At 68.4% G+C, this 57,671-nt stretch carries 51 protein-coding genes, 1 tRNA gene and 1 pseudogene (1 of these 53 running past the window's edge); 26 read left to right on the plus strand and 27 right to left on the minus strand.

Going from position 1 to position 57,671, the window contains the following annotated elements; all coding sequences use genetic code 11:
- The 9 genes from JAO81_RS21340 to JAO81_RS21380 all read right to left on the minus strand — a co-directional run.
- Positions 1-592: alcohol dehydrogenase catalytic domain-containing protein (locus tag JAO81_RS21340; protein WP_199549507.1), on the minus strand; the 592-nt coding region annotated here is incomplete at its 3' end.
- On the minus strand, positions 589-1,407 hold the full coding sequence (phnE, locus tag JAO81_RS21345; RefSeq protein WP_199549508.1) for a phosphonate ABC transporter, permease protein PhnE: 819 nt from the start codon (positions 1,405-1,407) through the stop codon (positions 589-591). The genes JAO81_RS21340 and phnE, both read right to left, overlap by 4 nt.
- The gene (locus tag JAO81_RS21350; protein WP_199549509.1) at positions 1,407-2,162 is read right to left on the minus strand and encodes a phosphonate ABC transporter ATP-binding protein; all 756 of its coding nucleotides are present in this window, start codon (positions 2,160-2,162) and stop codon (positions 1,407-1,409) included. The genes phnE and JAO81_RS21350 overlap by 1 nt, the downstream gene beginning before the upstream one ends.
- Positions 2,162-3,076, minus strand: a complete 915-nt coding sequence (locus tag JAO81_RS21355; RefSeq protein ID WP_199549510.1) for a phosphate/phosphite/phosphonate ABC transporter substrate-binding protein — start codon at positions 3,074-3,076, stop codon at positions 2,162-2,164. Before JAO81_RS21355 ends, JAO81_RS21350 begins: the two co-directional genes overlap by 1 nt.
- Before the next feature lie 92 nt (positions 3,077-3,168).
- Positions 3,169-3,834 carry an HAD family hydrolase gene (locus JAO81_RS21360; RefSeq protein WP_199549511.1) on the minus strand — a complete coding sequence of 222 codons (666 nt, stop codon included), beginning with the start codon at positions 3,832-3,834 and terminating at the stop codon, positions 3,169-3,171.
- A gap of 45 nt (positions 3,835-3,879) precedes the next feature.
- Positions 3,880-5,001 carry a TIGR03364 family FAD-dependent oxidoreductase gene (locus JAO81_RS21365; RefSeq protein WP_199549512.1) on the minus strand — a complete coding sequence of 374 codons (1,122 nt, stop codon included), beginning with the start codon at positions 4,999-5,001 and terminating at the stop codon, positions 3,880-3,882.
- A 126-nt stretch (positions 5,002-5,127) separates the two neighbouring features.
- A complete protein-coding gene (locus tag JAO81_RS21370; RefSeq protein ID WP_199549513.1) occupies positions 5,128-5,892 on the minus strand; it encodes a GntR family transcriptional regulator in 765 nt (254 codons plus the stop codon).
- A 95-nt stretch (positions 5,893-5,987) separates the two neighbouring features.
- Positions 5,988-7,340: a hypothetical protein gene (locus JAO81_RS21375; protein ID WP_199549514.1), complete on the minus strand. Its 1,353-nt coding sequence runs from the start codon at positions 7,338-7,340 to the stop codon at positions 5,988-5,990.
- Positions 7,341-7,559: 219 nt separating this feature from the next.
- Positions 7,560-8,687: an ROK family transcriptional regulator gene (locus JAO81_RS21380; protein ID WP_199549515.1), complete on the minus strand. Its 1,128-nt coding sequence runs from the start codon at positions 8,685-8,687 to the stop codon at positions 7,560-7,562.
- 47 nt (positions 8,688-8,734) lie between these two features.
- Here JAO81_RS21380 and JAO81_RS21385 point away from each other — a divergent pair, with 47 nt between their 5' ends.
- Both JAO81_RS21385 and JAO81_RS21390 read left to right on the plus strand, forming a co-directional pair.
- Positions 8,735-9,808, plus strand: a complete 1,074-nt coding sequence (locus JAO81_RS21385) for a Gfo/Idh/MocA family oxidoreductase (RefSeq protein WP_199549516.1) — start codon at positions 8,735-8,737, stop codon at positions 9,806-9,808.
- Positions 9,805-10,266 (plus strand): heme-degrading domain-containing protein, encoded by a 462-nt coding sequence (locus JAO81_RS21390; protein ID WP_199549517.1) that lies wholly within the window; start codon positions 9,805-9,807, stop codon positions 10,264-10,266. The genes JAO81_RS21385 and JAO81_RS21390 overlap by 4 nt, the downstream gene beginning before the upstream one ends.
- Positions 10,267-10,333: 67 nt before the next feature.
- Here the strand turns inward: JAO81_RS21390 and JAO81_RS21395 are convergent, their stop codons facing one another.
- The 5 genes from JAO81_RS21395 to JAO81_RS21415 form a co-directional block, all read right to left on the minus strand.
- The gene (locus JAO81_RS21395) at positions 10,334-11,185 is read right to left on the minus strand and encodes a fumarylacetoacetate hydrolase family protein (protein ID WP_199549518.1); all 852 of its coding nucleotides are present in this window, start codon (positions 11,183-11,185) and stop codon (positions 10,334-10,336) included.
- A 158-nt stretch (positions 11,186-11,343) separates the two neighbouring features.
- Positions 11,344-12,090: a YidC/Oxa1 family membrane protein insertase gene (locus JAO81_RS21400; protein WP_199549519.1), complete on the minus strand. Its 747-nt coding sequence runs from the start codon at positions 12,088-12,090 to the stop codon at positions 11,344-11,346.
- 120 nt (positions 12,091-12,210) lie between these two features.
- Positions 12,211-12,519: a DUF6412 domain-containing protein gene (locus JAO81_RS21405; RefSeq protein WP_199549520.1), complete on the minus strand. Its 309-nt coding sequence runs from the start codon at positions 12,517-12,519 to the stop codon at positions 12,211-12,213.
- Positions 12,520-12,627: 108 nt separating this feature from the next.
- Complete coding sequence (locus tag JAO81_RS21410) at positions 12,628-14,124, minus strand: sodium:solute symporter (RefSeq protein WP_199549521.1); 1,497 nt, start codon at positions 14,122-14,124, stop codon at positions 12,628-12,630.
- A complete protein-coding gene (locus JAO81_RS21415; protein WP_307813543.1) occupies positions 14,121-14,294 on the minus strand; it encodes a DUF3311 domain-containing protein in 174 nt (57 codons plus the stop codon). Before JAO81_RS21415 ends, JAO81_RS21410 begins: the two co-directional genes overlap by 4 nt.
- A gap of 97 nt (positions 14,295-14,391) precedes the next feature.
- Between JAO81_RS21415 and JAO81_RS21420 the strand changes: the two genes are divergently transcribed.
- Positions 14,392-14,964 carry a SigE family RNA polymerase sigma factor gene (locus tag JAO81_RS21420; protein ID WP_199549523.1) on the plus strand — a complete coding sequence of 191 codons (573 nt, stop codon included), beginning with the start codon at positions 14,392-14,394 and terminating at the stop codon, positions 14,962-14,964.
- Positions 14,961-15,917, plus strand: a complete 957-nt coding sequence (locus JAO81_RS21425) for a hypothetical protein (protein WP_199549524.1) — start codon at positions 14,961-14,963, stop codon at positions 15,915-15,917. Before JAO81_RS21420 ends, JAO81_RS21425 begins: the two co-directional genes overlap by 4 nt.
- A gap of 33 nt (positions 15,918-15,950) precedes the next feature.
- On the opposite strand, the gene JAO81_RS21430 is transcribed toward JAO81_RS21425, so the two are convergent.
- Positions 15,951-16,721, minus strand: a complete 771-nt coding sequence (locus JAO81_RS21430) for a class E sortase (protein WP_199549566.1) — start codon at positions 16,719-16,721, stop codon at positions 15,951-15,953.
- A 265-nt stretch (positions 16,722-16,986) separates the two neighbouring features.
- Here JAO81_RS21430 and JAO81_RS21435 point away from each other — a divergent pair, with 265 nt between their 5' ends.
- The 10 genes from JAO81_RS21435 (at position 16,987) to JAO81_RS21480 (ending at position 33,291) form a co-directional block, all read left to right on the plus strand.
- Entirely contained in the window at positions 16,987-17,994 is a 1,008-nt protein-coding gene (locus tag JAO81_RS21435; protein ID WP_199549525.1) for a hypothetical protein, read from the plus strand.
- Positions 17,995-18,180: 186 nt separating this feature from the next.
- Complete coding sequence (locus tag JAO81_RS21440) at positions 18,181-18,519, plus strand: CU044_2847 family protein (protein ID WP_307813537.1); 339 nt, start codon at positions 18,181-18,183, stop codon at positions 18,517-18,519.
- The gene (locus JAO81_RS21445) at positions 18,512-22,597 is read left to right on the plus strand and encodes a trypsin-like peptidase domain-containing protein (protein WP_199549526.1); all 4,086 of its coding nucleotides are present in this window, start codon (positions 18,512-18,514) and stop codon (positions 22,595-22,597) included. The genes JAO81_RS21440 and JAO81_RS21445 overlap by 8 nt, the downstream gene beginning before the upstream one ends.
- A 321-nt stretch (positions 22,598-22,918) precedes the next feature.
- On the plus strand, positions 22,919-25,495 hold the full coding sequence (locus JAO81_RS21450) for a Z1 domain-containing protein (RefSeq protein WP_199549527.1): 2,577 nt from the start codon (positions 22,919-22,921) through the stop codon (positions 25,493-25,495).
- Between the two features lie 110 nt (positions 25,496-25,605).
- Entirely contained in the window at positions 25,606-25,998 is a 393-nt protein-coding gene (locus JAO81_RS21455; protein ID WP_199549568.1) for a very short patch repair endonuclease, read from the plus strand.
- A gap of 234 nt (positions 25,999-26,232) precedes the next feature.
- The gene (locus JAO81_RS21460; RefSeq protein WP_199549528.1) at positions 26,233-27,258 is read left to right on the plus strand and encodes a PD-(D/E)XK motif protein; all 1,026 of its coding nucleotides are present in this window, start codon (positions 26,233-26,235) and stop codon (positions 27,256-27,258) included.
- Entirely contained in the window at positions 27,255-29,210 is a 1,956-nt protein-coding gene (locus JAO81_RS21465) for a hypothetical protein (protein ID WP_199549529.1), read from the plus strand. The genes JAO81_RS21460 and JAO81_RS21465 overlap by 4 nt, the downstream gene beginning before the upstream one ends.
- Positions 29,207-30,103: a hypothetical protein gene (locus JAO81_RS21470; RefSeq protein WP_199549530.1), complete on the plus strand. Its 897-nt coding sequence runs from the start codon at positions 29,207-29,209 to the stop codon at positions 30,101-30,103. Before JAO81_RS21465 ends, JAO81_RS21470 begins: the two co-directional genes overlap by 4 nt.
- Entirely contained in the window at positions 30,103-31,926 is a 1,824-nt protein-coding gene (locus JAO81_RS43710) for a DUF6339 family protein (RefSeq protein WP_307813538.1), read from the plus strand. The genes JAO81_RS21470 and JAO81_RS43710 overlap by 1 nt, the downstream gene beginning before the upstream one ends.
- 9 nt (positions 31,927-31,935) lie before the next feature.
- A complete protein-coding gene (locus tag JAO81_RS21480) occupies positions 31,936-33,291 on the plus strand; it encodes a DNA cytosine methyltransferase (RefSeq protein ID WP_199549531.1) in 1,356 nt (451 codons plus the stop codon).
- A gap of 277 nt (positions 33,292-33,568) precedes the next feature.
- On the opposite strand, the gene JAO81_RS21485 is transcribed toward JAO81_RS21480, so the two are convergent.
- A complete protein-coding gene (locus JAO81_RS21485; protein ID WP_199549532.1) occupies positions 33,569-34,117 on the minus strand; it encodes an N-acetyltransferase in 549 nt (182 codons plus the stop codon).
- A gap of 623 nt (positions 34,118-34,740) precedes the next feature.
- Here JAO81_RS21485 and JAO81_RS21490 point away from each other — a divergent pair.
- The gene (locus tag JAO81_RS21490; RefSeq protein ID WP_199549533.1) at positions 34,741-35,592 is read left to right on the plus strand and encodes an SDR family oxidoreductase; all 852 of its coding nucleotides are present in this window, start codon (positions 34,741-34,743) and stop codon (positions 35,590-35,592) included.
- A gap of 101 nt (positions 35,593-35,693) precedes the next feature.
- On the opposite strand, the gene JAO81_RS21495 is transcribed toward JAO81_RS21490, so the two are convergent.
- Both JAO81_RS21495 and JAO81_RS21500 read right to left on the minus strand, forming a co-directional pair.
- Positions 35,694-37,169, minus strand: a complete 1,476-nt coding sequence (locus JAO81_RS21495) for an MFS transporter (protein WP_199549534.1) — start codon at positions 37,167-37,169, stop codon at positions 35,694-35,696.
- 114 nt (positions 37,170-37,283) lie between these two features.
- Positions 37,284-38,495, minus strand: coding sequence for a DUF445 domain-containing protein (locus JAO81_RS21500; RefSeq protein WP_233415704.1), 1,212 nt, complete (start codon positions 38,493-38,495; stop codon positions 37,284-37,286).
- Positions 38,496-38,961: 466 nt separating this feature from the next.
- On the opposite strand from JAO81_RS21500, the gene JAO81_RS21505 reads away from it, so the two are divergent.
- Both JAO81_RS21505 and JAO81_RS21510 read left to right on the plus strand, forming a co-directional pair.
- Positions 38,962-40,272 carry an SGNH/GDSL hydrolase family protein gene (locus JAO81_RS21505; protein WP_199549536.1) on the plus strand — a complete coding sequence of 437 codons (1,311 nt, stop codon included), beginning with the start codon at positions 38,962-38,964 and terminating at the stop codon, positions 40,270-40,272.
- A 43-nt stretch (positions 40,273-40,315) separates the two neighbouring features.
- Positions 40,316-41,404, plus strand: coding sequence for a hypothetical protein (locus tag JAO81_RS21510; RefSeq protein WP_199549537.1), 1,089 nt, complete (start codon positions 40,316-40,318; stop codon positions 41,402-41,404).
- A gap of 3 nt (positions 41,405-41,407) precedes the next feature.
- On the opposite strand, the gene JAO81_RS21515 is transcribed toward JAO81_RS21510, so the two are convergent.
- From JAO81_RS21515 to JAO81_RS21535, 5 genes are all read right to left on the minus strand, one after another.
- Complete coding sequence (locus JAO81_RS21515) at positions 41,408-42,439, minus strand: hypothetical protein (protein ID WP_199549538.1); 1,032 nt, start codon at positions 42,437-42,439, stop codon at positions 41,408-41,410.
- A gap of 81 nt (positions 42,440-42,520) precedes the next feature.
- The gene (locus JAO81_RS21520; protein ID WP_199549539.1) at positions 42,521-43,213 is read right to left on the minus strand and encodes a DUF1707 domain-containing protein; all 693 of its coding nucleotides are present in this window, start codon (positions 43,211-43,213) and stop codon (positions 42,521-42,523) included.
- A 102-nt stretch (positions 43,214-43,315) separates the two neighbouring features.
- On the minus strand, positions 43,316-44,293 hold the full coding sequence (locus JAO81_RS21525; RefSeq protein ID WP_199549540.1) for an ATP-binding cassette domain-containing protein: 978 nt from the start codon (positions 44,291-44,293) through the stop codon (positions 43,316-43,318).
- Positions 44,294-44,300: 7 nt separating this feature from the next.
- Positions 44,301-45,155: an ABC transporter permease gene (locus JAO81_RS21530; RefSeq protein WP_307813540.1), complete on the minus strand. Its 855-nt coding sequence runs from the start codon at positions 45,153-45,155 to the stop codon at positions 44,301-44,303.
- Positions 45,148-45,951: an ABC-2 family transporter protein gene (locus JAO81_RS21535; protein ID WP_199549541.1), complete on the minus strand. Its 804-nt coding sequence runs from the start codon at positions 45,949-45,951 to the stop codon at positions 45,148-45,150. The genes JAO81_RS21530 and JAO81_RS21535 overlap by 8 nt, the downstream gene beginning before the upstream one ends.
- 185 nt (positions 45,952-46,136) lie before the next feature.
- Here JAO81_RS21535 and JAO81_RS21540 point away from each other — a divergent pair, with 185 nt between their 5' ends.
- Positions 46,137-48,533, plus strand: a complete 2,397-nt coding sequence (locus JAO81_RS21540) for a transglycosylase domain-containing protein (protein WP_199549542.1) — start codon at positions 46,137-46,139, stop codon at positions 48,531-48,533.
- A 119-nt stretch (positions 48,534-48,652) separates the two neighbouring features.
- Here the strand turns inward: JAO81_RS21540 and JAO81_RS21545 are convergent, their stop codons facing one another.
- Together JAO81_RS21545 and JAO81_RS21550 are read right to left on the minus strand one after the other, a co-directional pair.
- Positions 48,653-48,994 (minus strand): co-chaperone GroES, encoded by a 342-nt coding sequence (locus JAO81_RS21545; RefSeq protein ID WP_199549543.1) that lies wholly within the window; start codon positions 48,992-48,994, stop codon positions 48,653-48,655.
- 53 nt (positions 48,995-49,047) lie between these two features.
- Positions 49,048-49,368: a DUF3618 domain-containing protein gene (locus tag JAO81_RS21550; protein WP_307813542.1), complete on the minus strand. Its 321-nt coding sequence runs from the start codon at positions 49,366-49,368 to the stop codon at positions 49,048-49,050.
- Between the two features lie 129 nt (positions 49,369-49,497).
- On the opposite strand from JAO81_RS21550, the gene bcp reads away from it, so the two are divergent.
- A complete protein-coding gene (gene bcp, locus JAO81_RS21555; RefSeq protein WP_199549545.1) occupies positions 49,498-49,965 on the plus strand; it encodes a thioredoxin-dependent thiol peroxidase in 468 nt (155 codons plus the stop codon).
- Positions 49,966-50,046: 81 nt separating this feature from the next.
- A tRNA-Leu gene (locus tag JAO81_RS21560) sits at positions 50,047-50,130 on the plus strand.
- Positions 50,131-50,196: 66 nt separating this feature from the next.
- On the opposite strand, the gene JAO81_RS21565 is transcribed toward JAO81_RS21560, so the two are convergent.
- On the minus strand, positions 50,197-51,498 hold the full coding sequence (locus JAO81_RS21565; protein ID WP_199549546.1) for a PTS transporter subunit EIIC: 1,302 nt from the start codon (positions 51,496-51,498) through the stop codon (positions 50,197-50,199).
- Between the two features lie 147 nt (positions 51,499-51,645).
- Between JAO81_RS21565 and JAO81_RS21570 the strand changes: the two genes are divergently transcribed.
- From JAO81_RS21570 to JAO81_RS21590, 5 genes are all read left to right on the plus strand, one after another.
- A complete protein-coding gene (locus JAO81_RS21570) occupies positions 51,646-51,969 on the plus strand; it encodes a PTS glucose/sucrose transporter subunit IIB (RefSeq protein WP_267913050.1) in 324 nt (107 codons plus the stop codon).
- Between the two features lie 140 nt (positions 51,970-52,109).
- Complete coding sequence (gene rph, locus JAO81_RS21575) at positions 52,110-52,844, plus strand: ribonuclease PH (RefSeq protein WP_199549547.1); 735 nt, start codon at positions 52,110-52,112, stop codon at positions 52,842-52,844.
- A 102-nt stretch (positions 52,845-52,946) separates the two neighbouring features.
- The gene (locus JAO81_RS21580) at positions 52,947-53,333 is read left to right on the plus strand and encodes a hypothetical protein (RefSeq protein ID WP_199549548.1); all 387 of its coding nucleotides are present in this window, start codon (positions 52,947-52,949) and stop codon (positions 53,331-53,333) included.
- Between the two features lie 149 nt (positions 53,334-53,482).
- Positions 53,483-54,085, plus strand: coding sequence for an RdgB/HAM1 family non-canonical purine NTP pyrophosphatase (rdgB, locus tag JAO81_RS21585; protein WP_199549549.1), 603 nt, complete (start codon positions 53,483-53,485; stop codon positions 54,083-54,085).
- Positions 54,086-54,414: 329 nt separating this feature from the next.
- A complete protein-coding gene (locus tag JAO81_RS21590) occupies positions 54,415-55,632 on the plus strand; it encodes a PTS transporter subunit EIIC (RefSeq protein ID WP_199549571.1) in 1,218 nt (405 codons plus the stop codon).
- 1,055 nt (positions 55,633-56,687) lie between these two features.
- On the opposite strand, the pseudogene JAO81_RS42640 reads toward JAO81_RS21590, so the two are convergent.
- Positions 56,688-57,422 (minus strand): annotated as a pseudogene (locus JAO81_RS42640) (MBL fold metallo-hydrolase); the annotation flags it as partial.
- A 199-nt stretch (positions 57,423-57,621) separates the two neighbouring features.
- Between JAO81_RS42640 and JAO81_RS21600 the strand changes: the two are divergent.
- On the plus strand, positions 57,622-57,671 hold the beginning of the coding sequence (locus tag JAO81_RS21600; RefSeq protein WP_199549551.1) for a type II toxin-antitoxin system PemK/MazF family toxin. The gene runs 406 nt beyond the window's last position; 50 of the gene's 456 nt are visible here — the first part of the coding sequence; its start codon is at positions 57,622-57,624; its stop codon lies off the right edge, out of view.

The following is a 57,671-nucleotide window of genomic DNA, read 5'->3' on the forward strand; positions in this document are numbered from 1 at the left end:
CCCCGAGGGGCAGGCCCGGCCCCCGGCGCTTGGGGTCCGGGTCCGACGCGACCCCCTCGGCGCCGGCCTCCACCGCGACGGTGGCGCAGGAGGCCGGGGCGGCCACCTCGTCGGGCAGCTCGTCCGGTATGACGACGATCGCCGTACCGGGACGCAGGACGCAGTGGGTGGCGAACCCGCCGGTCAGCGGGGCGAGTTCGTCGAGGAGCTCATGTCCGTACTTGAACAGGGCCCGGCACTTCTGGGTGAGTCCGCGCCCGCACCGGTCGCAGTCGCCGCAGGACGCGGTGACCGACCAGACGACCCGGAGGCCGGGGACGAGCGGCGTACCGCCCTGGCTGGGGAGAGCTTGGGCGAACACGTCACCGCCTACGGCGAGCACCGTGCCGACCTGCTCGTGTCCGAGCACGCTCGGCGCGGGTGCGGTGCGGCGCCCGGTGGCCGTGTGCAGGTCGCTGCCGCAGACGGTCGCGAGGTCGATCCGGACGAGGACCTCACCCGGGCCGGGCTCGGCCGCCCCCCTCGTATCGACAAGGGTGAAGGGTAGTCCGGGCCCGTCCCAACGCGCGTACCGCACAAGGAGATCCGTCACGACAGCCGCGCCCGTACGAGAGCCGACAGGCGGTCCACCGCGATGATCAGCACGAGCACCACGATGATGTGGGTGAGCATCTCGTCGAACTTGAAGGTCCTGATGGACTGGTTGATCAGGAAGCCGATACCGCCGGCGCCGACCAGACCGAGGACGAGCGAGGACCGTACGTTGACATCGAAGCGGTACATCAGCAGCCCGGTGAGCTGCGGGGTCACCATCGGAAGCAGCGCGTGCGAGGCGACCTGGATCCGGCCGGCGCCGGCCGAGCGGAGCGCGGTGGCGGGCCCCGGGTCGACGTCCTCGATCGACTCGGCCCACAACTTGCCCATCACACCGACGTTGTGGCACACCAGCGCGAGCACACCCGGGAACGGGCCGAGGCCCACGGCCGTCACGAAGACCAGCGCGAAGACGATCTCGGGGACGGCCCGCAGGAAGGACAGGACCGAGCGCGCCGACTGGTAGACGTAACCCGGCGCCATGCCCCGGGTCGCGAGGAGCGCGAGCACCAGCGAGGCCGGCACCGACAAGGTGGTGCCGAGCAGACCGATCCACAGGGTGGTCCGCGCGCCTTCGAGGCTGGGCTTGAGCACCTCCCAGGAGAGGTTCGGCGGGAAGGCCTCGCCGAGGAAGTCCACCATGCCCTGCCAGCCTTCGGCGAAGGCGGTCACGGACATGCCGGTGGTGTTCCAGGCGAAGACATGGGCGGCCACGACCACGGCCGTGATCACCAGACCGATGATCTTCCGCTTCGGCTGCCGGGGCTTCGGCGGGACGGTCTGCTTGCGGACCTCCTGCTGCAGGACGGTCATCACACGGTCTCCGCGCTCTGTGTCTTGATCGGACCAGTCGGGGCGATCGGGGTGATCGGGGCGATCGGGCTGTACAGATGGTCGACCGGTTGATCGGGCGCGCCCTCGAGCGCCACATGCCCGTCGCGCATCCCGACGACCCGGTCGGCGTGCCGGGCGGCGAGCGCCGGCTGGTGCAGTACGGCGAGCACCGCCATGTCCTCGTCGTGCGCGAGCTCCGCGAGCAGCGCGAGGACCTGTTCGGAGGCGGCCGGGTCGAGGGCCGAGACCGGCTCGTCCGCGAGCAGCACCTTCGGCCGCTGGCACAGCGCGCGGGCCACGGCGACCCGCTGCTGCTGGCCACCGGAGAGGCTGCCCGCCTTGTCGTGCGCCCGGTCGGCGAGCCCGACCCGGTCGAGGCAGGCCATCGCCTCCTCCTTGACCTCGGCCGGGAACAGCGCCGGCACAAGGGACTTGTGCAGCGGCAGGCGGCCGAGCGCGCCCGCGCACACGTTGTCGAGGACCGAGCGCCTCCGTACGAGATGGATGTGCTGGAAGATCACGGCGATGTCGAGCCGGCCCGCGGGCTCGCCCCCGACCAGGACCTCGCCCGCGGTCATGGGCTGCAGACCCGCGGCGGCACGCAGGAGTGTGGACTTGCCGCACCCGTTGGCGCCGAGGACGGCGAGCAGTTCGCCGCGCCCGACGGTGACATCCACGCCGTACAGCACCTGCTGTGTGCCGTAATGCACCTTGATCCCGGTCAGGGCGAGCATCAGACGTCCTTCTCGCTCAGGTCGAGGTCCTCGGCGAGGTCGAACAGCGGCTGGTAGGTCTTGTTGTCGACCTTGATCAGCGGTCCCGCGGGGTCCACGTCGAGCAGCTTGCCGATCTCGGCGACCTTGTCGGCGGGCAGTTCGAGCAGCGCCTTCTGCAGGGCTTGCTTGAACTCCGGGTCCATGTCGCCGCGTACCGTGATCGGGTCGTTGGGGATCGGGTCCGAGGTCCACACCTGGCGGAACTTCGCCTGGTCGAACGTGCCCTCCTCGGTGGCGACGGCGAGCTGCTGCGAGTTGATCTCGGCGGCGTCGACCTTGCTGTTGGTCAGGGCGAGCAGCGCCTCGGGGTGACCGCCCGCGTAGTCGACCTTGACGTCCTTCTCGGCGAGACCGGCGTCCGCGATCGCCTGGCGCGGCAGCGCGTCGCCGGAGGTGGAGCCGGGCGAACCGAGCGCCAGGGACTTGCCCTTGAGGTCCTTGACGGACTTGATGTCCGAGTCCTTGGGGACCCATATGCCGGCGGTGTACGTGGAGAGCTTGCCCTCGGCGTCACCGAACGAGGCGAGCGCCTCGGCGTCGGCGCGCTTGCTGGCGAAGACGTAGCCGAGCGGGCCGAACATGCCGATGTCGAGCTTGCCGTTCTCCATGGCGAGCACCTCGGCCGAGTAGTCCTCGGTGATGGTGAGTTCGACCGGGCAGTCGAGCTGCTTGCTGAGGCCGTCGGCGAGGGCCTCGGCTGCGGGGGTCAGCTTGGAGGGGTCCTCGAACGGCTCGACGCCGAACCGGATCTTGCCGCCCGGGCAGGTGGCCGAAGCCTTCCCGCTGTCGGTGCCGTCATCGCTGCCGCAGGCGGCGGTGAGGGCCAGGGAGGCGACGAGAACGCCGGCGAGGGTGAGTCGGCGCAGGGACATGGTGGTCTCCGGGGTGAGAGAGCAGGAAAGGCAGGAAGAGGGGTGGGCGGCCCGTGCACAGGGCCCCGGGCCGCCCGGCCGGAAAGGTGGGGCTAACGCGCCATCGACTCGAACGCCGCGATGGCGTCGGGGAGTTGGGCGACGGAGGGCAGGACGTGCGTGGCGCCCGCGTGCTTCAGAGTCGGCTCGTCATGGGCGCCGGTCAGGACCCCGGCCACCAGACCGGCCCCGGAGCGGACGCCGCTGAGCATGTCGTACGCGGTGTCGCCGGCCACGGCGATCTGCCGCACCCCGTCCACGGCGCCGGTGCGCAGGAACGCGGCGAGCACCATGTCGGGGTAGGGGCGGCCGCGGCCCGCGTCGGCCGGGCACAGGGTGCGGTCCACCAGGTCGTGCCAGCCGAGTGCGGTGAGGATGGCGTCCTGGGTGGTACGGGCGAACCCGGTGGTCAGGACCACGGTCCGCCCTTCGGACTTGAGGCGGCCGATGGCCTCCTCGGCGCCCGGCAGCGGCGCGATCCTGCCGCCGTCGACAAGTTCCCCGTAGGCCTGCTCGAACGAGACGTTGGCGAGCTGCGCCTTCTCCTCGTCCCCGAACAGCGCCCGGAAGACGGTGATCTTCGATTCGCCCATGGTGTCGCGTACGTACCGCAGCTTCTCGGCGTGGTCGGCCGAGCCCGGCTCGACGCCGAGCCGCTCGGCGGCCTTGCCGGAGGCCTGCTCCACCAGACCGCCCTCGGCGACGGTGGGGCCGGCCATGGCGGGGGCGACGGGATCGAGGTGCGGGGTGGTTCGTCATATGGCTCACCATCCGAGGGAGTTGGCCGTGGTCTCGGCGATCGCCGGTGAACAGGTCATGCCGCGCCCACCGGGCCCGGTGACGAGGGTGACGCCCTCGCGCAGCCGCTTGCGGTGCACGATCGGATCCGCGCCCCTGGTCTGCGCGTACACGCCGGCCCAGCGTCGGCGGATCTTCGGCAGCGGCCGCCCGAGCAGCCCCTCGGCGACCTTCACCAGGTGCTCGTACGGGTCCTCGACGGTGTCGAAGGCGAAGGGGTGCTCGTACTCGTGGGTGTCGCCGATGGTCAGCGAGCCGTCGAGGCGCTGCACCATGAGCAGCTGCATCTTGTGCGCGGCCGCGACCTCGGGCTGCGCCTGGCCGGAGTTGAGCGCGTCGAGGGCCTCGCCCGCGTACGCCGGGTAGTAGCGGAAGCTGTCGGCATCGGCGACCGTCGTGGTCAGTTCCTCGCCCAGCGGGTCGGTCTGCATCATCTGCAGGCGGACCTTGCGCACCGGAAGGTCGGGGTCGAGTTCGCGGATCAGCCCGCTCAGCCAGGCACCGGTCGCCAGGATCACGTGGTCGCCGTGGTGGATGTCCCCGTGGTCGTCGCGGACGGCGTTCTCTCCGACCACGTCGCGTATCTCGCGTCCGGGCAGGAAGGTGTAGCGGCCGGTGGCCGCGAGCGCCTCGCGCAGGGCGAGCTGCGCGGTGCGCGACTCGACGGCGGCGTCCTGCTCGCAGTACAGCGCGGCCTCGAACCCGCCCCGCAGCGCCGGGTTCAGCGCCCGCGCCTCGGTGGCACTCAGCAGCTTGAACCCGCGCGCACCGGCGTCCGCGCGGGCCACCGCGGCTTCCGCCACGGCCAGTTCGGCGGCGGTACGTACGGGAGTCAGCGACCCGTTCGCGCGAAAGCCCACCTTCGGGACGCGGGCGCCGATCTCCTGCCACAGCTCGCGGGCGCGCAGCGCGACCTCCAGCTCGGGCCCCTGGGCGCGCCCGCCCACCCACACCAGACCGAAGTTTCGCAGGGACGCTCCGCGCGCCTCGGCCTCCCGCTCGATCTGGACGACCTCATGGCCGCGCTCGACGGCCTGCCAGGCGTGCATCGTGCCGATGACTCCGCCGCCTACAACGATGACTCTCATGGCCCATACGGTCCGGGGGGCGCATGACCCGGACCGGTCCTGTCGGCAACGGGACGGTGAACGACCCCCCAAGCTTGGACTAGACCCGTTATCTTTACGTTACCAAACGAGGCGCCGCACCATCTCCTATCCCTGCACCCCGAGTTGAGCCGTGAAGCTGAACCGGTCCCCGCGGAACAAGGTGCGCACCCGCTCCAGCCGCTCCCCGTCGGCGTCCCGCGAGATCCGGTGGATCAGGAGCATGGGCAGGGCGGGCGGCGTCCCGATGAGCAGCGCCTCGCGCGGGGTGGCGAGCACCGTCTCGATCCGCTCCTCGGCCGCCCCGAACCCGATCCCCAACTCCTCACGCAGATAGGCGTAGAAGGAGGAGTCGGGCTCGAAGTCCCGGTCGAGACGCGGCACTCGGGCGACGGTCACATACGTACTCTCGAGCCCGACGCGCTCCTCGTCGGCGAGCAGCACGCGCTCCAGGTGCCATACGGGCTCGCCTCGCTGGGCGCCCAGTTCCCGGGCAAGGGTTTCCGGACACGGAAAGCGGTCGAGCGAGATGAGCGTCCGGCCGGGCCGGCGCCCCTGCCGGCGCACCCCTTCCGTATAGCTCGCGAGCGCGAGCGGCTGCTCCAGCTTGGGCCCCGCGGCGACGGTCCCGCGCCCGGCCCGCCGCAGCCGCCCTTCGAGCACGAGCTCCCTGAGCGCCTGCCGCACGGTCTCGCGGGCCACCTCGTAGCGCAGCGCCAAGTCGCGTTCGGCGGGAAGGGGTTGGCCCTCGGAAAGGCCCTCGACCAGTTCACCGATCCGGGCCTTCACGGCGTAGTACTTGGGGATCCGTCCGTGCTCGGGAATCCCGGCTCTGACGGGGGCTCCGGGGTGCTGGTCGTTCGGGTAGTCCACGGGGGAACCCTATGCGCACCCGCACACGAAGCGGTGCCCGTGCCTTCGGCTGGAAAGGCACGGACACCGCTTTCGGACGGTGGCGGGTCGGCTGGTCAGCGCCGTCGGAACCGGCGCCGAGATCCCACCACAAGAGCTCCGCCGCCGAGGAGGAAGGCGCCGGCGGTAGCCCCAAGCCCGAGCAGCGAGTCGTCGCCGCTCCGGCCTGTCTTTGCGAGTTCCTCCGGGGTGCGCGCGACACCCTTCCTGGAACTCCCCGAAATATCGAAGACGTAGTCCTCGGACTCCCCCACCCACTCGCCGTCGTCCTCGCGCCGCTGCACCACGGCGAGGCTCGCGGTGACGCGGTTGGCCCCGGTGTCGGCCGTGAACCGCAGCCGCACCGGCACGGTCACCGACTCGCCCGCGGGGATCGAGAACCCGCCGAACCCGTCGTCGAAGACCCCGACGTGCTCGTCGACGTCCGTCCGCTCGAACGGAACCGGATGCCACTTTCCGTCCGGCGTCCGGAACTCGAACTCGGCCTGCGCGGACTGCAGATCACGGTCGCGGTCGAGGAAGACGATGATCGGGTGGATGTTGCGGCAGGTGTCGTCCGAGGTGTTGGTCAGCTCCACCGACCAGTTCTCGAAGCCACCGCCCGGGTGGTACGTGGTCGGCCCGGGGTTGATCGACGACTCGATCGGGAAGTCGTCGCTATCCTCGGCGGAACACGTGGACTGCAGACCGGCCGCGGTGTCGGTGAGCCCCTGCTTGGGCACGGGCTGGACGGCGGGCTGCCGCGGCTGCTCAACGCTGGTGACCACGGGGGTGTTGCCCGTGCCCGAGTCGGTGTCTGCGCCTGTGTCGGTGCTGTCGGACGTGTCGGTGCTGTCGGTGGCGTCAGCGCTGTCGGTGGCGTCAGCGCTGTCGGTGCCGTCGCCGGAGTCGACTGCCGGGATCACGGAGGTGCCGGTGTCGGTGGCGGTGGTGTCGGTCGCGTCACCGGCATCGGTGGCGTCAGTCGCGTCGCCCGTGTCGGCGGTGTCGGCGGTGTCGGCGGCATCCGTCGCGTCACCGGCATCGGCGGTGTCCGTCGCGTCCGAGCCGGTGTCCGTACCGGAGGTGTCCGTGGAGTCCCCGGTCGCGTCCGGCTCACCCACGGCGCCGACGTCCTCACCGGTTCCGAGGTCGGTCGCGGCGTCCGCATCCGTCGAGGAGTCCGAGGCATCCGCCGCATCCCCGGCGTCCGCGGGGGCCGCGGGGGCGCCGGCATCCGAGGCGTCCGCGGCATCCGACGAATCCGCCGCCCTCGTCTCACAGTCCTGAGCCGTCCCAAGGACCGCAAGGCTCAGGCAGTTGGTCGTTCTGAGCAGCGGATCGTCATCTGCCGACGCCGGCACCGCGACCACCGCAGGGGAGAGTGCCGCGGCGGTGACGCCGACAGCGAGAACACTGCGCAGTCGCATGGAGGAGACCTTTACGGAGCACGGAACAGAGGGACCCACCCACGCACCGATCCATGGAACAAGCCCGCACGCCCCGGGCAACCAGGACATGCGAACCTCCGGCCGAATCAGCCGTAAGTGGCGTGCGTGACCCTGCCACGCGCGCGCGGCCTCTCGCGCGCGCCACGGCCCCGTGGGGCCGAATGGCCGCCAAATGCCCCTCTATCAGCCCAGTTTCCGTCAATTCCGATTGGCGGGAAAGGCCACATTCGCTCGCCCGAACAGGGGCGCAAGGACCAGTTGTGCGGCCCCTTCGGCCACCAGCCGTCCGCCCCCTTCGGCCTCCCGCACCGGCACCTCGACCGTCGGCCGCGCACGCCCGCGGACCACGTCCGAGACACCCCGTACAAAAATCTCCGGGGCCCGCTCGACCGTGCGGCCACCGAGAAGTACGAGGTCGATGTCGAGCAGCCCGACGAGATTCGCGGCGCCTTCGCCCAGCACCCGCGCCGCCCTCCCGAGCTCGCCGGCGGCGACCGCTTCGAGGCAGAGCGCCTCGATGCAGCCGCGGTTGCCGCAGGAGCAGGGGGCGCCGTCCAACTGCAGCACCTGGTGGCCGAATTCGCCCGCCCCCGTGCGATCTCCCCTATATAGAGCACCGCTCAGGACGAGACCGGACCCAAGTCCCGTACCGAGATGGAGATACGCGAACGCACCGCCGCCGGAGGGGCGGGCCAGGGCCAGTCCGAGCGCCGCCGCATTGGTGTCCTTGTCGACGACGACCGGCGCGCCGAGGCGCTCGGCCAGCGCGTCGCGCAGCGGGAAGCCGTCCCACTCGGGGAAGCCGGTCACCTGGTGGAGGACCCCGCTGCGGTGGTCGAGGGGGCCCGGCAGGGCGACACCGACGCCGAGAACGGATTCGCGTACGGCGGTGAGCGCTGCGACCTCGCGGGCCACGGCGGTGAGGACCGCATCCGAGCCGGCGCCCAGATCCAGGGGGGCGGCGCGCTCGGCGACCACCGCACCCGAGAGGTCCATGAGCACCGCGACGAGCGCGTCCCGGTCGAGGTGGATGCCCACCGCGTGCCCGGCCCCGGGTGCCAGGCGCAGGACGGTGCGCGGCTTGCCGCCGGTCGAGGCCCTGCGGCCCGCCTCCGCGGCGAGGCCCTCGTCCCGCAGCCGTCCGACGATCTTGCTGACGGCCTGCGGGGTGAGCCCGGTCCGCTCGGCGAGCTCGAGGCGGCTGATGCCCTCCTCGCCCGCGCCGCGCAGCAGGTCGAGGACGAGCGCGGCGTTGTGTCCGCGCAGGGCAGGGAGGTTCACGCCTGGGGTGCCGGTATGCGGTGAGATGGGGTTCACGCCCCCCATTCTCCTGTTCGCTTGCACTTTGGCAACAGCGTTGTTTAAGTAGAAGCATGACTTCCACGCTCAGGGTCGGCCTCGTCGGCTACGGCCTCGCCGGTTCCGTATTCCACGCCCCGCTGATCGCCGCGACCGAGGGTCTGACGCTCGACACGGTGGTCACGTCCAACCCCGAGCGCCAGGCTCAGGCGCGCGCCGAGTTCGGCGACGGGCTGCGTTTCGCCGCCTCGCCGGACGAGCTGTGGGCGCGGGCCGACGAGCTCGACCTGATCGTGATCGCCTCGCCGAACAAGACCCACGTCCCCCTCGCCACGGCCGCGCTCAAGGCCGGTCTGCCGGTCGTCGTGGACAAGCCGATCGCCGGTACGGCCGCCGAGGCCCGTGAGCTCGCGGCCCTGGCCGACGAGCGCGGACTGCTGCTCTCGGTCTTCCAGAACCGCCGCTGGGACAACGACTTCCTGACCCTGCGGAAGCTGATCGCCGACGGTGAGCTCGGTGAGATCCAGCGCTTCGAGTCCCGTTTCGAGCGCTGGCGTCCGCAGCTCAAGGGCGGCTGGCGTGAGTCGGGCAACCCCGAGGAGATCGGCGGTCTGCTCTACGACCTCGGCAGCCATGTCGTCGACCAGGCGCTGACCCTGTTCGGCCCGGCGGTCCAGGTGTACGCGGAGGCCGATGTGCGCCGCCCGAACGCCGAGACCGACGACGACACCTTCATCGCGGTGACCCACGCGAACGGGGTGCGCTCGCACCTGTACGTCTCCGCCACCACCGCCCAGCTCGGCCCGCGTTTCCGTGTGCTCGGCTCGCGTGCCGGTTTCGTCAAGTACGGCCTCGACCCGCAGGAGGCGGACCTGAAGGACGGCGAGCGCCCGTCCGCCGACGGCACCTGGGGCACCGAGCCCGAGTCTCTGTGGGGCCGCGTCGGCTCCGGTGAGTCCCCGCTGACCGGCGGCGGCCGCCCCGAGCCCAGCCTGGCGGGCGACTACCCCGCGTACTACGCCGCGGTCGCCGCCGCCGGACGGGGCGGCGCCCCCCACCCGGGCACCCCACACGAGGCGGCCGGCGCCCTCGACGTCCTGGAAGCGGCCCGACGTTCGGCCCGCGACGGTGTGGCGGTGCAGCTGTGAGCGCCCCCACCGTCGAGGAGCTCGAGGCACAGGAACAGCGCCTTGTCCTGGACCACTTCACGCATGACGACGCCTGGGAACTGGGCTCGATCCTGGTGAAGATGGCGCGCGAGCGCCGGGCCCCGGTCGCCATCGACATCCGCCGCGGCGGCCAGCAGCTCTTCCACGCCGCGCTGCCGGGCTCGACCCCGGACAACGACGCGTGGATCGACCGCAAGCGCCGGGTCGTGGAGCGTTACGGCTGCGCGTCGTTCCTGGTGGGAGCGCGCTTCCGGGCCAAGGGCACGACCTTCGAGGAGTCCTCGCGGCTCGACCCCGATACGTATGCCGCGCATGGTGGCGCGTTCCCGATCGCGGTGCGCGGGGCGGGTGTCATCGGGACCGTGGTGGTCTCCGGGCTTCCGCAGGCGGAGGACCACGCGATGGTGGTCGAGGCCCTGGAACGCTTCACCTCTTGAGTGCGTACGAGGATGGGGCGCCCTTTTCGCAAAGGGCGCCCCATCCTCGTATGCCGTGAAAGAACCGCTACGCGTCCTTGAGCTCCTGGCGCTGGCGGCCGAGACCCTCGATCTCCAGCTCCACCACATCACCGGCCCGCAGATACGGCTTGGGCTCCGGCTCGCCCATCGCGACACCCGCCGGCGTACCGGTGTTGATGATGTCGCCCGGGTAGAGCGTCATGAACTGGCTGACATAGCGCACCACTTCGGCGACCGGGAAGATCTGGTCGGCGGTGGAGCCGTCCTGCTTGAGCTCGCCGTTGACCCAGAGCTTGAGGGCGAGGGCCTGCGGGTCGGCGATCTCGTCCGCGGTCACGAACCAGGGGCCGAGCGGGTTGAACGTCTCGCAGTTCTTGCCCTTGTCCCAGGTGCCGCCGCGCTCGATCTGGAACTCGCGCTCCGACACGTCGTTGGAGACCGCGTATCCCGCGACGTGCGCGAGCGCCTCCTCGTGCGACTCCAGGTAGCGCGCGGTGCGGCCGATCACGATGGCGAGCTCCACCTCCCAGTCCGTCTTCACGGACTTGCGGGGGATGAGCACGGTGTCGTTCGGGCCGACGACCGTGTCCGCGGCCTTGAAGAAGATGATCGGCTCGGCGGGTATCTCGGCGCCGGTCTCCCGGGCGTGGTCGTGGTAATTGAGCCCGATGCAGACCACCTTGCCGATCCGCGCGAGCGGCGCACCGATGCGCTGCCCCTCGGCGTCGAGCACGGGGAGGGTCGCGGCGGCTTCCCGGATCCGGGTCAGCCTGGCCTCGTCGGCGAGGAGTTCGCCGTCGATGTCCGCGACGATCCCGGACAGGTCACGCAGGGTGCCGTCCTGGTCCAGCAGCGCCGGGCGTTCCGCTCCCGGGTTTCCGACTCGCAGCAGCTTCATCGTTCACTCTCCTGTGGTCGAAGGGTGCCGATGGGTTGCGGCCATCGGAGCTTTGGCCGATCCTCCAAGAAATAGGTCCAGCCCGCAATACCCCGTTCACGTACTGGACCGTCACAAGGTGTGATCTCTCGGGGCACTCCCCGGCACCCCCGACGCTCTCAGACGGCCGCCGCAAGGGCGGTCGGGGGCATGTCCCGGTAGAGGAAGTACCGTTCGGCGGCGCTCCATGTGGTGCTGGTCACCACGTACAGCGCGGCGGCGAGCGGGACCACGGCCACCGTGAACAGGGTCAGGAACGACATCAACGGCATGAACTTCAGCATCGCGCCCATTCCGGGCGGGGTTTCGGCACCCGCGGCCGGCGCGGTGGCCATCTGCAGCTTCGTACGCCGGTAGTTGAAGGTGGCCACGGCGGCCACGAGCACGAACAGCGCCACATAGACCAGACCCGCTCCACCGAAGAGCCCGCCGTCCGCCAGCGCGTCATGGAAACGCCCGCCGAGCGGTGCGGCGCCCAGGGTGTGGCCGAGCAGCGGGTTGGCCTCGCCGCCGATCTCCTGGTTGGAGAACAAGTGGTACATCAGGAAGAAAGCAGGCAGCTGCAGCAGGCTCGGCAGACAGCCGGACAGCGGCGAAACCCCTTCCTGCTTGTGCAGTTCGAGCATCGCCTTCTGCAGCTTCTCGGGGTTCTTGGCGTGCTTCTTGCGCAGTTCGGCGAGTTGCGGGGCGAGCTTGGTGCGGGCCTTCTGGCCGCGGGCCGCCGCACGCGACAGAGGGTGTACGGCCAGGCGTACGGCCATCGTGAACAGAATGATCGCCACCGCCACGGACGCGCCTTGGAACAGCGGGTGGAGCGCGTCGGCGAGCTGGTCGACCACGTCGGCGAAGCCACTGAAAACGGACATGCGGGGCCCCTTCGGGGAGTCTCGTCGTACCGGAAATGCCGGTGGACCGGCGGGTTTTCGGCGTGACGGACCGCGTAAGGGGGCAGGCAGATGCCCTGCTCAGATAAAGACGAGGATGGCTTACGCGGCCGTCGGGACGAGACGCCCCGGTGCTCGCGGACGCGAACGTCCCGCGGCGTCCGGATCGCGCTGCGGCAGGAAAGCCGTACGGTGCTCACGGTCGCGGATCGCGGTGCGCACCCGGGCCGGCTGCACGGCCGGCACGGAGCGCGAGGCGATCAGCGCGCTGACGGCGAGCGCGGTACCGGCCGCGGCGGTCGCGGCCAGGGCGACGGCGGCGGAGAGCGGGCCCGCGTCGGTGAGCAGCACCTGCGTCACGAGCAGGAGCAGCAGTCCGGTGACGCGCAGATCCTTGAACCTGTCGATCACGGCTGCCTCCTCTCGCGTATCGCGTACTGCTCTTGGCTGTCTGCTGCTCTTAGTCGCGTACTGCTCTTAGTCGCGCGCTGCTCGGTGATCGCGCGCTTCTCCTGAATCCTACGCGCCGGCCGGCTCGTCCACGAGGGGCTCTTTGGCCAGCACCGCACGGTTGGGACGTACGTCACGGTCCTTGGGCCCTGCCCAGGTGACCACGAGCGCCACCGCGATATTCGCGGCGAGAGCCACCAGCCCCGCGTTGATCCCCCACACCGGGTCGTTCTCCGTGAAGACCAGCGCACAGACGATCACGACCCCGACGGCCAGACCGCTCAGCGCCGCCGCCGTGGTGAGCCGGCGCCAGACCAGGCCGAGCAACAGCATCGGCAGGAGCTGTGCCATCCCCTCGTACGAGATGAGCGAGAGCCGGACGAGGGTGTTCGGGGCGGCATACGTCATGATCAGCGCGAGCGTGCCGGCGATCACGACCACCACCTGGGACGCGTTCTTCTGCCGCTCCTGACTGTGCAGCCGCGGTACGTGGCTCAGCACGCTCCTGCCCCACATCGTCCCGATGACCAGCATGAACACGGCCATCGGCACGATCGAGGAGAGCGCGGCCGCGACCCCGATGACCCCCACCGCCCAGGCGGGCAGCGAGTCCACGACCAGCTTGAAGAGCGCCAGATTCGAATCCGCGCCCGCGAGAGAGGGGACGACGAAGAGCGCCGCCATGCCGAGCAGCATCGGGACGAAGAGCAGGATGTTGTACGCGGGGAGCAGGATGGCGTTGCGGCGCAGGGCGTCGGCGTTGCGGGCGCCCAGGTAGCCGGCGACGGTGGTCGGGAAGATCACCACGGTGAAGGCGTTGAGCACGGTGGTCGAGGCGAACCAGGCCATCCCCAGACCGCTCTCGCCGTGCCCGGGAAGCGTCAGCCAGTCGCGCTTCTGCTCGACGAGGCGGTCGAGGAACGGCCCGTATCCATCGAAGTAGTGCAGCGGCACGTAGATCGCGAGGAAGGCGAGCGTGCCGATGACCAGCACGTCCTTGAGCACCGACACCCAGGCGCTGCCGCGGAGCCCGCTGACGACCACGAAGCCGGTGGTGATCGCGAAGGCGAGGAAATAGGCCCAGTTGAGGCTGATCGTGCCGTACGAGATGGTCGAGACGACCACGCCCATGCCGGTGATCTGCAGCTGGATATAGGGGAGAAGGAAGACCGTGGCGAGGACGGCGACGGCGGCGCCGAGCCAGGGCTTTCCGTAGCGGTGGCTGATCATGTCGGTGATGCCGACGAGTTGGTGGTCGCGGGCGTACGCCCAGAGCATCGGTCCGACCACGTAACCGACCGCGTAGCCGCAGGACATGTACGCGACGACGTACAGGACGGGTGCGCCGTAGTTGTATCCCCAGCCGGCGGCCCCGAGGTAGCTGAAGCTGGTGTAGCCCTCACCGGCCATCAGCACCCAGATGAACACGGCCCCGAGGCTCCGCCCGCCGACCGACCACTCGGCGAGCCCGCCCTGGCCGCCTCGGCCGCGGACGGCGAGCAGGCCGAGGGCCACGGTGGCCACCATGAACACGGCGAAGACGGTGGTGGCGATGGCGGCGTTCACTGCCCGGCCCTCGCCTTCCGGTCCCCGCGCCAGGTCATCCAGACGGCGAACGGGGTGAGCACGGTCGCTCCGATCAGCCAGGCGAAGAAGAACGGCAGCCCGAGGACGGTGGGTTCGACCCGGTTGACGAACGGCAGGGCGCCTGCGTACAGGACGAACGGGAGGAGCAGCCACAGGAGGTGGGGGCGAGCGATCACGCGAAGGAGCCTACGGGCCGGGCAACCGAATCCGGCGGAACGGTGGTCTGGAGGTCGAGGGGGTGCAGACATGAGAGCCGATGAAGAGGACGGCTACCGGGAGTTCGTCAGGGCGTCCTGGCCGCAGCTGGTGCGCACGGCGTATCTGCTGACGGGCGATCTCCACCATGCGGAGGATCTGACGCAGACGGCACTGGCCAAGGCGTACCGCTCGTGGCGCAAGGTGTCACGCACCAGCCGGCCCGAGGCGTACGTCCGCAGGATGCTGGTCACGTGCAACAGCGACCGGTTCCGCAAGCGACGCGTCGGCGAGCACCTCACGGCGATACCGCCGGATGTCGCGGGCCCCTATGACACCGCGGCACAGGTCGACGACCGCGGCAGTCTGCTGCGGGCGCTGGCCCAATTACCGCCCAGGCAACGGGCGGTGGTCGTGCTGCGGTACTGGGAGGACCTCTCGGAGAGCGAGGTGGCCGAGGTGCTCGGCTGTTCGCCGGGCACGGTCAAGAGCCAGGCGGCGAAGGGGCTTGCGAAGCTGCGGGCCTGTCCGGAGCTGGCGGTTTCGGTGGACGACGGACAGGGGCCGGCTCCGGTGACGGATACGGCCGGTGGGATGACGACGACTCGGGGAGGGGCCCGGTGAAGGACTTCACGAAGGGCGATGCATTCGGGGGCGCACCGGGGACTCCGCTGGAGGAGCGGCTGCGGGAGCTCCTGACCGAACAGGCCCGGGCGGTACGGCCGGACGAGCCACCGCTCGACGCGATCGTGCGGCGTGGACGCGACGGCCGGCGGCTGCGTGCCGTCGTGACGGCCTCGGCGTTGGCGGTGGCGATCGCGATGCCCGTGGGCGCGTACGCGGTCGGCTCGGACGGTAACTCCCCTGCCGCTACCGGCCCTTCCCCCACCAAGGTCGATGCCCCGCCCGCGCACACCACGCCGGAGCCGACACCGGACCCGGCTCCCCCGGGCCCGCAGCCGCCGGCCTCCCCCGGCCAGTTGACGGACGGGATCACCTTCGAGCAGGCGGCGCAGGGACTGGAGAAGTGTCTGGCGCACAACCGCGAAATGGACAAGCTGAGCAGCCTGCCCAATGACCTGGGCAAGGCCGAGGACTACCGGATCCTGCTCGCGCACCGGAGGACCGGTGACGACAATGCGCCCGGTGACGGCTTCTGGGTGGTCGCGACGACCGAGAAGCCCCGGTCCGGCCGCGTCATCTGCCCCATCGAGAACGGTGAGGCGACGGGCATCAACAGCGGTGCGGACGAATGGTTCCCGGAGTACGGCGCCGTCCACCCCGACCTCAACGGAGACAAGCTCAACAAACAGACCATCATCACCAGCGACGGCTGGCGGCTCCCCTTCCGATGGGGCACCATCGGCCAGGTCAGGGCCTCGGTCGACCGGGTGACGGTGACATACGGCGGCAAGACCGTCGAAGCGTCCCTGGACCACGGCTGGTACGCGGCGACCGGCATCCTCGAGAAGCAGCCGACGACGGCCCCGCACATCAAGGGCTATGACGCAGCCGGCTGGCAGATATACGACTCGACCACGGACAAGCACTACCAGCACGCGCTGCCGAAGAGCTGACCGCCTTCGGATGGGGGAAGCAGCTCGGCGCCGTCACCGCTGTTTGACGGCGCTGAGCTTGCCCCACACCACGAGCCGGTACTTGGACGTGTACTCCGGGGTGCAGGTGGTCAGCGTGATGTAGAGCCCGGGCTCGCTGTACCCGTACGAGGGCTTCACGATGCTGCGCGGCACCTTCGCGATCACGCCGCTGTCGCGGGCGCTGGTCTGCGGCAGGGTCCGGTCCACGGTGTACGTGAAGGTCGCGGCCCTGGTGTCCACCGTGATGCGGTCCCCCTTGCCGAGCCGGTTGATGTAACGGAACGGTTCGCCATGGGTGTTGCGGTGCCCGGCCAGCGCGAAGTTCCCGGCGCCGCCGGGCTGCGCGCTTCCCGGGTAGTGGCCCACGTATCCCTTGTTGAGCACCCCCTGCTTGCTCACGCCCTGGGCGACGGGGACGCGTACGCCGAGCTTGGGGATGGAGAGCACGGCGTAGGCCTGCTCGTAGTCGGGGGTACGGGGGGCGGCGGGCTTCCGCTCGGTCGTGGGCTGGTGGTTGCCCTCGTCGGGCGGAGGTTCGGCCAGTTCACCGAGGTCCTCGGGCGCCGCGGCCTGTTCGTCCTCGTCGCCGGCACCCGTCGCTGCCGCCTGGTCCGTCTCCCATTCCCTCTCCAGCGCCTCGACCTTCCGCTCGGCCCCCTCCCTGGCCTGCCGGTTGGTCCACCACAGCTGGTGGACGACGAGCAGCAGCAGCACGACGCCCACGGTCACGGTGACCTCGGCGCCGGTCCACAGCCCCCGCAGCCAGGGGGTCTGCCGCCGCATCCGAGGGGACTGCCGGCTCCCGCGGCCGCCCTGCACGACCACCGGAATCCGCTCCCGACTCCGCACCCGCACGGCGCCTCCCCTCCTCGCAGGGCTGCAGGGTAGGTCGGAAGTGGACAAGTGACCAGGCCGGTGCGGAGGTTGGGGCGCCCGGCCGGACCGCCGGGCGCGAGGGCCGCGACACGGCCATGGACGCGGGCACGGCCCGAACGTCGTACCGATGGGTCCTGCCGAAAGGGCCGGCCCGGGCAGTACGGTGAACCTCATGCGCCCCGACACGCCTGCCGATTCCACGGATCACACCGCCGAAGCCGAGCGTCTGCTGCGCACCGCGGCGCAGTACCCCGAGGACGCCGAGCACCTGCTGCTGCACGCCGCCGCCCACTTGGAGCTGGCCGGCGACCGCCCCCAGGCCACGACGCTCTACGACCGGCTCCTGGCCGGTGAGCTGGAGGATGCGTCCCTGGTCCGCGCCTTGAAGGCCGCCAACCTCTGGGAGTACGGCCACGAGGCGGAGGCCCGGGCCATCATCGAGGGCCTCCGCACGACGGCCCCTCGCTCCCCTGAGGCGTGGGTCATCGCCGCGGAATCCCTGGAATCCCACGACGAACTGACCTCGGCACAGGAGGTCTTCACCGAGGGGGTCGAGCTCCTGACCGTCCAGGGCGAGGAAATCCCCTACGACTGCCGCCCGCTGCTCCTCGGCCGCCACCGCGTCCGCCGCCTGCTCGCCCTCCCCCACGACGTCTGGGACGTCCTCGCGGACGACGCCCACTCGTCCTCGTCCCCCATCTCCCTGGACGAACTCCACGACCCGAAGCGCACCTGGGCCCTGGGCTCATCGGACCCGGAGGAACTGAGCGCGGAAATCGCCCGCCTCCGCGCAGAACTGGGCACGTTCCGCGCGGCCCTCTCCCGCCCGTTCCCGGTAGCGGTCCTCCACTGGCCATCAACGGAACTCACAGAACTCCTGGCCGCGTACCCGACCCTGACCTCGGAATACCCGTCCCACGAGGACCACTTGTCGACCATAGAGTCCTCACTCCGAGAGCTCGCAGCATCGGGAACGGAAAACCTCGGCATCGTCACGGCCACAGTCCCCTCGTACGAGGCCTTCGCCGCCTCGGAGGGCACGTCCCCGGCGGACACTTCCCTACTCCCGCAGTACGCGACGACACTTGCGGCACGGGGGCGGGCGGTGGCTTGGCCGCCTCGGGGGGTGTGTTGGTGTGGGTCGGGGGCGGCTTATGGGGGGTGCCACGGAGTGGAGTAACCATCGTCTCCCACTGCCCCCAACGTGAAGCCCGCCCGTTCCAAGGCTCCAGCCGTGAACGGTCAGGATCGCCGCTTCGGAGGGCCAGGTCTCACGGCGCTCGCGCGGTAGCGGCTCAGACCGGTCGTCATGGTTCAGGGCATGCAGGTACCTTCTTGGAACGCGATAGTGGTGATGGGGGGACGTGTGGCATCCCAAGTGGTGTCCTACAAGCTCGATTCGGACATGGTTGTGGAGTTCGAAATTGAGCCATCGGACGATTGGCAGCTTGTCGGGACTGATCCAATCCTGAATCGCGTTCAAGACTCGGTCCGTCCGGCCGTGGAGGCGGCACGCACGGTACTGGATCAGTTCGTGCGCCTCCGTCCAGCTGAAGTAGAGGTGACCTTCGGCGTGAAGGTCAACGGGTCGGCGAACTGGCTCATTGCCAAGGCTGCCACGGAGGCCAACTTCGGTGTGAAGTTGACTTGGCGGCCGGATCCGGACTCGGCGGGAGGCGAGGACGAGGACGTCAGCAGTGAGTGAAGCTGTCTCACAGCAAGGATTGGGCCCGCCGTCGGATCCGTGGGTAGCGGCCATTCACCTGAGCCGGAACGACTCCAGCCCTCTCGGCTCAGGGTTCCTCATTGATGCGCATCGTGTGTTGACCTGTGCACACGTGGTGTATTCCGGCGAGCAGGCACGTCCTGAACTGTGGGTGGCTTTCCCTAAGGCTGATGACTTGATGCACCAACGGATCAAGGTGCAGAAGGTTGAGTCACCTCCCGCGAAGGATCAGAGTCAGATGGACGTCGCGGTTCTGGTATTGACCGATCCGGTCTCTACGAAGTTCGCCGCCCCCTTGCTCTGTCCGGAGTCCCGGGAGTTGGTGAAGAAACGTTGGTGGGCTTTCGGCTTTCCCGACGGGATCCTGGGCGATTCGGCCGGCGGGCTCATCGGAGAATCCCTGGGCTACGGCTGGGTAAGGCTCGACAACACCGGCGGTGACGGTGTTCAGGCCGGCTTCAGCGGCGGCGGCCTCTGGTCACCGGACTACGGGGCTGTAGTGGGGCTCGTGGCGCAGGGCAGAAGGAGGGACGGCTCCGCGCGCGCCATCACCATGCGAGCTCTCTCCGCATGCCTACCGGAACAGCATCTCAATCTGCTCACGGAATGGTCCGCCAAGAAGGCCGGTGATGTTGCCCTGTCGGCTTGGGGGTGGTGCCTGTCGAAGGATCCGGAGTCGGGGAAGCATTGGCGGCCCCGAGCCCGCGGGGTCGGATCGGATGCCGAGCGCGGTCATCGCTTTTGCGGTCGAACAGCGGCCTTGAGGGCCATTATCGAGTGGGTCACCGATTCCGTTGGAGATCAGCGTCAGGTCCTGCTCGTCACAGGTTCCCCTGGGGTTGGGAAGTCGGCGGTGCTGGGTCGAGTCGTCACAACTGCCGATCCTGAGATCGCTGTCTTGCTCCCGGAGCACGACGATGCGCTCCGTGCGCCCGTCGAAGCTGTGGCCTGCGCCGTGCACGCTCGCGACAAGACAGCACTGGAAGTTGCCCGAGAGATCGCCACTGCCGCTTGCGCACCGCGTCCGAATACGGCGGAAGAACTCCCCACCCTGTTGCGGGACGCCTTGGGCAGTCGCACACTCGGCAGGTTCTCGATTGTCATCGACGCCCTGGACGAAGCCCGCACTCCGGACGACGCACGGATGATCATGCGGCACATTGCCGTCGCGACAGCGGAGAGCTGCGCCGATCTGGGAGTACGTGTCGTCGTCGGGAGTCGACGTACCGATGACCGCGGCGACCTTCTCGCTCCATTCGGAGCCGCCCTTAGGATCATCGACCTCGATACACGCGACTACTTCGAGCAACAGGACCTGACTCGCTACACACTTGCGGCACTTCAGCTCCTGGGTGATGAGCGACTGGACAGCCCGTACGCTGATGCATCTGTTGCCGAACCGGTGGCCAACCGGATTGCCGAGATGGCGCAGGGTAACTTCCTCATTGCCGGCCTGGTCGCGCGGAACCATGGCCTTCACGATCGGCAGAGGGTCGATGTCTCGGAAGTGCGTTTCACAACAACCGTCGAGGCAGCACTGCGCGATTATCTTGCCCACCTTCCGAGCGTGGATGGCATCGCCGCACTCGACCTGCTGAGCGCGCTTGCCTACGCAGATTCCCCCGGGCTCAGCGTAGAACTATGGCGTACGACAGTCGTCGCTATGTACGGATCCGCTCCCGAGCTGTTGGCCTTGAGTGCATTCGCCCGAACCTCTGCGGCGGTCTTTCTGGTGGAGTCCAGCGATCCTGGTGCCGCCACCGGCTGCTTTCGACTGTTCCACCAAGCATTGAACGAAGCACTTCTGGCGGGCCGGGCGGAGGGGGGACTTCTCGACCAAGACGAGGCCCGCATCGCGAAGTCATTCATGAGTCTAGGTTCACAGGGCTGGCAGAACGCCCCTGAATATCTCTTGAGATCGTTGCCACACCATGCGGTTCGCGGCGGAGTTCTTGATGAATTGCTCGAGGACGAGGAATACCCTCTCCACGCAGATCTGCGTCGCCTTATTCCGGCGGTCAAGCACGCGACCTCACCTTCGGCCCGTGCCCGTGCGAGGTTGCTCCGGGCAACCCCACAGGCGCTGGATGCCTCACCGGCGGACCGAGGCGCACTGTTCAGCGTGACCGAAGCGCGTGAACACCTGGGACGCAGCTTCCTCGACAGTCCCGTGCCAACCCCGTATCGAGCCATCTGGGCCGTTGGAGCGCCCCACGCCGACGACATCGTCCTGGACGGCCACACGGACTGGGTCAACACTGTATGTGCCGTCCCGACAGAGGGACGGACGGTGTTGGCCAGCGCGGGCAACGACGGCAGCGTTCGGCTGTGGAACCCCGACACCGGTGAGGAAACACGCCTCCTCAATGCACACGCCGGTGCAATCCGGGCCATCTGCCCGATCCCCACCGAGCAAGGCACCCTCCTGGCCAGCGCGGGCAACGACGGCGTCATTCGCCTCTGGAACACCGCCAGCGGTGACACTCGCCTCACCATCGAGGGACATACAGGGTGGATCACTGCCCTGTGCGTAATCGATTCGGACGGGCACACCCTCATGGCGTCGGCCGGCACCGACGGCACCGTTCGACTGTGGAACCCCGACACCGGTGAGGAAACACGCCTCCTCGATGCACACGCCGGTGCAATCCGGGCCATCTGCCCGATCCCCACCGAGCAAGGCACCCTCCTGGCCGGCGCGGGCGACGACGGCGTCATTCGCCTCTGGGAGCCCGGAACCGGAAACGTGGTGCGGGTCCTGAACGACAGCGCAGGGTGGGTCACGGCGCTCTGCTCGATCGCCCTCGACGGGCACACGGTGTTGGCATCAGCACACATCGAAGGCCCGATCCTTCTGCAGAGGATCGACGGCGAAACCGTGCGGAGTCTCGACGGCCCAGGCGGTCTCATCAGCACGTTGCGTCCGGTCGAGGTGGACGGACGCGCCCTGCTTGCGTCCGCCGGAAACGACCGGTTGATTTACCTGCACGATGCGACCACCGGAGTCGTCGTGCGTGTGCTGGAGGGACACACGGACGACGTACAGGACATCTGCCTCATGGTGTCGGAGGGCCACACGCTGCTGGCATCAGCCGGTAACGACAACACGGTACGGCTTTGGGACACCGGCACCCAGGGGGCGGTGACGATGGCCGAACCCCTTGAAGCCGTCGAAGCCCTGTGCCTGGTCGAGGGGGAGAACGGAGCCCTGCTGGCGACCGCCGGTCATGGCGGCACCCTGCGCCTCTGGGACCCTGACACCGGACAAATCCGATTCACCATCAAAGGTCACGTCGGTTCAATCACCGCGCTGTGCACCATCGATTTGGCGGGGCGCACCCTGCTGGCCTCGGCCGGCAGCGACCGCACAGTCCGACTGTGGGACCCCAACACCGGTGAAGCCGTGCATGTCCTTGAGATGGATTTCTGGTCCGTAAGGGCAATGTGTCAGGTTTCGTCGGCAGGAAGTTCTCTACTGGCCGCCGCGGATGACAACGGGGTTGTGCGCCTGCTCACCCCTGATCGCGGTGAGACGCTGCACGTCTTGCCGGCCCTACGTGATCGAGCGGTGCTGAATCTGTGCTCCGTGGTAGCGGGCGAGCACACATATCTCGCCACGGCCTGGGACAACAACGCAGTGGCTCTGTGGGATACGCAGAGCGCCACGGTTGTGTGGGAACTCGAGGGGCATACGGACTGGGTGCGCAGTATCTGCACTGTCTCCGTTCAAGGCCGTACATTGCTGGCGACGGCAGCCGAGGACCGCACGGTGCGGCTGTGGGCGCCTGACACTGGTGAAGCCGTTGCGACTCTCGAAGGGCACACAGCTGGGGTGAGCGCCGTGTGCAGCATCACAGTCGACGCCCGAACCGTCCTGGTGTCCACCGGTGACGACAGAACGGTGCGTCTCTGGGACCCAGAACTCGCCCAGGAAGCCGCAGTCATTCCAGTGCGCTCGCCCGTACTGTCCCTCGCTCCGCACGGGCAACGGGTGTTCACCGGATTTCCTGATGGGCTGCTGGCCCTGGCGCTGGATTGCGCGAGGGCCGGCCGATGATCTCGGTTTTCGCGTCAGTGCGTCGCTCATCTGCACAGCAGGGGGTTTGCGATCCAAAACGCGCCCCCTTCTCCCACAGCCCCTGCAGCTGCCTGACAAGCCGCTGGCAGTCGCGCCCACTCGCCCAACGCACCTGCGGCCCTGCACGCGTTCGAGCAACACTTGAGACAGCAGCAAAGCAACTGACCCGACAAGCACGACATCGGAAGCCGGAGCCACCCAGCTATCACGGAGTCGTGCGGTAACGACGGAACCATCACCAACCGAGTCCCGGGCCACTGGCCGGATGACGCGAACGAGAGCAGGGAACGGCAGACTCGCATGGCAGACGATTTCGACTCGATGTACGACACGTTCAGGGCGCTCCTGGACGCGTTTCCTCCGGCCGAGTCCGTCAAGCGGCTGGAACAGTTCGGCATTGCCCCCGAGGTCGTACAGCAGATCCGCGACCGGCACGAGCAGCAGAGAATTCGCATCAAGGAGCTCGAGGAACCTCATGCGGTGATTCAAGGAAACCGCGATACCTGGTACACGGGACCGCAGGCCAAGGACAAGTGTTGGCCCGCCTTGGTCGACAGGCTTCGCGAAGACGGCTGGCCTCAGGAACCTGCCATCAGCAGCCTCGACGACTCCTCGACTCGCGTCGTTTCGCTGCTGAATCATCCGAAGGAGAAGTCATTCTCCACACGTGGGCTCGTGGTCGGCTACGTACAGTCCGGCAAGACGACCAACTTCACGTCCGTCACGGCGAAAGCCGCCGATCGCGGCTACAAACTCTTCATCGTCCTGGCCGGCGTCCACAACGGGCTCCGTCGACAGACCCAGGCACGCCTTGTGCAACAGCTCGTCGAGCCGAACCCTTCGCTGTGGTCTCAGCTGACCGGTCCGGAGAAGGACTTCACCCCGCAGGAGAATCCTGCCTCGTATTTCGGCAAGAGCAACAAGACCCACGTGCTGTGTGTGGTGAAGAAGAACGCGACGGTCCTCCGAAAACTGGCTCGATGGCTGGAGAAGGCCTCGGCCTACCTCGAGGACTGTCCTGCGCTGATCATCGACGACGAGGCCGATCAGGCCACTGTGGCAACCAAGTCGATCAATCCCCTGATCCTGAAAATCATGGGGCACCTTCCCAAGGCCGCGTACGTCGGATACACGGCCTCCCCATTCGCCAACCTACTGATCGACCCTGCCGCCGCAGATCTGTACCCCAAGGATTTCATCGTCAACCTGCCTCAGCCCGCGGGGCATTTTGGCACCGAGGTCCTGTTCGGTCGGTATGCACTCGACGGCGAGGATCCGGAGCAGGTCGACGACGGGCACGACATGATCCGCTCAGTACCGAAGACCGATGTCCCTGCCGTTCGGCCCATGACCCGGGCCGATGTCGACGGGTTTGAGCCTGTCATCACCGACACCCTGCGAAGAGCTGTGCAGTACTTCTGGCTGGTGACCGCCGCCCGACGCGTGCGTCGAACAGGCAACGCACACAACACAATGCTGATCCATACCAGCGTCAACACCGCGGTCCACAACAGCTTCAAGAGGCCTCTGGAATTTCTCCGCAACCAGGCGGCAGGGTCGTTGGCGAACCCCACCTATCTCGCCGCGCTGCGAAGCCTGTGGGACGAGGAAACCGAACGCGTGCCGGCAGAGGACTTCGGAGAGGCGAAGGTGCCGTTCGAGGAACTCGTTCCTCAGCTGGCCGAGGTTCTCGACAGTTGCCGCATCATCATGGACAACTCCAGCAGTGAGGACCGCCTCGATTACGAGAACGGCCCGGTCGTCGCCATCGCCGTAGGCGGCAACACGCTCTCTCGCGGACTCACCCTCGAAGGGTTGTCCGTCAGCTATTTCGTACGTTCTGTCTCTGCGTACGACACCCTGCTCCAGATGGGCCGCTGGTTCGGGTTCCGCAGTGGATACGCCGACCTGCCACGGACCTGGATGACGGATGACCTCGCCGAGTGGTTCCGTCACCTGGCCACAGTGGAGACCGAGATGCGCCGTGACATCGACATCTACATGACCGAGGACGAGACCCCTCTGAGCTTTGCCGTTCGCCTGCGCACACACCCGGTATTGCGCGTGACAGCAGCAGCCAAGATGCGCGACGCTGTCATCGCCGCCTCCTCTTATGGCGGCAAGCGAGTACAGACCCGCTACTTCCACACGAACGCCCGATGGCTGCTGGGGAACCAAGAAGCAGCACGCACCCTGGTTGCCGCAGCTGCCGCCAATACGCACAGGGTGGAGGAGCGCCCCACGGAGGGACGTTACGTCTTCCGAGACGTACCCCACGATTTCGTGCTGAATTTTCTTTCCAGCTACAAGTTCCATGCGAAGTCCCAGGAGAACAACGCCGAGTTGATCAGCAAGTACATCCGCGAGCGAGTAGTAAGTGCGGGCTCTCTGGGGCGCTGGAACCTAGCCATCGTGGGCAACCCCGCAGGAAGGACTGGCGACTTCAGTTTCGCGCCCGGCGTGGCCGTTGGGCTGAACAATCGCGCTCGTCTCGCCTTGTCGAATCCGGACCCGGATTTCGCTGACATCAAGACACTGATGAGCCGAAGGGATGCGGCAGTCGACCTCGCCGGCGACTCTACGAAGCTGAGCGAGAAGGAGATCACGGAAGCTCGACGCGCCCAGCTCCCGGACACTGGTCTGATCGTCCTGTATCCGATCGACAAGATGTCCGAACCCATCCCGTCGAAGAAGCTCCGCGCCCCACTCAGCGCCGAGGAGCACGTGATCGGCGTCGGCTTGGTTTTTCCGGCACCGTCGAACCGTGACAGCACCGTGGAGAGTTACATCTCCGCGGACCTCTCGAAGGTGGACATCGAGGAAGACATCGAGATCGAGGAGGAGGACTACAGCTTGTTCGACAACGAAGCAGTATGACCAGCGTCGCAATAAAGCCGGACACCCATCCCGAGTGGCGAGCACGACGGCGTTCGCGAGAGTCTGGGGCCGTGGACCCAACCGCGTCGTCCCCGTCCGTCTCCAAGCGCATGAGCCGTCAGGCCTCCCGCGACACTCAGCCGGAACTGCTCGTGCGCCGCTTGCTGCACGCAGACGGTCTGCGGTACAGGGTCCACTGTCCCGTCCCCGGAATGCCTCGGCGGAGCATGGACATCGGCTTCAGCAAGTTGCAGATCGCTGTGTTTCTCGACGGCTGCTACTGGCACGGATGCCCGGAGCACGCGACTCATCCACGGGCCAACGCTGAGTGGTGGCGAGCGAAGCTCGACCGGAACATCGCACGCGACCGCGAGACGACCGATCACCTGACTGCCTCAGGTTGGTTGGTGATGCGGTTCTGGGAGCATGAGCCGGCCGGTGATGTGGCCCGCCGTATCGAGGCGGCAGTAGTCGCCCGCAGAGCGGCTTCAGGCAGTCGCTGACTCCCTGAAGCCGCACGGTCGACGCCGCATTGGGAACGTGATTCCCAATGCCACGACACACACCGATCCACATCGTGTAGACATTGCGTGCGTGGGCGTGTTTCGTCATGCCTGACGGGTGACCCTGGCGTGCCTAGTAAACACAGCACTCCTCGGTCTGGATGCTTCGACGAACAGCTAACGGGGAACGGTCGTCTCTCGTGACCGACGCGGCCTCGTCAAAGGTAAGGACCCATGAACGAGGACGAGCTCCGCAGTCTGATCGAGCAGCGTTGGGTCGCCCTCGAGACCGAACCGCCTATGGGGGAGCGTCGGCTGCGGGTCGCGGAACTCTCCATGCCTACTGACGGCGCGCCCTTGGCTGTAGCTGTCGACAACGACGGCCACCGGCATCTCTTGGTGCCGATCCACTCGCACATAAAGGTACGCACAGGGCTGGACGGGCCGGTACTGCAACTGCGGAGACGCCCTCTGGAAGACGCGGAAACTTACGGGACCTACGCGGATCTGGGCTGCCTGCGCGATGATCTCAAGGACCTGTTCACAGAGTTGTGTGTGGACGTGCTGGAGAAGGCCGTCACGCTGCCCGAGAACCCGGTCAAAGCGCTGTATCGCGTGCTCGACCGCTGGAGGTCCCTCTTCCGTACCCAAGGACCGCCCCTGGGTACGCAGGAACTCGCCGGGCTCTTCGGGGAGTTGACGGTGCTGAACCGGCTCCTCGCAACGGACCCGAGTGCACACCGGATCTGGCGTGGACCTGATGGATACCGCCACGACTTCTCGACTGCGATCAACGCCGTCGAGGTTAAGGCGAGCACCAGCACCGAAGGCCGACGGCCACGGGTTCATGGGCTCGACCAGCTCGAAGCCCCCGGCGGTGGAGCCCTTTGCCTGGCGTGGTTCCGGTTGCACCGCACCACTGCACGCGGCGTGGGCTCCAAGTTTGTGGATTCGGTGGAGGAAGCCCTTCGACTTTGCGATGACGAGGGCGCTCTGCTCGAACTGCTCGCGAGGGCCGGCTTCCGACTTGCCGATGCCGATCTGTACGAGGACGTGTGCTTCGCGGTCGGCGAGGAGAGGTGGTATCGAGTGGACAGGGACTTCCCAGGCTTGACCGGCGCGGCGCTCGCCGAGGCAGGTGTGGCCGTCTCAGCCCTGGATGTTGAGTACACCATCGACCTGTCCGGTGAAATTCCCACACCGATGAAGCCCGAAGAGGTTTCCCTGATGATCGAGAAACTGACCCGGGAGCCGGCGTGACCAAGCCCCGCTGGTTTTCCCAGCAGTATCCGCCGGAGGGCGCCAGCGCCGCCGAAGGCATCCGCAATCAGCTCGGTCGCCCTGAGCTCGATCTGCTCACCTTGCTGGTGCGTGAGTCCGCCCAGAACAGCTGGGACGCCCGCATCAAGGAATCGTCCGATCCTGTCGACTATCGCATCGACCTCTGGACGGTCGGCCCTGCGCACACCGTCGCGTGGCGTGAACTCCTGCTCGACGGCGCACCCAGGAACGACGAGCACTTTCCTCTGCGCGAGACGCTCAGGCTCGGTGCTGCCCGTGTTCTGGCCGTTTCCGACCGCGGGACCAGAGGACTCGGCGGTCCCACACGTGCCGATCAAGCCGTTGGTTCGGAACGCGACTTCGTCTCGTTCATCCGCAACATAGGCGAACCACGAGAAACGGCCCTGGGCGGCGGTACCTACGGCTTCGGCAAGGGGATCTTTTACCTCCTCTCGAAGTCCGGGACCGTTCTCGTCCATTCCCGATGCCGAACACCTGACGGGGGCTACGAGACACGGCTCATCGGCTGCACTCTTTGGCAGAGCTACGTCGCTCACGAGGCAGTAGGCGATTGCCGGTACACGGGCCGCCATTGGTGGGGAGACACCTCGGGAGAGGTCGTCGAGCCACTGGTCGGCCCGGCGGCCGATGCGGTGGCCAAACGGCTGGGGCTTCGTGGGTTCGGAACCCAAGAGACCGGGACGACCGTAATCGTCATCGATCCCAACCTGGACGACCTCGAACCCACTGCAGCTGCCGACTACTTGGCCGAGACCGTGGCGTGGCACCTCTGGCCGAAGATGATCTCCGTAGCGGGCAAGGGACCGGCGATGCAATTCTCCGTCACGTGCAACGGAGACGACCGCCCTGTGCCCGACCCCAGGGGGACCCGCCCGTTGGACATGTTCGTCACTGCGTACGAGACGATGCTGGGGGCGGATGGCAGAGACTTGGCGTGCCAGAGACCTCAGAAGCATCTCGGGCGCCTCGGGCTGGTGAAGCGCATCATGCCGCCATTGGAACCGACTCGGGCGTCGCGTCTGCTCAGCATGGAGGACCTCGTCCACCACGTGTGCCTGATGCGGCCGGCGGAACTCGTCGTCACGTACCACCCGGGGCCGAAGCCACCGAGCGTGAACCAGGGCTATGCCGGAGTCTTCCGTGCCGACGAGGCCATGGACGAGGTCTATGCGAAGGCCGAGCCGCCCACCCACGACGCCTGGCACCCGCAGTCCTTGGACAGGCCCCAGAGCACCTACGTCCGGACGACGTTCCAGCGCATCACTGAGGCATTGAACGACCTGCTCTCGCTGAGCGGGTCCGCCCGGTCCGGTGCGAGCAACGTCGCACTGGGAGCGGCCAGTTCATTCTTCTCCGGCTTGGTGGGCGGAGCCTGGGGCATCGGCGGAGCCACGGCCTACTCCGACCCGAGCGCCGGCGGCGCCCACACCTCGACTCGAAGGGGTGACGCACGGCGTTCGGCAAAGGGCCGCGCCGCCTCGGAGGAACCATCGCCCGACCGAACCGGGCCGGCCTCCGGTGACCACGGAGAGTCATACGATGCAGAGAACCTTGCACCTGGCTCGAAACGACGACGCCCACGAGTGCAGTACGTGGGTGATCCGTACTATGCCGATCGCGGGGAGGACGAGCTTCTCGTGCAGGAGTTCTGTCTGCCCGTGGACGGCACGCAGCGGGTCCGCATCGACCTCGCCGTCACCCTTCCCGGCACGGGCGGGCGCGAGACCGACCCTCCCATCGGAGCGCACACCCCCACCCTTGTCGGTTGGGAGGGCCCCGACGGTCGACTGCAGACTACCGATGCCTGTGTCATCGAAGGGGGCACGTCCGTGTGGCGCGCGCTGGTTCGTCCAGCCCCCGACACCATGACCGAGATCGGCATCAAGGTCGAGGCGGTGACAGAGGCGTGAGCCGTCGCGTTCTGCCGTACCGGGCGCCGAGCGAGGATGTCGTTTCGGCCGAGCCGTGGATGCTGGTGACAGACGACGGCGAGATCCCCATGCCGGAGGCGTTGCCGGACTGGGACTACCACATGGACCTGCGGATACGCAGGACCGTCAGCGTTGATCTCGACCGTGCGCGCGCGCAGTCGGGCCTTCCGCCCAATTCGGCGCTCACCCTCGCCGTGGTGTGGACAGCCACAGGTTCGAACCTCAGCGGTCCGGCGGAACACGTACGTCTCACGGACAACGGCACGATCGTCGCTCAGTTCGACATCGTCCTGAAGGGCACGGACCTCGGTGGTCTACTCGCCCTCGACACCGCCCTTGTCCTGGCCGAACGGCGCCCAGACGCACGCCCTTCCTCGCCTCGCCGCGCAGGCTCGCTCCTTTGGAGCAACCGGGAGGAGCTGCGTCTCCAAGGCGACGCTCCCCAGTTCCCTATGGCGGTGATCGATTTCTCCCTGACGTCGTTCCCCGACAACGCCGCCTGGCACCTGCAGATCAGCGGTGGGCTGGACGGAGCCACCATGGGCTCGCTGCTCCTCCTGGTCAACGAGCGAAGCAAGCTCACTGCAACCGCGTTCGAGAACGCGGGAAAGCCCCGTCCGATCGACCGGGTCATTCTGTCCGCGGTGTACGCGGACGCCGCACGCGTCATGATCGAACACGCGCTGGCCAACGACGATTTCACCGAGGACGGTGACTTCCCCGACGGGTCGCTCGGGGCGACACTGCTGAGCCTGTTCGACCGACTCTTCCCAGGACAATTGGTCACGGACATCCGACTGCGTCAACGACAGTCACCCGCCCTGTTCGCCTCGGACGTACAAGCGGCGGTCAAGATCTTTGAGGTGTCATGATGAGCGTTCTCTACCCTCGCCTGCTCGCCGCACAGGCAAAGCCGCTCTTCGAGGAATACCGACCCCTACCCATCGCCGAACTTGCCGGTCGAGTCCGCTTCGCCCACGAGTCCGCCGTGTATGTGGCCACCGGCGGCGACAGAATCTCCACAGCCCAGCTCCGTCAGCTGCGCGAAGGAGTCGTAGACCTGGCCAAGCACGCAGGGTTCCCCGACGATTCGGACCGCGCGCGCAACGCCGATTTCGACCTTCAGCTCGCTGCCCTGCTGCATGCCGAAATGGGAGTGGTACCTGCCGAGGCCGCTTCCCGGGACGTCTGGGCCTTCCTCTCTCTCGTCGTGCTCCCGGATGTTGCGTTCTGGCGCTACCCCCAGCCCCCTGGGGACCGAGTCCTCGGCACCGACCTCACGCGTCATGTCTTCGGTCGCCTGTGGTGGCGCGCACAGCTGGTCCGAGCCTCCGACGCCCCGGAGCCGTACGGCGCTCTTGAGATTCTCGGTGAGGCGGCCTTCGACCAGATCTACGCCCGTCGTGCCGCGCTCGGCGGCAGCCCGCACATGGTTCGAGCGATCCTCCGTGTGTGGAAGGACCTCGATCTAAAAGGTCTGAACGAGCGCGAGACACTCCGCGACTTCCTCAAGCGGTTGCTCCGACTTGCCCCGTTCGTGCTCTTCGACAGTATCGAGGACCACGCACTTGACGACGAGCTGCGAGCGGTAGCTGAGGAGTCCGTCACCGCGCAGCGCGCCGCGTCATGGTCCGCCGGGCGCAACGCGTCGCAGAGCCATGCTGTCGAAGCGCCACCGCTCTCGGCGCCACAGCACCCAGTCCCCCCGCCGCAACCACCCACCCGGTCGGCGCCGGTCGAGGTTCGCCGATTCCGATCCATCGAACTCTGTGCTGGTTGCGGCGCCCAGGCACTCGGCTTGGAGCGAGCCGGATTCGATCCTGTGTTACTCATCGACAGCAAAGCGGACGCCTGCTTCACCATCGCGGAGAACAGGCCTGAATGGGACACCGTCTGCATCGACCTCGCCCATTTCCCGGTCAGCGAGCGCCCTGACATCGTCGGTGTCGATCTCCTGAGCGGCGGTCTCCCGCGGGTCAAGTCCATGGCAACTGCCGGGCGCGACGAGGACACAGAGGAGCGCAGAGTTCTCCGGGCCGCAATCGAGCTCACACACAAGGTGACGCCTAGGGCCGTGCTGCTGGAGAACGTCCCGGACCTGGCCGAGAGCTCAGCTTTCGAGGTCGATCGAGAATGGATGACGACCCAGCTCTTGGAAGCCGGGTACCGGACGACTTGGAAGGTCCTGAACGCCGCCGACTTCGGCGTTCCGCAGAACCGCAGGAGCAGTTTCCTGGTGGCCATGCGAGAGCCGAATTTCTCGCACTTCTCCTGGCCCCAGCCAGCCGGCAGGCCCGCTCCAACCGTGGGCCAGGTGCTCGGGGCCTCAATGTCCTCACTCGGCTGGTCCGGGGCGACTGAGTGGATCAAAAGTGCGGATCGCGTAGCGCCCGCACTCGTCGGCGGCTCCGATCGACGAGGCGGCGCCGACCTGGGGCCCACCGGCAGCAAGAAGGCCTGGGCCGCACTGGGTGTGAACGGCAACAGCCTCGGCGATGTGCCGCCAGGTCCGGACTTCGCCCCTGGTGAGATGCCCAAACTCACCGTCGAGCAGGCCGCATTGATTCAGTCGATCCCCCAGGAGTGGATCTTCACAGGCGGCAAGACATCCCGGTATCGACAGATCGGCCACGCCATGCCTCCGCCTCTTGCCACTGCTGTCGGACTCGCCATCGCAGCCGCTCTACGAAGCTAAGATCGCCCCATGCGCGCGGATCACCCCGACGACCTCAAGATGATCACCGTCCTCGACCTGTTCTCGGGCTGCGGTGGTTTCACACAGGGATTTCACGAGTTCCGCCCCGAGGGGGGCGAGGACGGCGGGCCGGTCTTCCGAAGCATTGCGGCAGTCGAACACAACGCCGCTGCCGCTGCCACGTACGCGGTCAACTTCGGCAAGGGAAGGCTCGACAAACGCGTGCCGGCAGCGCGAGTCCACTTTGGGGACATCGAGAAGTGGGAGCCGACCGAGGACGATCTACACGCGGACGTAGTGGTCGGTGGCCCTCCGTGCCAGGGGTTCTCCGCCCTGAACCGGAACAAGAAGGGCACAGAGCGTAACCGCCTGTGGGAGGAGTACGTCCGGATCGTCGCCAAGGTTCGCCCCAAGGTTTTCGTGATCGAGAACGTCGACCGTTTCCTGAAGTCGGATGAGTTCCGCAACCTGCTCAGCGAGGTCCGCGAGGGCGGCAAGCTGGCCGACTACCGGCTGGTCGATCCTCCGGGCCACGTCGCTACCGACACGGAAGAGCGGAAGTTCAAGCGCTACCTTCTCAATGCTGCCGACCATGGCGCGGTCCAGGCGCGGCGACGCACGATCGTCATCGGAGTCCGCAGAGACGCCGAGAACGGTCAGCCCATGTCGTACCCGACGCCCACGCGAAGGCGCCGACCGAAGAGCGACACGCGGCCTTCTATGCAAACGCTTGACGGCATCGGTACTGATTCCGCCTACTGGGAGTCCGTGGACAGGGTCTTCGCGGAGTCCTCGAAGATCCCCCTCACGGGGACAGAACTCCCGATCGGCGAAAAGCACATCGACGACATCGGCGAGAACGTTCCCGGAATCTTCACTACCGGCGATCTCCATTTCGGGCGGCAACCGAAACAGCTTTCAGTGGCTCGCTATCTCGCCATCCCCCCTGGCGGTAACCGAAAGAACCTGGAAGGCAAGTGGTACAGCGTCGGCGAGGACGGAACCTTCGCGTTCCATACGGAACCGAGCCCTGAAGGCGTAAAGACTGCCATCGAATACCTGTCGACCGAGAGCTGGGACAACCACAAGTCCGGCACAGGCGATGTCATGGGCCGACTGCGCCTGGGCGAGCCATCCGTCACCATCCGCACCGAATTCTTCAAGCCGGAGAAGGGTCGCTACCTGCACCCCACGGAACCTCGGCCAATCACCCATTACGAGGCTGCCCGAATCCAGGGATTCCCTAGAGAGTTCCGTTGGTGCGGATCAAAGACTGAGATCGCAAAGCAGATCGGAAACGCGGTTCCCATCCCCCTGGGCGCGGCAGTCGCTTCGGCCATTTACGACTGCCTGCGTAGTTCGTAAACCCTCACCTTCGATCAGACCGTCGAGAGCCGCCGACGAGCAGGCATCCTCACATTCGCCGGCGGACTGATCGTCGCCCTGGCCTTCTTCCCCGGCCTGTCCCACGTCATCGACGCGGACGCCATCGTCGCGGCCCTCATCACCGACGCCCTGTCCCGAGGGGCCTGCCTGACCTGACGGCACAGACCTCACAGAGGGACCGTTCGTCCAGGCGAAACTGGGCGATTCCCAGCTACCCACTGGACGTTTGGTCCCTCCGTCACGCGACCCCCACCTGCTAAGCCGCCAACTCCGCCCGCGGATGCCCCGGCGCCAGGAAGACGACCACGTCGTTGTCCGCGTCCGGCAGTGGGCGCACCTCGTGCCAGCCCAGCCGCCGATAGCTGGCCACCGCGGACGTGGCGCGGCGGGACATGGGGACCCATGCGCGGCCCGACGGGGCGTCCTTGACGAACTCCGACAGGAGCGAGCGGCCCACGCCCGCCGGGCGGGCGCGTTGACGGACCGCCAGTTCGTCCAGTTCCAAGGCGCCGACGAGCAGCGAGCGCACCCGGTCCGGGCCCAGTTGGGCGACGACCTTGGCGTATGTGCGGGTGTCCGGCAGGGCCGCGGGCGTGAGCCAGGCGATGGCGAAGCCGTCGATGCCCTGGCCGGACTGGGCGAGTACGGCGCGGAAGCCGGGGCGGTCGGCTTCGTTGCACAGGCGGTAGTGGAAACGCTGGATCGATTCTTCGTTCTCGTTCCACGGCGGGGCCGAGAAGACCTCGGCGTACGCGTCGACCAGGTCTTCCACGAGGTCGAGGACGGTGGGTCCGTAACAGATCACCTGAACTGCTCCTTGCTCCGCTCCTTGGATCCCGGACTCGCTCCCGCGAGGTCTCGCTGATCCCGGTTGATCCACTGGGTGCCCCCGCATACGGCGAAGGCGAAGGCGAAGGTGACGGCCACTTCAGAGCCGCGTACCTGCATGCGCTATGACCGAATGTAGGCGTTACGAGCCGGTATTGAGCGCTGAGTCCGCTAGAACACCCTCTGATGCAGAAGAGGTTGGTCGGCGAGGATCATCAACTTCCGTACCGTAAAGCCGAGATGAGCATGGAACATATGCGTTCAGGGCCTCTGGGAAGGTGCTCCCTCGGCGCACTGAAATGCCCCACAAATGGCCTCCGAGTACGGGCGTGTCGCGCCCGGCAACCGTTCCTACGGTACGAACACACAGCCCTCCCCGTACGCCCCATCCCTGAACTGGACGCCACTGAACTCCCGTACGAGAGCAGCCGGTTGGACGACGATCGGACATCCTGGGGCGACGATCGGACACCGGGATGGCAATCGGACACCGGGGACGGCAATCGGACACCTCGAATCGAGGACAGAAGTTGTCCGCATGCCTCTCTACCTTGGGAAGTACGGAATCACCCACGGCTTACCACCACCCAGGGAGAAGTCATGATCCTCGTCACCGCCGCCACCGCCCCCGTAGGCCGCTCCGTGGTCGAGCAGTTGGCCACCGCCGGTGTCGCCGTCCGCGCCCTCACGCGCGACCCCGAGCGGGCCGGGCTGCCGCCGCAGACCGAGGTCGTCCCGGGCGACCTCGGGGACGCGGGGAGCCTGAAGGCCGCCCTGGAGGGGGTCGACGCGGTGTTCCTGCTCGCCGCCTCGCCGGACTTCGACGCGGCCGGCTTCGCGGCACTGGCCGAGGAGGCCGGCGTACGGCGGATCGTCTTCCAGTCGTCCGGCGCCGTCGCGGACGGCGAGGCCGAGCAGCCCGACCCCGTCGCCGCCTTCCACCACGGCATCGAGCAGGCGTTGCGCGGCTCGACCGTCGCGTACACGTTCCTGCGCCTGGCCGTCGAGTCGTCCGGCTCGCTGGAGTGGTCCTTCGACCTGGCGGGCCAGCTGTCACGCGGCGACGTGATCGCCGGACCGTACGCCGAGGCCCTCGAAACCCCCGTCCACCCGGCCGACTTCGCCGCCGTCATCATCGCCGCGCTCACGGATGACGGCGCGCACGCCCATCGCGTGTACCCCGTCACCGGACCGCATCGGCTGAGCCTGCGCGAGCAGGCGCGGCTCCTGGGCGAGGCGCTGAACAGGCCTTTGAGGTACGAGGAGTTGGCGCCGGAGGCGGCCCGTGCGGCGATCAGCCCGTACGCTCCGGCCGACCTGCTCCTGAGCACGTGGGAGCGCCACACCAAGGGCCCGGTGCCCGTCGCCGACACCCTCCAGCGCCTCACGGGTACCGACGGCCGCAGTGCGCGGGAATGGGCGGCCCACACGGCCCTCCGGCTCGCCCACTGAAGGCACACCGCCCGAAGGCACCCCGGCCCCACGCCCCACCCACCGGTGGCCCCACCCACTGGTGGCCCCACCCACCGGTGGCCCCCACCGGGCAGCCACCCTCACCGAGCGCCCGCCCCCACCTCCGTAGCCGCCGACAGCGGCATCGCGATGTCCTCGAGCGAGCGCCGTTCGGCGCGTACCGCGAACACCGACGCCACCAGACCCGCCGCCACCATCAGCCCGGCCCCGATCTGGAACGCGAGCACCGTGTCCCCGACCACGCCCGACTCCGTGAGCTTGGCGAACAGGAGCGGGCCGCTGATGCCGCCGGCCGCCGTGCCGACCGCGTAGAAGAAGGCGATCGCCATCGCGCGGGTCTCCATCGGGAAGATCTCGGAGACGGTGAGATACGCGCTGCTCGCGCCGGCCGAGGCGAAGAAGAGGACCACCGACCAGCAGGCGGTCAACGACGTCGCGGTCAGCGACCCTTGGCCGAAGAGGTACGCCGTGCCGAACAGCAGCAGTCCCGAAAGCACGTACGTCGACGTGATCATGACCTTGCGGCCGATCGTGTCGAAGAGCCGGCCGAGCAGCAGCGGGCCCAGGAAGTTGCCTGCCGCGATCACCGCGAAGTAGTAGCCGGTGCTGCCGGTGGGCACGTCGAAGAACTTGGTCAGGATCGCACCGAAGCCGAAGGTGATCGCGTTGTAGAGGAAGGCCTGGCCGATGAAGAGGGAGAGGCCGAGGACCGTGCGCTTCGGATAGGCGGTGAACACGGTGCGCGCCACGGTCAGGAACCCGGTCGACTTGCGCTGCCGGATGGTCATCTCCGAGGCGGGCGGCGGCAGTTCGGTGCCCTTCTCGGCCCGTACGCGCTCCTCGATCGAGCTGACGAGATCCTCCGCCTCCTGGCTCCTGCCGTGGATGAACATCCAGCGTGGGGATTCGGGCACATTCCGCCGTACGAGAAGGATCACCAGGCCCAGGACCACACCGAGCGCGAAGGTCAGCCGCCAGCCGACATCCATGGCGAAGAGCGAGGTGTCCAGCGCGACGATCGAAAGCAGCGAACCGCCGATCGCACCCAGCCAGAAGCTGCCGTTGATGATCAGGTCAACCCGGCCCCGGTAGAGGGACGGGATCAGTTCGTCGATGGCCGAGTTGATCGCCGCGTACTCGCCGCCGATGCCGAAGCCGGTGAAGAAGCGGAAGACGAAGAACCACCAGGAGCTGAAGGAGACCGCGGTCAGGGCCGTCGCCGCCAGATAGACGGCGAGCGTGATGATGAAGAGTTTCTTGCGGCCGAAACGGTCGGTCAGCCACCCGAAGAAGAGCGCTCCGCTGCACGCTCCCGCCACATAGAGCGCGGCCGCGACGCCCGTGACCTGCGCGGACGAGATCGGCAGACCACTGCCCTCCTCCGAGAGGCGGCCCGCGATATTGCCGACGATGGTGACTTCGAGGCCGTCGAGGATCCAGACCGTCCCTAACCCGATCACCACCATCCAATGCCAGCGCGACCAGGGCAGCCGGTCGAGTCGGGCGGGCACGGACGTGGTGACCGTGCCGCTGGGGGCGGCGGATCCGGTGGACATACGGCACCTCCTGGAAACGGTGCCGTCCGAGTCCCCCCGGCCTGCGGGTTTACGCCTTCACGTACGCCCCGCGCAGAGCCCTGACCTCCTGTCCTACGCCCCCGGTGCGCACCCCTACGCCCCGAGCGCGTGCGTCAACGTATAGATCAGCAGCCCCACCAGCGCCCCCACCACCGTGCCGTTGATCCGGATGAACTGCAGGTCGCGGCCGATATGCGCCTCGATCTTCTGCGTCGTCTGCTCGGCGTCCCAGCCCGCCACGGTGTCCGTGATCAGTGAGGTGATCTCGCGGCGGTACGTGTTGACCACATGCACCGCGACATCCTCGACCCAGCCCTCGACCTTGTTCTGCAGCCGGGCGTCGGAGGACAGCCGCGCACCGAGGGACAGCAGCCCCGCCCGTACCCGCAGGCGCAGCTCACTGCGCTCGTCCTCCGCCGCCGCCACAATCATCTGGCGTACGGAGGACCAGGCCGAGGCGATGATGTCCTGGACCTCGCCGCGGCCGAGGACCTCGGACTTGAGGCGCTCCACACGCATCCGCGTATCCGTGTCGGACTGCAGGTCCGACGCGAAGTCCGTGAGGAAGCGGTCGATGGCGCCACGCGCCGGATGCTCGGGCATGTCGCGCATCTCGGTGACGAAGCGCAGCAGCTCCTTGTAGACCCGCTCGCCGACCTTCTTGTCCACGAAGCGCGGGGTCCAGCCCGGCGCACCGCCCTGGACCGCGTCCATCACCTGGTCGCTGTGCAGGACCAGCCAGTCATGGGCCCGTACGCAGACCAGGTCGACGACCTTGCGATGGCCCCCGTCCGCCACGATCTTGTCCAGGGTCTTGCCGATCCCGGGCGCGATCTCGGCGGCGTCCGCGCGGCGGGTGATGGCCTCGCCGACCACGGCCTGGACATCGGAGTCGCGCAGGACCGTGAGGGCGCCGCGCAGAGCCGTGGAGAGTTCGGCCGTGACGCGATCGGCGTTGGCGGGTTCGGCGAGCCAGTCGCCGAGCCGGGCCCCGATACCGACGGCGCGCAGCCGGCGGCGTACGACATCCTCGGAGAGGAAGTTCTCACCGACGAACTCGCCGAGCGACGCGCCCAGTTGGTCCTTCTTCGTGGGGATGATCGCGGTGTGCGGAATGGGCAGGCCGAGAGGGTGCCGGAACAGGGCCGTGACCGCGAACCAGTCCGCCATCGCGCCCACCATGCCGGCCTCCGCGGCGGCCGCGACATAGCCGGTCCAGGGCCCGAACCCGGAGTTCTGCGCCCACTTGGCCAGGACATAGACGATCGCGACGAAGACGAGCAGGCCGGTCGCGGTGGCCTTCATACGGCGCACTCCGCGGCGGCGCTCCTCGTCGGCCGCATTGAATGAGAAGCCGGAACCCGGGGAATGCTGCCCGCGGGAAGACGGTCCGGATTCCTCCGGATCTGGTCCGGTTTCTTCCGCATCCTTCACGTTCGTCTGCTCCATCCGCCCTACCGCTCCATCCGCCGGCCGGCCCCCGGGGTCACGCACCTATTGTCCCTGCCTGAGCCGTTCTTCGAATTGTCCCTGCTTGCCCGTTCCTCGAACGCATCACATCTGACCGACTCCTGGAACGCATCAGGAGTTCCCGGCGTCCTCCTTGTCGACGCGGAACTCCGGGGAATCTCAGGGATGCCCCCGACGCCGCGCACGGGAAGACGGCAAGGCACGACACGGGGGGTACCGTGCGCGGCCTCGGGCCGCATACCGCAAAATGGGATTGTCCAACCGGAGCCTCGGGCTCCCCTGCCCGAGGAGCACACCGCGCATGACCAAGCGTCGTGGTTATGCCCTTGTCGCCACGCTCACAGCCGTGGTGGTGCTGATCTCCACCGTCATATACCTCGCCTTCTCGGGCGGTGACAGCCGGGACACCACCATCAGCGCGGGCCCCTCGCCGCAAGGTTCCGCCGATCGTGCGGCGGCCGGCTCCTGGGTCGGTACGTGGGCCACGGCCCCGGCCGGCGCCGGACCCCGCCCGGGGGCGGGCTTCGCGGGCCGCACCCTGCGCAATGTGGTGCACACCAGCGTCGGCGGTACGAGTGCCCGCATCACGCTCTCCAACCTCTTCGGCACCCGGCCGTTGACGATCAGCCACGCCTCGATCGCGCTGGCCTCCGCGCCGAGCAACCCGACCGCGCGGCCGGACAGCCTGCGCCGCCTCACCTTCGGCGGCCAGCCCCGGGCCGTGATCCCCGCGGGCGGCCAGATCGTCTCGGACTCGGTCCGGGTCGACGTACCGGCGGATGCGGACCTGCTGGTCAGCACCTACTCGCCGACGCCGTCCGGACCGGTCACCTACCACCCGCACGCACGCCAGATCTCGTACGTGGCGAACGGCGACCAGACGCAGAACCCGCGCGGCGACACGTACACGGAGCAGAGCCCGTACTGGCGCTATCTGACCGCCGTCGACGTGCTGACCCGCGAGGCGTCCGGCTCCGTGGTGGTCATCGGCGACTCGCTCACCGACGGCGTCACCTCCACGCTCGGCGCCAACGCCCGCTGGACCGACGTCCTCGCGGACCGGCTGCGCGAAGAGGCGGGCGCGCCCCGGCTCGGTGTGCTGAACGAAGGCATCAGCGGCAACCAGCTGATTCCCGGCGGGCAGTTCAAGGCCGCGGGCCCGAGCGGGGTGAGCCGCTTCGAGCGCGACGTCCTGTCCCGTACGGGCGTGAGGTCCGTGGTCGTCGTCCTGGGCGTCAACGACCTGCTGCGCAACCCCCGGTACGCCGACGCCGACCGGCTCCTCGAAGCTATGCGTGAACTCACCCGCCAGGCACACGCCCGCGGACTGCGGGTCACGGGCGCCACGTTGATGCCCTTCAACGGTCACCGCGGCTACCGTCCGCACCTGGACCAGCTGCGCCGCACGATCAACGCGGAGATCCGCAGCGGCCGCGTCTTCGACTCGGTCGTCGACTTCGACCGCGCCCTGCGCGATCCGTACGCACCGGACCGGCTGCGGGAGCCGTACGACTCGGGCGACCATCTGCACCCGAGCGATGCGGGATACCGGAAGATGGCGGAGGCCTTCAACCTTTCGCACCTGCGGGGTTCGGCCCCGGCGGAGCTCTGAGCCTGCCTGCTCCGTACGCCTGGGCGGTCGCTAGTCTTCGCGGATGCGTACGTGGTGGAGGGGGCGGCGGCTCTACGCGATCGGGGCCGCGGTGGTGGTCGTGGCGGCCGGGGTGGCGGTGCCGGTCACGCTCGCCGAGTCCGAGGAGCCCTGCTGGTCGGCGCCGGAGTCGGTGACGCGGCTTGTGGGGGATCCGGGGGCGGCGACGGAGGCACTCGATCCGGGGGAGGATCTGTCCCGCCTCGACTCGGTGCGCAAGCTGCTCGTCCACACTTCACTGTGCGATCCGCAGGACTTGGGCCGGGTGATCGAGTCGGCCACGATCCCGGCGGCCGGGAAACCCCGCACCACCGCGCAGGCACGCGCCGCGTACGCGGCGGCCGCTGCCTACGACGAGCAGTCGGACGTCCCCGGCGGCCTCGAACCGTTCCTCGCGCGGCTGCTCGCCGACTATGTGGTGGATGCCGCGCGCGCCGAGGATGTCGTCACCGACCGGCCCGGCGGTCCGACCTCGCCGGACGATGACACCTGGTTCGAGCAGTACGACCACCCTCAAGAGCCCCACGCCGCCTTCGCCTACAGGCAGTTCGGTGAAGGCCCCGAACTGAAGTGGCTCGTGGGCCGGCTGGCGCGGGACCCCAAGGCCTTCGCGCTCCTCTACGACGCCGAACGCGCCTATTTCGCCCACTGCTTGGAACGCTTCGACCCGCGTCGGCTGCTGATCGACGAACAGGTCACAAAGAAGGAAGCCCCTCGCAAGGTTCTCGACTACGACGTGCGCTGGTCCCTGAGTTACGCGGCCGACCGGATCGGCGGCCTGATGCAGGACCGGGTCGACAGCGCCCGCAGAGGCGAGATCGAGGACCTCGCCGCCTTCGACCGTGCGGTACGCGGCCACCTCAAGGGAACCTACGAGCCGGCTCCGGACCGGATCCGCACCCGCCCCGTCATGGGCGACATCGCGCGCCGCCCGGCGGCCGGTCCGCTGCGGGGCGATGTAATGGACGGCCGCCATCAGCTGCTGCCGGTGCTCGAGACGTGGGCCGCCTCGCACGATGTGCCGGACGAGCTGGTGGCGCGGATGCGCCTCCTGGTGGACGAGAACTACGTGCGCGGCATGGCCGTGTGGTGACGATCAGCCCGGCTGCACCGCATGGACGTCGGTGCAGCCCCGCCGCTCCCCCTGATCCTGCGCGAAGGCCCGGACCAGTTCCCGTACGCGGCGGTCGGACAGGCCCGTGTCGTCGTTCGCCCAGCCGCTGAAGTTGGCGTCCTCGCCGTCGCAGCGGGCAGCGGACGTGCCACTGTGCCGCTTGCCGTCGTAGGCGACGAGACGATTGCTCCAGTCTCCGTACCAGGCACCGAACATGGCGTCGGGCCTGCCGTACTCGTCCGCTGCGAGCTCGTCGCCCGCCGGGTCGTACCCGGCGCGGAAGAACAGCTCGCAGCGGGCCGCCGGCCCGGCCGAAGCGGCCTTGCTCCGTACCGTGGTCCCGGCGGGCAGACCCGCGTCGGCCAGGAATCCGCAGCCGGTGTCCCGGGCCTCGTGCACAGGTACCGGCCTGGCCGTCCGGGACAGGGCGTGCGCCGGGGTCTTCAGCGGCGATGCTCCGCAGCCCAGCTCCTGCGCAGCGTGATTGGCCACTGCCACCGCGGCCCGCAGGACGGCATCCTTGGCGTTCACGTTCTCGTCGTAACCGGCGGTGGCGCGCACGAGCATCCTGCGGGGCCTGCCGTCGTCGTCCTTGCCGAGCGCGGGACAGTTCCGCAGCAGCTGCACGGCTCCGAACTGGTCGGTGATTCCCGGGAGTCCGCCGGGCAGCAAGCCCATCTCCGTCCAGCCCTCGTTCTCGAAGACCCGCCAGAACTCGTTGTCGACCTGGTCGCGATGCGTGTAGGCACCGACCTCGACGACGGTGCCCGAGCGGGTGCCGCCGCTGTCGTAGGTCACGGAGCAGTAGTACGAGGCGAGGCCTTCGATCCGCTTCTCCTCGGCCGCCTCCAGGCGCTTGCCGTCGGGGTTCAGCTCATCCACCACACCGTCCGGCAGCACTCCGCCACAGGCCTGACGCGCCACCCACCAGTCCGTCGCATACGGCTTCCCGCAGTACCCGACCAGCCCGAGCACCGCCACACCGAGCACCGAAAGCTTGACCCAGCGTCGCACTCGCAACCCCACCCCGTACCACCGAAAGACCGAACGGAGCGGACCCTACCGGCAGCGCCCGACCCACCGGACCGGCAGGCCCTACTCCCCCAGCTCCTTGCGCTCGGCCCTCTTCTCCAGCTTGGCCCTGCGGCGCTCCTCCTTGAGGCGCTGCTTCTCCGCGCGGGTCACTTTGCGTTCGACACCGACCCCGCCCATGAGCGCGAAGCCCGTGAGGACCACGCGGGGCGCCCCGGGGTCGCCCGGTACGCCCTCCTCGCGGTGGTCGAAGCCGCCCATGATGCCGAAGCCCCGCACCACGACCTCGACGCCAGGCGGGACGATCACGTTCATCCCGCCCATGATGGCGACGCAGTTGACCGTGATCTCGCGCTCCTCGAAGGAGGCCTCGCGCAGATCGATCTCGCCGCCGCCCCAGAACGCGAAGCAGTTGAAGCGGCGCGGCGCGGTCCACATGCCCTTGCGCTGGAAGCCGGCCATGATCGCCACGCCGCCGCGCGAGGTGGCCTCGCCGCCGATGCGCGCGGGCCAGTCGGGGCCCCCTGCGGGCTGAGCGGGGGCGAACGGCACGGGTGCCACGGCCTGTCCGGCGCCCGGCAGATCGCGGGTCAGGGGCTCCAAGTCCCCGTACGTACGCGCCTTGTAGACGGAATCGAGGCGCTCCTCGAACTCCTCCATGTCGAGGCGGCCCTCGGCCAGCGCGTCCCGCAGGACCTCGGCGACCCGCTCTCGGTCGGCGTCTGATGCCCTCAGCTCGGGCAGGTCGTCGGTCATATGAATCAGCCTAGCCGGGCGACCGCCACGAGAGTCACCCCCACCGGACCGAAGCAAGGCAACCGCGGCAAAGGGCACCCCGCCGGGCCACCGCCGCGACCGTCACCCCAGCTCCGCCCGGTCCGCGTACATCTTCGCGATCACCGCTTCGATATCGGGCTCCCGCACGGAGAGATCCACCAGCGGATACGCGGAGGCGATCTCGGTGACCAGCGGGGCCGCGGACGCGGAGGCCGGGAACGCCAGCCACTGGCGGGGGCCTTCCACCCGGAGGACCCGCGCGCCGGGCACGTCGAGCGGGGGCAGTTCGCGCTCCAGGTCCACCACCAGGGTGCGCTCGCTCTCGCCGATCTCGTGGAGTCCGGCGAGCGCGCCGTCGTACATGAGACGGCCGTGGTCGATGACCATCACGCGCTTGCAGAGCTGCTCGATGTCCTGCAGATCGTGGGTGGTGAGCAGGACGGTCGTACCGGCGGAGGCGTTCAAGTCCCGCAGGAATTCGCGGACTTTGGCCTTGCTGACCACATCGAGGCCGATCGTCGGCTCGTCGAGATACAGCACCTCCGGATCGTGCAGGAGCGCCGCCGCGATATCGCCGCGCATCCGCTGACCGAGGGAGAGCTGGCGTACGGGGACGGCCAACAGGTCGGCGAGGTCGAGGAGTTCGACGCAGCGGTCGAGATTGGCGCGGAAGCGGGCGTCCGGGATGCGGTACATGCGGTGGGCCAGCTTGTACGAGTCGATGAGCGGCAGGTCCCACCACAGTGTGGTGCGCTGCCCGAAGACCACACCGATGCGGTGGGCGAGCCGGGTGCGCTCACGGGAGGGGTCGATGCCCGCGACCCGTACGCGCCCGCCGCTCGGCGTGAGGATCCCGGTCAGCATCTTGATCGTGGTCGACTTGCCGGCACCGTTCGGCCCGATGTAGCCGACCATCTCGCCGCGCGGCACGGTGAAGCTGATGCCGTCGACCGCCCGCACCTCATGGCGTTCGCGCCGCAGGAACCCCTTCTTCTTGCGGACGTCGAACACCTTCCGTACGTCCTCGAGCTCGATGAAATCCTTGATCTCGGAGTCCACGACGCGATCAGCTCCCTGTACTGCGATACGCACGAAGTCCCGCCCGCCAGCACAGCCCCGCGAGCAGCGCGCACAGCACGGCGACGAGCGGCGGCAGGAAGGCCGTGAAGGACGGGGAGAACGGAAGGTCCACCGGGTAGGGCCGGCCGAGGACGTAGAGCGCGGGCAGCCAGTTGACGAAGGCCAGCGGCAGTACGAAGGTCACCCCGCGCACGAGGTCCTTGGCGAAGATGGTCGGCGGGTACTGAAGGAGCGTATTTCCGCCGTACGTGAAGGAGTTGACCACTTCCGCGGCGTCACGCGCCCAGAACTGGAACGCGGCACCGGCCACCATCACCGCCCCGAAGATCACCCCGCCGGACAGCACCATCACCGGGACGACGCAGACCTTGAGCACCGTCCAGTCGACGTCCACGAGGACCAGCGCCCACACCAGGACGAAGAGCCCCTGGGTGACGCGCCCGAGCCGGCGCAGAGCGAACCGGTCGGCGGCGACCTGCGCGAGAACCGGCGCGGGCCGCACGAGCAGGGTGTCGAGGGTGCCGTCGCGCACCCGCCGGCCGATCCGGGAGACCTGGCCGAGCGCGAGGTCGGCGAGACCGAAAGCGGTGCTGGTCGCCCCGTACAGGAAAGCGACCTCGGTGAAGTCGAAGCCGCCGAGACCCTCGACGTGCGAGAACATCAGCAGGATCACGACGAAGTCGAAGAACGTCACGACGAAGTTGGCGAGCAGCGTCATCGCGAACGAGAAGCGGTACGCCATCGTGGACCTGATCCACATGGCCGCGATCATCCGGAACGCGGCGAGCCCGCCGGCCACACGGGAGACCCCGGGTCCGGCGATGGGACGCGACTCAGCCACCCTGGACCACCACCCTTCGCCGCGCGACCAGTTGGAGCCCACGCCCGGCCGCGAGCAGCACCACGGCCCACCCGGCCTGGAACCCGTACGCCTTCAGCAGTCCCCAGCCGGTGTACTTGCCGAGGAACACATCGGCCGGCACCTGCAGCATCGACGCCCACGGCAGGACGCGCGCCACGTCGCCGAGCGCCCCGGGGAAGACGGTGAGGGGCAGCAGCATCCCGGAGAAGAACAGCCCGCACAGCCAGGCGATCTGCACCACGCCCGCCCCGTCCATCAGCCAGAACGCGCTGAGCGCCACCAGGAACCAGATGGCGAAACCGACCACGACCCCCAGCGCGACCGAGCCGAGGAACGCCGGCCACTGCCAGGCCGCGTCGGGCAGCGCGAGATCGAAGGCGAGCGCGCCCACGGCCATCGGTACGATCCCGCGGCCGACCAGCTCGAAGGCGGCCCGCCCCAAGTCGGCGGCCAGCCACCACAGTTGAAGATCGGCGGGACGGTAGAGATCGATCGCGATATCACCGGTCTTGATCCGCTCGATCAGCTCCTCGGCGAATCCGCCGCCGCCCATCAGACCGCAGGTCGCGAGCAGCGCCTGCCCGATCCAGACGAACGCGAGGGCCTCGGGCTTGTCGTAGCCGCCCAGGTTCGGACGCTCGTCCCACAGGGCGACGAAGGTGAACGCCAGAACGAACCCGAAGACGGTGTTGGTGAAGATGCCCGCGGCGGTCGCCACCCGGTACGTCGAGTGCCGCCGGAACCCGCCGGCCGCCACGGCCGCGTACAAGCGCACGTGTCTGCCCCTTCCCGGCCACGCGTCCACGGGCCGCCGACCCACCGGAGGCAGCCAAAGACGACGACCCTAGCCGCGCACGGCAACCGGGCGCCACGCGTTTTCACTCATCCGGCCGACCGCACGGCCGTCCGGGGCGCGCGGCGCAGACGGGGCTCATACAACCTGATGCCAAGGTGTCAGACATGAGCGACGAGCCGCGTGAGCAGGAGGGGCCGCAGCAGGGGTGGGCTCCCCGTGAGCCGGAGCCCGCCGGGGCGCCGCAGCCCGGTCCCGCATCCGCACAGGACCCGACCCCCAAGGGCAAGAAGAGCCGCAAGCGCACCGGCTGGCGGCGGATCCTGCCCACCTGGCGGATGGTCCTCGGCACCTTCCTGCTCCTGTGCCTGCTGATCGGCGGCGCGCTCGTCGCCGGCTACATGCTCGTCGACATCCCGCCCGCCAACGCCGCCGCGACCGCCCAGACCAACGTGTACCTGTACGCCGACGGCAAACAGCTCGCCCGCGACGGCGACATCAACCGCGAGAACATCCCGCTCGCCCAAGTCCCCGAGAACGTACGGCAGGCGGTGCTCGCCGCCGAGGACCGCGACTTCTACTCCGAGTCCGCCGTCGACCCCAAGGCGATGCTGCGCGCGGCCTGGAACACCGTCACCGGCAAGGGCAAGCAGTCCGGTTCGACGATCACCCAGCAGTACGTGAAGAACTACTACCTCAACCAGGACCAGACGATCGGCCGCAAGGTGAAGGAGTTCTTCATCGCGATCAAGCTGGGGCGCGAGGTCAGCAAGGACGACATCCTCGAGGGCTACCTCAACACCAGCTACTTCGGGCGCAACGCGTACGGCATCTCCGCCGCCGCCCACGCGTACTACGACAAGAAGCCCGAGGACCTGACCACCGCCGAGGGCGCGTACCTCGCGACGCTCCTCAACTCCCCCAGCGCATACGACGTGACGGCGCACCCCGAGAACAAGCCGCGGGCCGTGGCGCGCTGGAACTACGTGCTCGACGGCATGGTCAAGGAGAAGTGGCTGGCCCCCGCGGTCCGTTCGAAGATGAAGTTCCCCGAACCGGAGGCCGAGGCGGGTACGTCATCGGGTCTGTCCGGACAGCGCGGCTACCTGGTGAACGCCGTCAAGGACTACCTCCTCGCCAACGAGATCGTCGACGAGGACGAACTCAAGAGCGGCGGCTACCGCATCACCACCACGATCGACCCCGATCAGCAGGACGCCTTCGTCAAGGCCGTCGACGACCAGCTGATGTCCAAACTCGACAAGGACGCCCGCAAGATCGACCGGAAGGTACGGGCGGGCGGCGCCGCGATCGACCCCGCGACCGGCCGGGTCACCGCGCTCTACGGCGGGATCGACTACGTCAAGCAGTTCACCAACAACGCCACCCGGCGCGATTACCAGGCCGGCTCCACCTTCAAGGCCTTCGTCCTCGCCTCGGCCTTCGACCACGACTCCACCACCCAGGACGGCCGTCCGATCACCCCCAACACCATCTACGACGGCACCAGCGGCCGCCCCGTACAAGGGTGGAACGGCGAGCGTTTCGCCCCGGAGAACGAGGATCACGTCGACTACGGCAACATCACCGTGCGCACCGCCGCCGAGAAGTCCGTCAACTCGGTGTTCGCGCAGATGGCCGTGGACGTCGGCTCGGAGAAGGTGATGGACACCTCCATCGACCTCGGCATCCCGAAGACCACCCCCGGCCTCGGCCCGTACCCCTCGATCTCGCTCGGCACCCCGACCGCCAGCGTCCTGGACGTCGCCCAGGCGTATGCGACCCTCGCCAACCACGGCCGGCACGGCACCTTCGCGCTCGTCGACAAGCTCGAGAAGAACGGCAAGGAGATCGCGCTCCCCGCCCGGGACACCGAGCAGGTCATCTCCCGCGCGGCCGCCGACACCACCACCTCAGTGCTGCAGTCCGTCGTCGACGACGGCACCGGCTCCGCCGCACTCGCCGCGGGCCGCCCGGCCGCGGGCAAGACGGGCACGGCCGAGGAGGACAAGGCCGCCTGGTTCGCGGGCTACACCCCCGAACTCGCCACCGTCGTCGCCGTGATGGGCCAGGACCCCGACACCGCCGTCCAGACCCCGCTGTACGGGGCGCTCGGCCAGCCGCGCATGAACGGCGGCGCGTATCCGGCGCGGATCTGGGCCCAGTTCACCCGGACCGCACTGGCCGGCAAGCCCGTGCGGAACTTCGACCTGGAGATCCCGTCCGGTTCCGAGGAACCGCCGCCGCTGCCCACTGTCCCGCCGCAGGACGGCCGGACGGAAGGCGCCGACGAAGGCCGGACCCAGGGGCAGGACCAGGGCCGGACCCAAGGCACCGACCAAGGGCAGACCCAGGGCCAGGACCAAGGGCAGACGCAGGGCACCGACCAAGGCCAGGACCAGGGGCAGACCCAAGGCACCGACCAGGGCCAGACCCAAGGTCAGGTCCAGGGCCAGACCAACGGAGGCACCGACGGCGGAGCCGATGCCGGAGGGCAGGACGGCGGACAGGGCGAGGACGCGAGCGGGGGCGGGGGCGACGGGGCGGACGCCGGGAGTACGTAGCCCGCGTCATGCACGGATGAACGCATATGGGGAGGGGCCGGCGAATCTGTTCGCCGGCCCCTCCCCGTATGACGTCAGCATGCCGTCCGCATGCCGACCGTATGCCAGAAAAAGCGGGCCTAGAGATATAGGCCGGTCGAGTCCTCCGACCCCTCGAAGCGGTCGGCCGCGACGGCATGCAGATCCCGCTCGCGCATCAGCACATAGGCGACCCCGCGGACCTCGACCTCAGCACGGTCCTCCGGGTCGTACAGAACCCGGTCACCGGGCTCGACCGCCCGCACGTTCTGCCCGACGGCGACGACCTCCGCCCACGCGAGCCGCCGGCCCACGGCCGCGGTCGCCGGGATCACGATCCCGCCGGTCGAACGCCGCTCGCCCTCGATCGTGTCCGTCCGCACGAGGACCCGGTCGTGCAGCATCCGGATGGGCAACTTGTCGTGATGGGTGTTCGCGCTCACGCCCCGAACCTACCTGCCTCCACGTCGGCCGTACGCCCCAGGGTCGGGGCCTTCTAGCCCCTCCGGCGGCGCGATCCCAGGGCCAGCAGCCCCACGACCCCGACGACGAGCAGCGCCACCGGCACCACCCGTTCCAAGCGCGGTGCGCCGTCACCGTCGACGAACTGCGCCTTCACCTCGCTGACCGCCCGGTTCGCGCTCACGTACGCGCGCCCGAGGCTCTGGTCGACACCGCCGACGAAACGGGCCTTCGCATCCCCGACGATCGTCTTCGGATGCATCCGCACCCCGATCTCGTCCAGGGTTTCGGCCAGCTGGGTGCGCCGCCGCTTGATGTCCGCCTCGATCTCAGCGGGGGTCCTGGCATCCGACACCGCGCCGCCTCCGTAATGTCGTACGTCTCTGGGAAGAGACAGTCTGTCAGTTCCCACGACCCGGTACCTCACGGCAGCCCCGTTACGCTCATTGCATACCGATCCCGACCGCATCGAGGAGTCCGACCGATGAGCGAGCGCCTGCAGCCCGGCGACACCGCCCCCGCCTTCACCCTGCCCGACGCGGACGGCAACGAGGTCTCCCTCGCCGCGCACAAGGGCCGCAAGGTCATCGTCTACTTCTACCCGGCGGCCCTGACCCCCGGCTGCACCAAGCAGGCCTGCGACTTCACGGACAACCTCGACGCGCTCACCACCGCGGGCTACGACGTCATCGGCGTCTCGCCGGACAAGCCCGAGAAGCTCGCGAAGTTCCGCGACAAGGAGAACCTCAAGGTCACCCTGGTCGGCGACCCGTCGAAGGAAACTCTCGAGGCCTACGGCGCCTTCGGCGAGAAGAAGCTCTACGGCAAGGTCGTCACGGGCGTCATCCGTTCGACGATCGTGGTCGACGAGGCGGGCAAGGTCGAGCACGCCTTCTACAACGTGAAGGCCACAGGCCACGTCGCCAAGATCATGCGGGACCTGGGGGTCTGAGAACCCTCTCGATCGGTCCTCGGCTCCCCCGTAGACTGACCGGGCGGGTGCGCGCCGAACCGGCGTGATGCCCGCTTTGTCGCGGTCGTGGTGGAATTGGCAGTCACGCCAGGTTTAGGTCCTGGTGGGAGAAATCCCGTGAGGGTTCGAGTCCCTCCGACCGCACGCGCAAAGGGCGCCCCCGCAGAGGGAGCGCCCTTTTCCGTTGGCAGGACTCGTGCTTGGCGGCACCTACGCCTTGGTGTTCTCCTGCTCCAAGGCCTCCGCCTCCTCCTCCGGCTCGCGTCCCGGCGTCTTGATGTCCCACTTCGTGATCGCGAAGCGGAAGATCGCGTAGTACACGACGGCGAAGGCCAGACCGATCGGGATGATCAGCCACGGTTTCGTCGCCAGGCTCCAGTTGATGCCGTAGTCGATGAGGCCGGCCGAGAAGCTGAAGCCGTCCTTGACGCCCAGCGCCCAGGTGACCGCCATCGAGACGCCGGTGAGCACCGCGTGGATCGCGTACAGGACGGGTGCGAGGAAGACGAAGGAGTACTCGATCGGTTCGGTGATGCCGGTGACGAACGAGGTCAGGGCGAGGGAGAACATCATGCCGCCGACGACCTTGCGGCGTTCGGGCCGGGCACAGTGGACCATCGCGAGGCAGGCTGCGGGGAGGGCGAACATCATGATCGGGAAGAAGCCGGTCTGGTAGATGCCCGCGGTCGGGTCGCCGGCGAGGAACATGCTGATGTCGCCGTGGACCACGGTGCCGTCGGACTTTTCGAATGAGCCGAACTGGAACCAGAGGGGCACGTTCAGGAACTGGTGGAGGCCGATCACGAGGAGCGCGCGGTTGGCGAGGCCGAAGATACCGGAGCCCCAGGCGCCGAGGCCTTCGAGCCAGTTGGAGAAGCTCTCCAGTGCGTCACCGATCGCGGGCCACACCCACAGGCACAGTGCGGCGAAGATGATGCCGACGAACGCCATGATGATCGGGACGAGCCGGCGGCCGTTGAAGAAGCCGAGCCAGGAGACGAGCTTGGTGCGGTGGTAGCGGACCCAGAACCAGGAGGCGAGCAGGCCCATGATGATGCCGCCGAAGACGCCCGGGTTCTGATAGGTGGCGTTGGCGGCTGCCTCGGCCGCGTAGTCGATGCACTGGTTGCCCGCGAGCGCCTGGCCGTCGGGGCAGTCCACCGGGAATGCCTTCAGCACTCCGCGGTAGACCAGGAAGCCGGCGACCGCGGCGAGCGCCGTGGAACCGTCAGCCTTCTTCGCCATACCGATCGCGACACCGATGCAGAACAGCAGCGGCAGTCCGAGGTCGGCGTCCAGGAGGGCGCCGCCCGCACCGGCGAAGACCTTGGCGACATTCGTCCAGCCGAGGCCGTCCTTGCCGAAGACGTCGTCCTGACCGAGCCGGTTGACGATGCCGGCCGCGGGGAGCACGGCGATCGGCAGCTGCAGGCTGCGCCCCATCTTCTGCAGCCCTTGGAAGAAGTTGCTCCAGGGGCTCGGCCGCGGTGCGGCTGCAGCGTTCGCGCTCATGGGCTTCCTCCGGAATAGGCCTGGCTCGGCGGCCGTTGTAGATTGGTGTAGACCAGTGAGGGACCGGCGTCGGCGCCCGCGCGGACAACCCGTGCGTACTCCGATGATCGACATCATTCGGTACGCCGGTTATGACCGCCCGCGAAGATGGGCCAACCGTGCGTTACCGTGTCAAAACGGACCAATGGTGGGCCGGCCGTCGCTTGCGAGAGCGCGCGAAAGATCAGGGAGAAAGACATGGCCACGAAGGCTGAGAAGATCGTTGCCGGCCTCGGCGGTATCGACAACATCGAAGAGGTCGAGGGCTGCATCACGCGCCTGCGGACCGAGGTTGTCGACGCCAGCAAGGTCGACGAGGCCGCCCTCAAGGCCGCCGGCGCCCACGGTGTCGTGAAGATGGGCACCGCGATCCAGGTCGTCATCGGCACGGACGCCGACCCGATCGCCGCGGACATCGAAGACATGATGTGAGCCGCTGAGCTCCCAAGGAGGCCCCGCCCCGGTTTGTCGGGGGCGGGGCCTCCTTGCGCGTGCGGGGGCGTCGTGGCGTGTGTGGGCTCTGGGCGCGTGTCCTCCAACGCCCGGGGGGGTGGGTGTATAGGCTCGACCGCATGTCTCGTATCGACGGCCGCACCGCCGAATCCCTCCGCCCCGTCACCATCGAACGCGGATGGAGCAAGCACGCCGAAGGCTCCGTACTCGTCTCCTTCGGTGACACCAAAGTCTTCTGCACCGCCTCCGTCACCGAAGGCGTCCCGCGCTGGCGCAAGGGCAGCGGCGAGGGCTGGGTCACCGCCGAGTACTCGATGCTGCCGCGCTCCACGAACACCCGCGGCGACCGCGAATCCGTCCGCGGCAAGATCGGCGGCCGTACCCACGAGATCTCCCGCCTGATCGGCCGCTCGCTGCGCGCCGTCGTCGACTACAAGGCGCTCGGCGAGAACACCATCGTCCTCGACTGCGATGTCCTGCAGGCCGACGGCGGCACCCGTACCGCCGCCATCACCGGCGCGTACGTGGCCCTCGCCGATGCCGTCGCCTGGGCCCAGGGCAAGAAGCTGATCAAGCACGGGCGCAAGCCGCTCACCGACACGGTCGCCGCCGTCTCCGTCGGCATCGTCGACGGCGTGCCGCTGCTCGACCTCTGTTACGAGGAGGACGTCCGCGCCGAGACCGACATGAATGTGGTCTGCACCGGCGACGGCCGTTTCATCGAGGTCCAGGGCACCGCCGAGGCCGCGCCCTTCGCGCGCGACGAGCTGAACGCGCTGCTCGACCTCGCGGTCGCCGGCTGCGACGAACTCGCCGCACTGCAGCGCAAGGCGCTCGAGCAGACGCTCGGCTGACACCGGCCGCGCAACCGTGCACGCCCTGCTGGGCGTTCTAAGGGTTACGGGCGTACGGCAAGCCGCCGTGCGCCCGTCCGTCACAAGGGGAGGAACCGTTCCATGGCCTCGCGCCACCGCCGTATCGCTCTGGCAGCCGCCAGCGCCGCGCTGATCACGCCGTTCGTCATCGGCTGCAGCGCCATCGACAAGGCGCTCGACTGCGCCCAGACCGCGAGCGCCGTCGCCCAGAGCGCCTCCGACCTGCAGCAGGCCGTTCAGGACGCGGCCGAGAACCCGCTTGAAGCGGACAAGGCCCTGGACCAGATCGACAAGAACCTCGACGAGATCACCGACAAGACTGACAACACGGATGTCGGCAAGGCGGTCGACGACATCTCGGCCGCGGTGGACAACGTGCGACAGGCCATCAAGGACGGCGACCCGACGCCGGACGTCGGCCCGGTGGTCGACGCGACGGGTGAGCTGACGAAGGCCTGCTCGCCGTAGGTGGGCTTGATCTTCGGGGTGCGGGTCGGTGGGGGGCGCCTGCGGCGGGCCTTTCTCCCCGCCCCGCCCCTTCCCGAAACCGGGGGCTGAGTTGCCTGGCCGGCTGGGACGCTGGTCGGCCGAAGAGGGGAACCGGCGATAATCGCCCCATGACCCGCCTCATCCTCGCCACCCGCAATGCCGGAAAGATCACCGAGCTGCGTGCGATCCTCGCCGACGCCGGGCTCGCCCATGAGCTCGTCGGTGCCGATGCGTATCCCGAGATCCCGGACGTCAAGGAAACCGGCGTCACCTTCGCCGAGAACGCGCTGCTCAAGGCGCACGCCCTCGCCCAGGCCACCGGTCTGCCCGCCGTCGCCGACGACTCCGGTCTCTGCGTGGACGTGCTCGGCGGAGCGCCCGGCATCTTCTCCGCGCGCTGGGCGGGCCGGCACGGCGACGACAAGGCCAACCTCGACCTCCTCCTCGCCCAGCTCTCCGACATCGACGCGCCCCACCGCGCCGCGCACTTCGCGTGCGCCGCGGCCCTCGCGCTGCCGGACGGCACGGAGCGCGTCGTCGAGGGCCGCCTGCGCGGGGCCCTCCGCCACGAGCCGGCCGGCGACGGCGGTTTCGGCTACGACCCGATCCTGCAGCCGGACGGCGAGACGCGGACGTGCGCGCAGATGACGGCCTCGGAGAAGAACGCGATCAGCCACCGGGGCGTGGCGTTCCGGGCGCTGGTGCCGGTGGTGAAGGAATTGCTGGGCTGACGTTCACAAAACCGGTAGCCCCGGGCGCCCAACTCGGGCCTCAGCACTGACGAAAGACCCCTGAATCGGGCTGATTCAGGGGTCTTTTGTCATGCCTGTCCCGCTGTGTCCCAGGCCACTGGAACCGGAGGTTCCTTATCTGGTCTTCACCGTGTTACAACTGGTCTACACCACTAACTGGTGTAGACCACGCGGCCGATCGGCCCGCGTCTTCTGAGCGACGTCGCCGTCCCCAACACTCCCTGTTCCAGGCGGCGTCATGCCCACTGGAGGAAGTTGTGTCCACGGCTGCCGCACCTGCGGCCGACAAGAAAAAGGGCGCCGGCGTGATGGCGGTCATGCAGCGCATCGGCCGCAGCCTCATGCTGCCGGTCGCGGTTCTGCCCGCCGCCGCACTGCTGCTCCGCTTCGGCCAGGCCGACATGCTCGGCGCGGACGGCCTCGGCTGGAACAAGCTCGCCAGCTACATGGCCGCCGGTGGTGGCGCGCTGCTCGACAACATGCCGCTGCTTTTCGCCGTCGGTATCGCGATCGGCTTCGCCAAGAAGTCGGACGGTTCCACGGCCCTCGCGGCCGTCACCGGCTACCTGGTCTTCCAGAAGGTGCTCGCCACCTTCACCGACAGCAACCTGCCGAAGGTCGCCGCGGTCGCCGACGGCAAGATCGTCATGAACGAGGCGCCGGTCAACGCCGGTGTGCTCGGCGGCGTGATCATGGGTGTCGTCGTCGCCCTGCTGTACCAGAAGTTCTACCGCACCAAGCTTCCCGACTGGGCGGGCTTCTTCGGCGGCCGCCGTCTCGTCCCGATCCTGTCCGCCTTCGCGGGTCTGGTCATCGGCATCGTCTTCGGTCTGATCTGGCCGGTCCTCGGTACCGGTCTGCACAACTTCGGTGAGTGGCTGGTCGGCTCCGGTTCGGTCGGCGCGGGCATCTTCGGTGTCGCCAACCGTGCGCTGATCCCGATCGGCATGCACCACCTGCTGAACTCCTTCCCGTGGTTCCAGGCCGGCAGCTTCCAGGCCGACGGTGCGACCTACTCCGGTGACATCGCCCGCTTCCTGCACGGCGACCCGACCGCGGGCCAGTTCATGACCGGCTTCTTCCCGATCATGATGTTCGCCCTCCCGGCGGCCTGCCTCGCGATCACCCACGCCGCTCGCCCCGAGCGCCGCAAGGTCGTCGGCGGCATGATGTTCTCGCTCGCTCTCACCGCGTTCGTCACCGGTGTCACCGAGCCGATCGAGTTCACCTTCATGTTCATCGCGCCGGTCCTGTACGCGATCCACGCGGTCCTCACCGGTGTCTCGATGGCTCTCACCTGGGCCCTCGGCATGCGGGACGGCTTCGGCTTCTCCGCCGGTGCGGTCGACTTCTTCCTGAACCTGGGCATCGCGGACAACCCGTGGGGTCTGGCCGGAATCGGCCTCTGCTTCGCGGTGGTCTACTACTTCATCTTCCGGTTCGCGATCACCAAGTTCAACATCCCGACCCCGGGCCGCGAGTCCGACGAGGAGCTCGCCGAGCTCCTCAAGGCCGAGGCGAAGTAAGCCTCAGCCCTGTAGGACCCAGCCTTACCTGATCGGGACCAAAGCCCCCGACCGTTGTTACCAACGGTCGGGGGCTTTGCCCATTTCCTACCGATACGTTCGGTGGTATGACGACACGCATCCTCGACCTCGACCGCGACCAGCTCTGCGCCCTCAGGGGCCGCGAACTCACCGCCGCAGTGGCCGCCGCGGAAGGCCGCACCATGGTCGGCGAGGTGTTCGCCGAACGCGCCGCGATGATCCCGAACCCCGGCGGGCGCGGTGTGCACAACATGGAGCTCGTCTCGGCGTTCGGCGCCGACATCGTCGTACTGAACCTGATCGAGCGGGCGTGGGACGGCGAGAAGCTGGCGCTTCCCGGCCTCGGCGAGTTCACCTCGTTCACCGAGCTGGCACAGGTCATCGGGCGCCCGATCGGCATCAACCTCGAGCCGGGCGATGTCCCGGAGATCCGCCGGGCCAAGCCCGAGCACGCCAAGAAGCTGATCGACATGGGCGCCGCGATGCTCTGCATCACCGCGAACCCCGGCACCGGTGGTTCCTTCGAGGGCATGGCCCGGGTGACCGAGGAGCTGCGCAAGGGGCTCGGCGACGACGCGGCGCTGTGGAGCGGCAAGATGCACCACGCCGGGCACATCGAGCGGGTCACCGTCCCGAAGCTGACCGCGCTGGTCGACGCGGGCGCCGACGGTGTGGTCATGCCGCTGCCCGGCACGATGCCCGGCGTCACCAGGGAGCTGGCCGCCGAGGGCGTCGCCGCCGTGCAGGACGCGGGCGCGATCGTGATGGGCGCGATCGGTACGAGCCAGGAGGGCAGCCACGCCAACGTGGTGCCCCAACTGGCCCTGAACGCCAAGGAGATCGGCTTCGACGCGCACCACTTCGGTGACTCGTACATCCCCGGTATGTGCGACCCGGAGCTGCTCTACGCATACTCGGTGGCGATCCGCGGCCGCCGGCACACCTGGAACCGGATGGCCCTGTCGGGCCCCCGCCCCCGGGGCTGGCGGGGGGCCGCCGGGGCTCGGGGCCGGGGGGCAGGTCTCGCGGAGGGGCCCCCGGGGCGCGCGCGCGACGGGGCCGTCGAACGTCCCCCGTGCGTCCTCGAGGTTGATCTGCGCGTCCGTCCACGGCGGGATGTGGGTCAGGACGAGGCGGCCCGCTCCCGCGCGGCTGGCGCTTTCGCCGGCCTCGCGCCCGTTGAGGTGGAGGTCGGGGATGTCCTCCTTGCCGTGGATGAAGGAGGCCTCGCACAGGTAGAGGTCGGTGCCGGTGGCCAGTTCGTCGAGCTGGTCGCAGGCGCCGGTGTCGCCGGAGTAGACGAGTGAGCGGCCCTCGTGCTCGAGACGGATCGCGTACGCCTCCACGGGATGGGCGAGCTTCTCCGTTCGTACGGGGGAGGGGGCGGTCTCGGACGGGCCGGAGTTGGGGGTGTGGGAGTCGAAGGCCTCACCCCTCGCCGGGGACGAGGGGCTGTCACCGTAGGCAGTGGTCAGCCGCTCCTGAGCGCCCTCGGGGGCGAAGACGGGGATGGCATCGCAGCGGCCGCCTTCGTGGCGGTAGTAGCGCGCGACGAAGTACGCGCACATGTCGATGCAGTGGTCGGGGTGCAGATGGCTGAGGAAGACGGCGTCGAGGTCGTACAGACCGCAGTGGCGCTGCAGCTCGCCCAGGGCACCGTTGCCCATGTCGAGGAGCAGCCGGAAGCCGTCGGCCTCGACGAGGTAGCTCGAGCAGGCCGAGTCCGCGGACGGAAACGACCCCGAGCAGCCGACGACGGTGAGCTTCATGGAGACGGGAACCTCCGTGCTGGCAGGGCATGACGCGGGGCATGACGGGGGTCGTGCGGTTCGTTGAGCGTAAGGCGCAAAAGAGCGCGTCGCCCCTGCGTCATGGGCCGTTGTGGGGCAACTCACCTGCCCTGTCACCGGTTCGGATGGATCCGCTCCCGGCGCGCCGCGTATCGCCCGCGCCGGTAGATTCATGCCCATGGACACGTCCTGGTGGCTCGCTCTGGCCGCCGTGGTCGCGATTGCGCT

The organism is Streptomyces sp. N35, from assembly GCF_016464295.1.
Lineage (GTDB): Bacteria > Actinomycetota > Actinomycetes > Streptomycetales > Streptomycetaceae > Streptomyces.

Coding starts and splice junctions, on each gene's coding strand:
- phnE (WP_199549508.1), bottom strand. CDS start 1,407: ATGACCGTCCTGCAGCAGGAGGTCCGCAAGCAGACCGTCCCGCCGAAG.
- JAO81_RS21350 (WP_199549509.1), bottom strand. CDS start 2,162: ATGCTCGCCCTGACCGGGATCAAGGTGCATTACGGCACACAGCAGGTG.
- JAO81_RS21355 (WP_199549510.1), bottom strand. CDS start 3,076: ATGTCCCTGCGCCGACTCACCCTCGCCGGCGTTCTCGTCGCCTCCCTG.
- JAO81_RS21360 (WP_199549511.1), bottom strand. CDS start 3,834: ATGGCCGGCCCCACCGTCGCCGAGGGCGGTCTGGTGGAGCAGGCCTCC.
- JAO81_RS21365 (WP_199549512.1), bottom strand. CDS start 5,001: ATGAGAGTCATCGTTGTAGGCGGCGGAGTCATCGGCACGATGCACGCC.
- JAO81_RS21375 (WP_199549514.1), bottom strand. CDS start 7,340: ATGCGACTGCGCAGTGTTCTCGCTGTCGGCGTCACCGCCGCGGCACTC.
- JAO81_RS21380 (WP_199549515.1), bottom strand. CDS start 8,687: ATGGGGGGCGTGAACCCCATCTCACCGCATACCGGCACCCCAGGCGTG.
- JAO81_RS21385 (WP_199549516.1), top strand. CDS start 8,735: ATGACTTCCACGCTCAGGGTCGGCCTCGTCGGCTACGGCCTCGCCGGT.
- JAO81_RS21395 (WP_199549518.1), bottom strand. CDS start 11,185: ATGAAGCTGCTGCGAGTCGGAAACCCGGGAGCGGAACGCCCGGCGCTG.
- JAO81_RS21400 (WP_199549519.1), bottom strand. CDS start 12,090: ATGTCCGTTTTCAGTGGCTTCGCCGACGTGGTCGACCAGCTCGCCGAC.
- JAO81_RS21420 (WP_199549523.1), top strand. CDS start 14,392: ATGAGAGCCGATGAAGAGGACGGCTACCGGGAGTTCGTCAGGGCGTCC.
- JAO81_RS21430 (WP_199549566.1), bottom strand. CDS start 16,721: ATGCGGCGGCAGACCCCCTGGCTGCGGGGGCTGTGGACCGGCGCCGAG.
- JAO81_RS21435 (WP_199549525.1), top strand. CDS start 16,987: ATGCGCCCCGACACGCCTGCCGATTCCACGGATCACACCGCCGAAGCC.
- JAO81_RS21450 (WP_199549527.1), top strand. CDS start 22,919: ATGGCAGACGATTTCGACTCGATGTACGACACGTTCAGGGCGCTCCTG.
- JAO81_RS21455 (WP_199549568.1), top strand. CDS start 25,606: ATGAGCCGTCAGGCCTCCCGCGACACTCAGCCGGAACTGCTCGTGCGC.
- JAO81_RS21460 (WP_199549528.1), top strand. CDS start 26,233: ATGAACGAGGACGAGCTCCGCAGTCTGATCGAGCAGCGTTGGGTCGCC.
- JAO81_RS43710 (WP_307813538.1), top strand. CDS start 30,103: ATGAGCGTTCTCTACCCTCGCCTGCTCGCCGCACAGGCAAAGCCGCTC.
- JAO81_RS21480 (WP_199549531.1), top strand. CDS start 31,936: ATGCGCGCGGATCACCCCGACGACCTCAAGATGATCACCGTCCTCGAC.
- JAO81_RS21490 (WP_199549533.1), top strand. CDS start 34,741: ATGATCCTCGTCACCGCCGCCACCGCCCCCGTAGGCCGCTCCGTGGTC.
- JAO81_RS21495 (WP_199549534.1), bottom strand. CDS start 37,169: ATGTCCACCGGATCCGCCGCCCCCAGCGGCACGGTCACCACGTCCGTG.
- JAO81_RS21500 (WP_233415704.1), bottom strand. CDS start 38,495: ATGAAGGCCACCGCGACCGGCCTGCTCGTCTTCGTCGCGATCGTCTAT.
- JAO81_RS21505 (WP_199549536.1), top strand. CDS start 38,962: ATGACCAAGCGTCGTGGTTATGCCCTTGTCGCCACGCTCACAGCCGTG.
- JAO81_RS21510 (WP_199549537.1), top strand. CDS start 40,316: ATGCGTACGTGGTGGAGGGGGCGGCGGCTCTACGCGATCGGGGCCGCG.
- JAO81_RS21520 (WP_199549539.1), bottom strand. CDS start 43,213: ATGACCGACGACCTGCCCGAGCTGAGGGCATCAGACGCCGACCGAGAG.
- JAO81_RS21540 (WP_199549542.1), top strand. CDS start 46,137: ATGAGCGACGAGCCGCGTGAGCAGGAGGGGCCGCAGCAGGGGTGGGCT.
- bcp (WP_199549545.1), top strand. CDS start 49,498: ATGAGCGAGCGCCTGCAGCCCGGCGACACCGCCCCCGCCTTCACCCTG.
- JAO81_RS21565 (WP_199549546.1), bottom strand. CDS start 51,498: ATGAGCGCGAACGCTGCAGCCGCACCGCGGCCGAGCCCCTGGAGCAAC.
- JAO81_RS21570 (WP_267913050.1), top strand. CDS start 51,646: ATGGGCCAACCGTGCGTTACCGTGTCAAAACGGACCAATGGTGGGCCG.
- rph (WP_199549547.1), top strand. CDS start 52,110: ATGTCTCGTATCGACGGCCGCACCGCCGAATCCCTCCGCCCCGTCACC.
- JAO81_RS21580 (WP_199549548.1), top strand. CDS start 52,947: ATGGCCTCGCGCCACCGCCGTATCGCTCTGGCAGCCGCCAGCGCCGCG.
- rdgB (WP_199549549.1), top strand. CDS start 53,483: ATGACCCGCCTCATCCTCGCCACCCGCAATGCCGGAAAGATCACCGAG.
- JAO81_RS21590 (WP_199549571.1), top strand. CDS start 54,415: ATGGCGGTCATGCAGCGCATCGGCCGCAGCCTCATGCTGCCGGTCGCG.